Annotated in this window: 43 protein-coding genes (1 of these 43 running past the window's edge); 20 read left to right on the top strand and 23 right to left on the bottom strand. The window is 71.6% G+C overall.

The features are described 5' to 3' along the window. A protein-coding gene (locus J7F03_RS32110) for a PadR family transcriptional regulator (RefSeq protein ID WP_214955758.1) crosses the window boundary here: on the top strand, nucleotides 1–157 show its final stretch. 392 nt of this gene lie to the left of the window's left edge; only the last 157 of its 549 coding nucleotides appear in the window; its start codon lies beyond the left edge, outside the window; its stop codon occupies nucleotides 155–157. A 54-nt stretch (nucleotides 158–211) separates the two neighbouring features. Here the strand turns inward: J7F03_RS32110 and J7F03_RS32105 are convergent, their stop codons facing one another. Further along, nucleotides 212–424, bottom strand: a complete 213-nt coding sequence (locus J7F03_RS32105) for an EF-hand domain-containing protein (RefSeq protein WP_214955756.1) — start codon at nucleotides 422–424, stop codon at nucleotides 212–214. Between the two features lie 254 nt (nucleotides 425–678). Here J7F03_RS32105 and J7F03_RS32100 point away from each other — a divergent pair, with 254 nt between their 5' ends. Both J7F03_RS32100 and J7F03_RS32095 read left to right on the top strand, forming a co-directional pair. Further along, complete coding sequence (locus J7F03_RS32100; RefSeq protein WP_214955754.1) at nucleotides 679–1,452, top strand: tRNA-dependent cyclodipeptide synthase; 774 nt, start codon at nucleotides 679–681, stop codon at nucleotides 1,450–1,452. Further along, nucleotides 1,433–2,671 (top strand): cytochrome P450, encoded by a 1,239-nt coding sequence (locus J7F03_RS32095; RefSeq protein WP_214955752.1) that lies wholly within the window; start codon nucleotides 1,433–1,435, stop codon nucleotides 2,669–2,671. Before J7F03_RS32100 ends, J7F03_RS32095 begins: the two co-directional genes overlap by 20 nt. A gap of 74 nt (nucleotides 2,672–2,745) precedes the next feature. On the opposite strand, the gene J7F03_RS32090 is transcribed toward J7F03_RS32095, so the two are convergent. The 8 genes from J7F03_RS32090 to J7F03_RS32055 form a co-directional block, all read right to left on the bottom strand. Continuing rightward, nucleotides 2,746–3,933 (bottom strand): YncE family protein, encoded by a 1,188-nt coding sequence (locus tag J7F03_RS32090; protein ID WP_214955750.1) that lies wholly within the window; start codon nucleotides 3,931–3,933, stop codon nucleotides 2,746–2,748. Next, nucleotides 3,930–4,730: a polysaccharide deacetylase family protein gene (locus tag J7F03_RS32085; protein WP_214955748.1), complete on the bottom strand. Its 801-nt coding sequence runs from the start codon at nucleotides 4,728–4,730 to the stop codon at nucleotides 3,930–3,932. The genes J7F03_RS32090 and J7F03_RS32085 overlap by 4 nt, the downstream gene beginning before the upstream one ends. A 383-nt stretch (nucleotides 4,731–5,113) precedes the next feature. Next, nucleotides 5,114–5,617: an anti-sigma regulatory factor gene (locus J7F03_RS32080; RefSeq protein WP_214955746.1), complete on the bottom strand. Its 504-nt coding sequence runs from the start codon at nucleotides 5,615–5,617 to the stop codon at nucleotides 5,114–5,116. Nucleotides 5,618–5,900: 283 nt separating this feature from the next. Next, on the bottom strand, nucleotides 5,901–6,668 hold the full coding sequence (locus J7F03_RS32075; protein WP_214955744.1) for an enoyl-CoA hydratase/isomerase family protein: 768 nt from the start codon (nucleotides 6,666–6,668) through the stop codon (nucleotides 5,901–5,903). A gap of 88 nt (nucleotides 6,669–6,756) precedes the next feature. Next, nucleotides 6,757–7,977 carry an Ig-like domain-containing protein gene (locus J7F03_RS32070; protein WP_251072810.1) on the bottom strand — a complete coding sequence of 407 codons (1,221 nt, stop codon included), beginning with the start codon at nucleotides 7,975–7,977 and terminating at the stop codon, nucleotides 6,757–6,759. Nucleotides 7,978–8,110: 133 nt separating this feature from the next. Further along, nucleotides 8,111–8,287: a hypothetical protein gene (locus tag J7F03_RS32065; RefSeq protein ID WP_374104419.1), complete on the bottom strand. Its 177-nt coding sequence runs from the start codon at nucleotides 8,285–8,287 to the stop codon at nucleotides 8,111–8,113. Between the two features lie 142 nt (nucleotides 8,288–8,429). After that, entirely contained in the window at nucleotides 8,430–10,607 is a 2,178-nt protein-coding gene (locus J7F03_RS32060) for a choice-of-anchor A family protein (RefSeq protein ID WP_214955740.1), read from the bottom strand. 179 nt (nucleotides 10,608–10,786) lie between these two features. Continuing rightward, complete coding sequence (locus J7F03_RS32055; protein ID WP_214955886.1) at nucleotides 10,787–12,007, bottom strand: Ig-like domain-containing protein; 1,221 nt, start codon at nucleotides 12,005–12,007, stop codon at nucleotides 10,787–10,789. Between the two features lie 180 nt (nucleotides 12,008–12,187). Here J7F03_RS32055 and glgX point away from each other — a divergent pair, with 180 nt between their 5' ends. Together glgX and J7F03_RS32045 are read left to right on the top strand one after the other, a co-directional pair. After that, a complete protein-coding gene (glgX, locus tag J7F03_RS32050; RefSeq protein WP_214955738.1) occupies nucleotides 12,188–14,446 on the top strand; it encodes a glycogen debranching protein GlgX in 2,259 nt (752 codons plus the stop codon). Nucleotides 14,447–14,590: 144 nt separating this feature from the next. Beyond that, complete coding sequence (locus tag J7F03_RS32045) at nucleotides 14,591–15,313, top strand: CDP-alcohol phosphatidyltransferase family protein (RefSeq protein WP_214955736.1); 723 nt, start codon at nucleotides 14,591–14,593, stop codon at nucleotides 15,311–15,313. 35 nt (nucleotides 15,314–15,348) lie between these two features. Here the strand turns inward: J7F03_RS32045 and J7F03_RS32040 are convergent, their stop codons facing one another. Then, nucleotides 15,349–15,837 carry an adenylyltransferase/cytidyltransferase family protein gene (locus J7F03_RS32040; RefSeq protein ID WP_251072800.1) on the bottom strand — a complete coding sequence of 163 codons (489 nt, stop codon included), beginning with the start codon at nucleotides 15,835–15,837 and terminating at the stop codon, nucleotides 15,349–15,351. 158 nt (nucleotides 15,838–15,995) lie between these two features. Here J7F03_RS32040 and J7F03_RS32035 point away from each other — a divergent pair, with 158 nt between their 5' ends. Genes J7F03_RS32035 through J7F03_RS32025 form a run of 3 tightly spaced genes read left to right on the top strand, consistent with a single transcriptional unit; the run spans nucleotide 15,996 to nucleotide 20,205 of the window. Beyond that, the gene (locus tag J7F03_RS32035; protein ID WP_214955884.1) at nucleotides 15,996–17,201 is read left to right on the top strand and encodes a glycosyltransferase; all 1,206 of its coding nucleotides are present in this window, start codon (nucleotides 15,996–15,998) and stop codon (nucleotides 17,199–17,201) included. Continuing rightward, nucleotides 17,198–18,955, top strand: a complete 1,758-nt coding sequence (locus J7F03_RS32030) for a lipopolysaccharide biosynthesis protein (protein WP_214955734.1) — start codon at nucleotides 17,198–17,200, stop codon at nucleotides 18,953–18,955. Before J7F03_RS32035 ends, J7F03_RS32030 begins: the two co-directional genes overlap by 4 nt. Beyond that, nucleotides 18,952–20,205: a hypothetical protein gene (locus J7F03_RS32025; RefSeq protein ID WP_214955732.1), complete on the top strand. Its 1,254-nt coding sequence runs from the start codon at nucleotides 18,952–18,954 to the stop codon at nucleotides 20,203–20,205. The genes J7F03_RS32030 and J7F03_RS32025 overlap by 4 nt, the downstream gene beginning before the upstream one ends. Before the next feature lie 76 nt (nucleotides 20,206–20,281). Here J7F03_RS32025 and J7F03_RS32020 read toward each other — a convergent pair whose 3' ends face one another. Then, entirely contained in the window at nucleotides 20,282–21,790 is a 1,509-nt protein-coding gene (locus J7F03_RS32020; protein ID WP_374104418.1) for a hypothetical protein, read from the bottom strand. Nucleotides 21,791–21,908: 118 nt separating this feature from the next. On the opposite strand from J7F03_RS32020, the gene J7F03_RS32015 reads away from it, so the two are divergent. Then, a complete protein-coding gene (locus tag J7F03_RS32015) occupies nucleotides 21,909–22,448 on the top strand; it encodes a WcaF family extracellular polysaccharide biosynthesis acetyltransferase (RefSeq protein ID WP_214955730.1) in 540 nt (179 codons plus the stop codon). Then, nucleotides 22,445–23,566, top strand: coding sequence for a glycosyltransferase (locus J7F03_RS32010; protein WP_214955728.1), 1,122 nt, complete (start codon nucleotides 22,445–22,447; stop codon nucleotides 23,564–23,566). Before J7F03_RS32015 ends, J7F03_RS32010 begins: the two co-directional genes overlap by 4 nt. A 22-nt stretch (nucleotides 23,567–23,588) precedes the next feature. Here J7F03_RS32010 and J7F03_RS32005 read toward each other — a convergent pair whose 3' ends face one another. The 4 genes from J7F03_RS32005 to gmd form a co-directional block, all read right to left on the bottom strand. Beyond that, nucleotides 23,589–23,771, bottom strand: coding sequence for a hypothetical protein (locus J7F03_RS32005; RefSeq protein ID WP_214955726.1), 183 nt, complete (start codon nucleotides 23,769–23,771; stop codon nucleotides 23,589–23,591). Nucleotides 23,772–23,885: 114 nt separating this feature from the next. Continuing rightward, complete coding sequence (locus tag J7F03_RS32000; protein WP_214955723.1) at nucleotides 23,886–24,560, bottom strand: hypothetical protein; 675 nt, start codon at nucleotides 24,558–24,560, stop codon at nucleotides 23,886–23,888. A gap of 79 nt (nucleotides 24,561–24,639) precedes the next feature. Beyond that, nucleotides 24,640–27,414, bottom strand: a complete 2,775-nt coding sequence (locus J7F03_RS31995) for a LamG-like jellyroll fold domain-containing protein (RefSeq protein WP_214955721.1) — start codon at nucleotides 27,412–27,414, stop codon at nucleotides 24,640–24,642. Nucleotides 27,415–27,661: 247 nt separating this feature from the next. Further along, nucleotides 27,662–28,675, bottom strand: coding sequence for a GDP-mannose 4,6-dehydratase (gene gmd, locus J7F03_RS31990; RefSeq protein ID WP_214955719.1), 1,014 nt, complete (start codon nucleotides 28,673–28,675; stop codon nucleotides 27,662–27,664). 253 nt (nucleotides 28,676–28,928) lie between these two features. Between gmd and J7F03_RS31985 the strand changes: the two genes are divergently transcribed. Further along, nucleotides 28,929–29,882, top strand: coding sequence for a GDP-L-fucose synthase (locus J7F03_RS31985; protein ID WP_214955717.1), 954 nt, complete (start codon nucleotides 28,929–28,931; stop codon nucleotides 29,880–29,882). Nucleotides 29,883–29,895: 13 nt separating this feature from the next. On the opposite strand, the gene J7F03_RS31980 is transcribed toward J7F03_RS31985, so the two are convergent. Beyond that, a complete protein-coding gene (locus J7F03_RS31980) occupies nucleotides 29,896–31,371 on the bottom strand; it encodes a sugar transferase (protein WP_214955715.1) in 1,476 nt (491 codons plus the stop codon). Nucleotides 31,372–31,750: 379 nt separating this feature from the next. Here J7F03_RS31980 and J7F03_RS31975 point away from each other — a divergent pair, with 379 nt between their 5' ends. After that, nucleotides 31,751–34,021, top strand: coding sequence for a M4 family metallopeptidase (locus tag J7F03_RS31975; RefSeq protein ID WP_251072799.1), 2,271 nt, complete (start codon nucleotides 31,751–31,753; stop codon nucleotides 34,019–34,021). A 224-nt stretch (nucleotides 34,022–34,245) separates the two neighbouring features. Then, the gene (locus tag J7F03_RS31970; protein ID WP_214955711.1) at nucleotides 34,246–35,706 is read left to right on the top strand and encodes a nitronate monooxygenase; all 1,461 of its coding nucleotides are present in this window, start codon (nucleotides 34,246–34,248) and stop codon (nucleotides 35,704–35,706) included. Between the two features lie 124 nt (nucleotides 35,707–35,830). Here J7F03_RS31970 and J7F03_RS31965 read toward each other — a convergent pair whose 3' ends face one another. Beyond that, a complete protein-coding gene (locus tag J7F03_RS31965; RefSeq protein WP_214955709.1) occupies nucleotides 35,831–36,319 on the bottom strand; it encodes a hypothetical protein in 489 nt (162 codons plus the stop codon). Between the two features lie 149 nt (nucleotides 36,320–36,468). After that, on the bottom strand, nucleotides 36,469–38,022 hold the full coding sequence (locus tag J7F03_RS31960) for an MFS transporter (RefSeq protein ID WP_214955707.1): 1,554 nt from the start codon (nucleotides 38,020–38,022) through the stop codon (nucleotides 36,469–36,471). 134 nt (nucleotides 38,023–38,156) lie between these two features. On the opposite strand from J7F03_RS31960, the gene J7F03_RS31955 reads away from it, so the two are divergent. Further along, nucleotides 38,157–39,170, top strand: coding sequence for an Lrp/AsnC family transcriptional regulator (locus J7F03_RS31955; RefSeq protein WP_251072804.1), 1,014 nt, complete (start codon nucleotides 38,157–38,159; stop codon nucleotides 39,168–39,170). Between the two features lie 48 nt (nucleotides 39,171–39,218). On the opposite strand, the gene glgP is transcribed toward J7F03_RS31955, so the two are convergent. Further along, nucleotides 39,219–41,855 carry an alpha-glucan family phosphorylase gene (gene glgP / locus J7F03_RS31950; RefSeq protein ID WP_214955705.1) on the bottom strand — a complete coding sequence of 879 codons (2,637 nt, stop codon included), beginning with the start codon at nucleotides 41,853–41,855 and terminating at the stop codon, nucleotides 39,219–39,221. A 485-nt stretch (nucleotides 41,856–42,340) separates the two neighbouring features. Here glgP and J7F03_RS31945 point away from each other — a divergent pair, with 485 nt between their 5' ends. From J7F03_RS31945 to glgB, 4 genes are all read left to right on the top strand, one after another. Next, on the top strand, nucleotides 42,341–44,335 hold the full coding sequence (locus tag J7F03_RS31945; RefSeq protein ID WP_214955704.1) for an alpha-1,4-glucan--maltose-1-phosphate maltosyltransferase: 1,995 nt from the start codon (nucleotides 42,341–42,343) through the stop codon (nucleotides 44,333–44,335). Further along, entirely contained in the window at nucleotides 44,332–46,026 is a 1,695-nt protein-coding gene (gene treS, locus J7F03_RS31940) for a maltose alpha-D-glucosyltransferase (RefSeq protein WP_214955703.1), read from the top strand. The genes J7F03_RS31945 and treS overlap by 4 nt, the downstream gene beginning before the upstream one ends. 154 nt (nucleotides 46,027–46,180) lie before the next feature. Then, nucleotides 46,181–47,620, top strand: a complete 1,440-nt coding sequence (locus J7F03_RS31935) for a phosphotransferase (protein WP_214955702.1) — start codon at nucleotides 46,181–46,183, stop codon at nucleotides 47,618–47,620. After that, entirely contained in the window at nucleotides 47,617–49,926 is a 2,310-nt protein-coding gene (glgB, locus tag J7F03_RS31930; protein WP_214955700.1) for a 1,4-alpha-glucan branching enzyme, read from the top strand. Before J7F03_RS31935 ends, glgB begins: the two co-directional genes overlap by 4 nt. On the opposite strand, the gene J7F03_RS31925 is transcribed toward glgB, so the two are convergent. Both J7F03_RS31925 and J7F03_RS31920 read right to left on the bottom strand, forming a co-directional pair. Beyond that, nucleotides 49,910–50,284, bottom strand: coding sequence for a co-chaperone YbbN (locus J7F03_RS31925; RefSeq protein WP_251072797.1), 375 nt, complete (start codon nucleotides 50,282–50,284; stop codon nucleotides 49,910–49,912). The two genes, glgB and J7F03_RS31925, sit on opposite strands and share 17 nt — an antisense overlap. 24 nt (nucleotides 50,285–50,308) lie before the next feature. Next, nucleotides 50,309–50,686 carry a MerR family transcriptional regulator gene (locus J7F03_RS31920; protein ID WP_214955698.1) on the bottom strand — a complete coding sequence of 126 codons (378 nt, stop codon included), beginning with the start codon at nucleotides 50,684–50,686 and terminating at the stop codon, nucleotides 50,309–50,311. A 363-nt stretch (nucleotides 50,687–51,049) separates the two neighbouring features. Here J7F03_RS31920 and J7F03_RS31915 point away from each other — a divergent pair, with 363 nt between their 5' ends. Next, a complete protein-coding gene (locus J7F03_RS31915; RefSeq protein WP_308380043.1) occupies nucleotides 51,050–51,742 on the top strand; it encodes a helix-turn-helix domain-containing protein in 693 nt (230 codons plus the stop codon). 137 nt (nucleotides 51,743–51,879) lie between these two features. Here the strand turns inward: J7F03_RS31915 and J7F03_RS31910 are convergent, their stop codons facing one another. Together J7F03_RS31910 and J7F03_RS31905 are read right to left on the bottom strand one after the other, a co-directional pair. Continuing rightward, nucleotides 51,880–53,928, bottom strand: a complete 2,049-nt coding sequence (locus J7F03_RS31910) for a hypothetical protein (RefSeq protein WP_214955694.1) — start codon at nucleotides 53,926–53,928, stop codon at nucleotides 51,880–51,882. A 279-nt stretch (nucleotides 53,929–54,207) separates the two neighbouring features. Next, complete coding sequence (locus tag J7F03_RS31905) at nucleotides 54,208–55,233, bottom strand: ATP-dependent 6-phosphofructokinase (RefSeq protein ID WP_214955692.1); 1,026 nt, start codon at nucleotides 55,231–55,233, stop codon at nucleotides 54,208–54,210. Nucleotides 55,234–55,567: 334 nt separating this feature from the next. Here J7F03_RS31905 and pta point away from each other — a divergent pair, with 334 nt between their 5' ends. After that, the gene (gene pta / locus J7F03_RS31900; protein ID WP_214955690.1) at nucleotides 55,568–57,652 is read left to right on the top strand and encodes a phosphate acetyltransferase; all 2,085 of its coding nucleotides are present in this window, start codon (nucleotides 55,568–55,570) and stop codon (nucleotides 57,650–57,652) included. Nucleotides 57,653–57,671 lie beyond the last annotated feature (19 nt).

The following is a 57,671-nucleotide window of genomic DNA, read 5'->3' as shown; positions in this document are numbered from 1 at the left end:
CATCGAGGAGAAGGACTTCCCGGCCGGCCGGGACGCGGACGAGGACCGGCTGCGCCGGCTCGTGCTGCACGCGGGGATCGGGCTGGAGACCTTCTGGCTCCGCTGGCTGGAGGAGGCCCTCGCCGAGGTGGAGGGCATGGCCGGCCCGCAGAGCTGACGCGCGCCCCCGGCCCGGCACGCGGGCGGCAGGGCCTGGGGGCGGCGCGGGGGCTTACTTGTTCAGGGAGGCCCAGAACTCGTCGAAGCTCAGCAGGCCGTCGGCGTTCGCGTCCTTGGAGGCGATCACGGCCTCCGCGACCGGGCCGGTGACGAACGGGTCGCCCATCTCCGCCATCGCCGAACGGAACTCGTCGGCCGTCACGAAGCCGTCACCGTTCACGTCGAACTTGCCGAACGTCGTCCGTGCGCTCTCGATGTCCGCCACTGGGTCCACCCCTTCTTGGTGCTTGTTGACCGGCTCAGGGTAGCGGCATGGCGATGCCCCTCACGCCCCGGGTCCCGTTCGAGCGGCAGATAGATATCCGATTACTCTTCCGTAACGCGGAAGCGATAATTCCAGCCAACAATTCCGGCCCCCACTTGTCACGCTCCGGGATCACGGCATAACGTACCGACATTGCCGCCACACCGGGAGCGCAGGGCTCCCAGGGACCAGCGGCAACAAGGGCGATCACACAGGTGACGATCACAGCTGACGCATCATTCGAAGTTCTGCCCTTCACCCGCACCTGCCGCCATATCTGGGAAGACGGCGACCATGTGCTCATCGGAGTGAGTCCCGGAAACAGCTACTTCAGCTCCGAGCGCATCACGAGCCTCGCCCGATGGGCCACGACCCGCTTCGCGCAGGTCGACTTCGTCTACGCGGACCTCCACGTCGACCGGATGTTCGCCGCCTTCGGCTACACCCGGGAACATGCGGAGAAGCGTGCGACGAAGGAAATAAAGGCAGTCCGGCGGCGGATTCTCAAGGGCGTGGAGGAATCAGGAACCTCCCATGCCGAGATCCGAGTGAGGGCACTTTCCGAGTTCCAGGCGAACCCCGTCTACCAACTTCTACACAGGCGCGTGCTCCATTTCCTGGAGACCGACGACGAATTCCGCAAGGGCTGCGAGGAAATGGCCTTGCATTTTGTCGGCTCCAAGTTGCAGGAAGGTGAATCCATCACCGACGCGCAGTTGCAGGTGTGTTTCGATTACATGGCGGCCGAGCTGCCCTTCTTCGTGGACACCCCGAGCATTCTCGACGTGCCGTCCTCGGTGGCGGCCTACCACGTCAAGATGCCGATGACCGATGTCCTCTTCGCGCGCGGAGGGGGACTGCGCGCGACGAGGAACCAGGCCTATGCCGTCGTAAGGCCCGAGGCGGCCGAAATGGCTCAGAGCAACCCGAACACGCACAAGAACACCGCACCAGTCGAAGGGACCGTCGATGAGCGTCGAGCAGCTTGAGGGCACCGAGCGGACCGGTGGGGCCCTCCTCGACTTCCCGCTCTCGCGGCGCGGTGACGTGCTCCCCGAGGAGTGCACCTGGCTGCGCGAGAAGGCGCCGGTCGCCAAGGTCCGTACCCTCACCGGGGACCCGGCCTGGCTGGTGAGCAGTTACGCGCTGGCCAAGCAGGTGCTGGAGGACGAGCGCTTCAGCCTCAAGGACACGGCGAACGCCGGCGTCCCCCGCCAGTACGCGCTGACGATCCCGCCCGAGGTCGTCAACAACATGGGCAACATCAACAGCGCCGGACTGCGCAACGCGGTCATGAAGGCGCTCAACCCGCGCCAGAAGGGCCTGCAGGACTGGCTGCGCGCGAAGGCCGGCGAGCTCATCGACCGGATCGTGGCCGAGGGGGGACCCGCGGACCTGCGGGCGGGCTTCGCCGACCCCTTCTCGGCGGCCATGCACTGCCAGGTGCTGGGCGTGCCGTTCGAGGACTGGCGGCGGCTGATGTCGGGGCTGGACGTCGCGTTCATGACCGCGCGCGAGCCGTTCGCCGACTCGGCGCTCAACTGGTACAAGGACGTCGGGTACTTCGTCGACCAACTGAAGGCCCAGCTCGCACTGCCCGCCGAGGAGCGTACGGGGCTCCTCGGCAAGTTCGCCGAGCTGAAGGAGGCGGACCCGGAGTCGGCGCACCTGACCGACGACATGTTCGCCACCGTCGCCGTCTCCCTCTTCGGGGCCGGCGCGGTCTCCACCTCCGCCTTCCTGACCCTCGCGGTCCTCGCACTGCTGCAGAAGCCCGAGCTCATCGGGTACCTCCGCAAGCACCCGGAGCGCATGGGCAAGGCCGTCGACGAACTGCTGCGCTGGAACCTGTCCGTCGGCGACGGCCTGCCGCGCATAGCGATGGCGGACATCCAGGTCGGCGACGTGCTGGTCAAGGAGGGCGAACTCGTCCTCGTCCTGCTGGAGGGCGCCAACTTCGACCCGGAGGCCTTCGAGAACCCGGACGAGCTCGACCTGGAGCGCGAGGGCACCAACGCCAACCTCGCCTTCGGCGCCGGCCGGCACTTCTGCCCGGCTTCCGCGCTGGGCCGGGCACACGCCGAGATCGCGCTGGAGGTGCTGGTCGAGCGGCTGCCCGACCTGCGCCTCGCGGTACCGGCGGAGAACCTCGTGTGGCGGACCGGCTTCATCAAGCGACTCCCGGAGCGGCTCCCCGTCGCCTGGTGACGGTGAGCGCGTGAGCGTGCCCCGGGGGCTGTGCGAGCTCCCGGGGCACTACCGCGTCCGCGGACCCGGTTCCCCTACCGGAAGATGCCGGTGTGGCCGAGCGAGTAGCGGCCGGGCTGCGGGTACACGGCGAGGCCGTGCGGGCCGCCGCCCACCGGGATCTTGGCGAGCTGATTGCCGGTCGTGGTGTCGATCGCGTAGACCTCGGAGTTGTAGCGGCCCGAGAGCCACAGCACCTTGCCGTCGGCCGACACGCCGCCCATGTCGGGGCTGCCGCCGTCGGGCAGCTCCCACTTCTTCGTCAGCTTGTTCTGGGTGAAGTCGAAGACGGACACGGACCCCTCGCCCCGGTTGGAGACGTACATCTCCTTGGAGTCGCGGCTGACGTACAGACCGTGGCAGCCCTTTCCGGTGGGCAGCAGCTTGGGGGTCTCGAACTTGTCTCCACTGAGCACCCACATGCCGTGCGCCATCATGTCCGCGACGTAGAAGGTCTTTCCGTCCGGCGAGACCTTGACGTCCTGTGGCATCGCGCCCTCGAACGGCAGTTTCTGCTGGCCGATGACCTCCATCTTCTCGGTGTCGACCTTGAGCAGTTCACCGGAGAACTCGCAGCTCACGATGAAGTAGCGGCCGTCCGCGGAGAAGTCCGCGTGATTGACGCCGAAACAGGTCACTGGGACGGTTTTCACGCGGTCCATCGTGTGCGGATCACGGAAGACCAGTTCCTTGTCCATCGACGCCATGACCACCGCGTACTTGCCGTTGGGCGTGAAGTACAGGTTGTACGGGTCGTGCACCTCGACGGGCTTGCCGGCCTCGCCGGTGGCCGGGTTGATCGGGGTGAGCGTGTGGCCCCGGTTGTTGTTGACCCAGAGGGTCTTCATGTCCCAGGAGGGGACCACGTGCTGGGGCTGGACGCCGACCGGGATGGTGTCGATGACCTTGTACGTCACCGGGTCGATGACGGACACCGTGTTGGAGTTGGTGTTCGGCACGTAGACGCGTGACGGGAAGTCCTTGACCACCGGGGAGAGTCTGTTCGGCCGGTCGGCCGCGTACACGTCGTTCGGATCGAGGAGCGGCGGCATCCCGGCCAGGCCCGGCGGCACGGCCGGCGCGATCTTGGCGGGCACGGCGGGCCCCTTCGTGCCGAGTGCCTCGGCGGGTCCCTTGTCGGCTTTCCCGCAGCCGGTCAGGGCGGCGAGGACCAGACCGGCCAGCAGCACGGTGGCCTTGCGGGGAAGGCGGGTGGTCGTCATGGGGTCAGCAGCTCCGTGGTGGTCACCGCGCGCAGTTCGCGGCGCGCGAGTTCTTCGAGGAGGGGCGGCATCGCGTCGACCGTGTCCGCGTAGCCGAAGTGCAGGCTCACCACCGATCCGCCTTGGATCGTCCCGATGACGGTGCGGATGACGGCCGCGGCACCGGGCGAGGTGAAGTCGAGGGAGTCCACGTCGTAGGAGAGGACGTGCGGGTAGCCGGCCCGCTGGGCCAGTTTTCGCACCAGCGGGGTGGCGTACTGGGTCTGGGACGGCCGGAACCAGGTGCCGATCGACCCGGTCAGCCGCTTGAGCCGGTCGGCGCAGCCGGTGATCTCGGCGTACGCCTGGGCCTCGGGCATCGTGTTGATCGCGAGGTGGCGCTGAGTGTGGTTGCCGAGCTCGTGGCCGCCGTCCAGGATCCGGCGGGCCATCTCCGGGTGGGCGTCGAGCCAGGCGCCGATGGCCAGTACGGTGACCCGCGCGCCCGCCCGCTCCGCCTCCGCGAGCACCGCCTTGGCGATGGCGGGGTCGCCGTTGCCGTGGAAGGTGAGCGCGACGTCCGGGCGGCCGCGCGGACCGTGCCCGATCTCCACGGGCTGCCCGGCGAACCGGCGCGGCGCCGGCGCGGCCTTGGCCGCGGCCGCCGCCCTGTCCGGCGCGGCCTTCGCGGGGGGCGCGGACGGGGCGGGGGGCGCGGAGGAGGTACGGGAGTCCGCGGCGCAGGCGGCGGTGAGGGCGCCGGCGGCGACCGCCGCGCCGGCACGGAGAGCGGATCGGCGGTCCGGGTAGCAGAGCACCTGCCCATTTAAGGGGTGGATGCCCGCCTGGGTAATGATTGACCCATTTCAGGACCTTCGACGGGCCCCGCCCAACGGGGACCCCGTCCGCTATGTGATCAACGATTCACGCAGAGCAGTGGATACTTATTCAATGATTACGAGGCCAGTGGCCCATCTCACCTAAGATTTAGGTGGAAACTCTTAGGATATGCACACTTATGTCCAACTTGGGACTTTTGGCATTTGGTCCCTCGTCTGCCATAGTCGGAATCACGGCTTCCCGTTGACCCGAGCGAAGCCCCCTGCCGAGGATCACACCCCCTTCGATCCTCGGCACACCCATGAAACCCCCGCAACGCCCCACCAGAGGCGACAGGGGGTTTCTGTGTTTCCGAAGCGCTTCAGCGGTCGGCCACGCGCATCTCGAACCAGGTGATCTTGCCGCGCGGCAGCAGGTCCGCGCCCCAGCGGTCCGAGAGCTTGTCGACGAGGAACAGCCCCCGGCCGGTGGTGTCCATCTCGTGCACCGGCATCAGGCAGGGCAGTCCGCGCGAGGGGTCGCGCACCTCGACGCGGATCCAGCCCCGGCGCCTGAGCATCCGTAAACCGAAGGACCGGGCCCCGGTGTGCCGGACGGCATTGCCGACGAGCTCGGAGACCAGCAGCACGGCATGCTCGGCGATCTGCGGCGAGAGGCCCCAAAGGCGCACCACCACGCACTGGGTGAGCCGGCGGGCGGTGCTCGCCGACTCGGGCATGGACGGCAGCGTCACTTCCGCCTCGGCCGGGTTGCCGTACAACTCCAGCGCCTCGAGGGCCTGTTCGTCCTCCAGGGCCGCCGTGAGCCGTACGGCGGAAGCGCTGCTGCGCTGCCGCGGCTGTTCCACACCCTCCAGACCCGCCATGCACCCATCATGGACGGCCGGCAGGGCCCTCCGGGCCGTTCCAGAGGAAAACACCCCCTGGAATCATGGATTCCAAGGGGGTGCTCCGGCATATGCGTTCGGCAAGCGGAAGCCGACGGCACCGTCCTGACCTGCGGTGACGTACCGCTAAGCGGTGATCACGCTGAGTGGATCAGCTTTTCGTCTTAAGGTTCCCTTAAGGCCTGGCTAATCCACCCACAGGGAGGACCCGGCCGCGCAGACGGCCCGCGGCCGCGGTCCACCCGTAGAAGAACCACAGGAACTAGAGGAACTTGGCCTTGCCCGGCCCCTCTTCGACGAAGCTGCGCATCCCGCGCTCGCGGTCCTCGGTGGCGAACAGGCCCGCGAACCAGCCCCGTTCGATGGTCAGCCCGGTGTCGATGTCGGCCTCCAGACCCGCGTCCACGCACTCCTTCGCGGCACGCAGCGCGAGGGCCGGGCCCTGCGCGAGCTTGGCGGCCCAGGCGTGCGCCTGCTCGTACACCTCGGCGGCGGGCACGACCCGGTCCACGAGGCCGAGGGCGAGTGCCTCGTCTGCCTTGACCATGCGGCCGGTGAAGATGAGGTCCTTGGCCTTGGAGGGGCCGATCAGCCGGGAGAGCCGCTGGGTGCCGCCCGCGCCCGGGATCAGGCCGAGCAGGATCTCGGGCTGGCCGAGCTTCGCGTTCTCGGCGGCGATCCGGTAGTCGGCGCACAGCGCCAGTTCGCAACCGCCGCCCAGGGCGTAGCCGGTGATCGCGGCGACGACGGGCTTGGGGATCCGCGCCACCGCGGTGAAGGCGTCCTGCAGTCCGCGGGACCGGGCGACCATGGCCGCGTGGTCCATCGTCTGCATCTCCTTGATGTCCGCGCCCGCCGCGAACACCCTCTCGCCGCCGTAGATGACGACCGTACGGACATCCGCCCGGTCCGTCGCCTCCACCGCGAGCTCGCGCAGCCGGTCCTGGGTGGCGATGTCCAGGGCGTTCATGGGCGGCCGGTCCAGACGGATGACGCCGACGCCTTCGGAGACTTCGAGAGAGATGGTCATACGGGAAGGTTAGCGCCGGTTAACGCGGGAGCGCCCGGCGCCGTGGGTCACAGCACCGGGCGCGGCCTCTACTCCGAGGGAGGGCGGATTACTTGATCCACTCCGCCCAGTCCATGTTCCAGCCGTTGAGGCCGTTGTCGGGGGCGACCGTCTTGTCCTTGGAGTTCTTCACGATGACCACGTCGCCGATCAGCGACTCGTTGAAGAACCAGGCGGCGGGCTGGTTGCCGTCGCCCGCGCCGCGGACGTCCTTGAGACCCACGCAGCCGTGGCTGACGTTCTCCGAGCCGAAAGTGCCGGACGAGGCCCAGTAGTTGCCGTGGACGAAGGTGCCCGAGGTCGTCAGCCGCATCGCGTGCGGGACGTCGGAGATGTCGTACTCGCCGCCGAAGCCGACGGTGGCGCCGTTCATCCGGGTCACCTTGTACTTCTCGCTGATGACCATCTGCCCGTTGTACGTGGTGTTCGAGGGGGCGCCGGCGGTGATCTGGATGTTCTTGACCACCTGGCCGTCGCGGACGACCTGCATGTCGTGCTCGGCTGCGTCGACGGTGGTGACCTGGGAGCGGCCGACCTTGAAGGTGACCGTACGGGTCTGCTTGCCGTAGACCCCCGGGCGGCCTTCGACCCCGTCGAGCGCGAGCTTCACGGTGACCGTGGTGCCCGCGGCCCAGTACTTCTCGGGGCGGAAGTCGAGGCGGTCGTTGCCGAACCAGTGGCCCTCGACCGGAACGGCCGGCTCGGCCGTGACCGTGATGGCCTTCTCGACGGCCTCGGGGTTGGTGATGCCGCGGGTGAAGTTGATCGAGACCGGCATGCCCACGCCGACGGTCGAGCCGTCCTCGGGCGTGTAGTGGCCGATGAAGGTGTTCACCGGGGTGAGGGTGGTGAAGGTGGTGTCCTTGGCCGACTCGCGGCCGGCCTCGTCCTTGGCGACCGCGTGCACCTTGTACTCGGTGGCGGAGGCGAGGTTGCGGGCGGGTTCCCAGCTCGCGCCGTCCTCGGCGAGCTTGCCCTCCACCGCGTTGCCCTTGGTGTCGGCGACCGTCACCGTGCTGAGCTTGCCGCCGGTGCTCGATATCTTGAGGACGCCGCTGGTGGCGACCTCCTTGGACCCGTCGTCCGGCTTGACGCTCACGACCGCCTTGGACGCCTCGGTACCGGTCGTGCCGGCGCCACCGTCCGTGCCGCCGCTCCCGCCGGCGCCACCGCCGTTGCCTCCGCTGCTACAAGCGCTCGTCAGCAGCAGGGCCGCGCCCAGCAGGAGGGCCGGCAGGCCGGTGCGGACGCGGCCGCGTATCGGCTGCAGGTTCACTCTCGTTCTCCCCATGTCCCCCGCGCGCGGACAGTCGCGCGCTTCCTGCCAGGAAATCACATGGGGGGATCACGGGATGGTACGAGCATGTCACCGTTCCGTCCCAAGAGTCGGGACACGCCGGGAATCAGTAGGGCATGGGGGCGTCGTCGTAGAGCGTGGACTTGTGGTCCTCGCTGCGCCAGTAGACCTCGTGCCGGCCGGGGCGGGTCTCCTCGTCGTCGCGGCCGGTGCGGACGGGGACCGGCGGGAAGACGACGGCGCTGCCGCGCTGTACCCAGAGCAGCTGCCGCTCCAGGTCCACGCAGGTCACCCGGTGCGGGCGGACGGGGCAGGCGCCGGCCGCGTTGGGGTCGGCGCGGACCCACCCGACCGGCCTACCCGCCTGCCCGCCCGCCGGCGCGGCGGGCGGGCGGGCCGTCAGGTCCGGTCGGGGGCACCGCGGGTCAGCCGGTGGCCGGACGCGGCTTCCGGCCCTTGCCCTTCCCCTTGCCGTGGTCGTCACGCTTGTTCTGCAAGGTGACCACCAGGCGGTGGTCCGGGGTCTGCCCGTCCAGGTGGAGCGGACCCGTGACCCGGTTCGGCACAAGCACGTAGCCCTCGGGGACGGCCGTCTCGACCACGTAGTACGAGCCCTCCTCCAGGCGCGGGAACTCGCACACCCCGGCCCGGTCGGTCGCGCAGCCCTCCGAGACCTTGCGGTCGGCGTTGATGCCGCGGGTCTGGAGACCCTGGGTGTCGTTGGTCTCCCGCCACACCTCGAAGACGGCGCCGCGCAGCGGGCGCTTCGTCTTCGCGTCCTTCTTCAGGACCTTGATCGACCCGGTGTACCCGGGCTCCTCGCGCCTGTCGTTGGGGACGTTGACGACGATGCCCGTCCGTACGTCGCCCTCGTCGAGGTCGAAGGCCGTGACCGTGTCCGCCGGCAGGTCGTAGCCTGCCGGCGCCTGGGTCTCCCGCCAGTAGTACCGCTCCCCGACCGGCAGCTGGACCGTGCAGCTGCCCTGCGCGTCCGTCGTGCAGGAGCCTTCGAGCTTCTCGTCCGGTGTGGCTCCGCCGGACTGCAGGCCCGCGGTGTCGTTGCTCTCGCGCCACAACTCGAAGCGGGCGCCCGGCAGGAGCACCCCGGTGTCCTTTTCGGACTTCCAGAGCACCACCTCGGCGCTCCCCGGGACCTTCGCGTCGCTCATCCGGGCGCGCGCGCCGGCGGAGGCGTTCCGTGCGGTCAGCGTCAGCTCGGCGACGGCGTCCTGCGCGAGCTCGTACCCGTCCGGTGCCTTCGTCTCGCGCCAGTAGTACGTGCCGAGCGGGACGGTGCGGGAGCAGACGCCGCTCGCCGGGGTGACGCAGTCGGCGACCTTGGTGTCGGCGCCGGGGCCGGTGAACTGGGCTCCGGCGGCGCCGTTGGTCTCGCGCCACAGCTCGTAGGTGGCGCCGGCCAGCGGCCCGCCCGCGGTGTCCTGCTTCAGGACGGAGACCTGGCCCTCGGCCGGGTCCGGCTCCCCGCAGTCCGGCAGGTCGCCGTCGAAGGGGTAGGCGTGGAGCTCCTGGCCGCCGCCTCGGCCGCTGGTGTGGACGAGCTCGCCCGTGGTGAAGAAGCGGCCGTTCGTCCCGGGCAGGGTGACGGTGGTCCGCGAGGCCTGTTCGCCGACGAGCACGCTGCCCTGGAACTGCCCGCTGCCGGTCAGCTGGACGGCCGTGGCGTCCGGGAAGTTCCACAGCAGCCGGGTGCGGTAGCCGTTCCACGGGTCGGCGGACGGCCCGGTGTCGTTGATGCTGCCGCTGAAGGTGCTGAGCGTGCGGCCGGCGCCCAGGACGTTGACGAGGACGGTGGCGTCGGCCGGGATCTGCGCGAAGCGGATGCCGATGGCGCCGCCGGTCGCGCCGACCATGTCGAAGTCCACGTTGAAGACCTGCAGCGGGGACCTGCCGTCCCCGGTGAAGACGGTGGAGCCGTCCCGGTTGACGGCGGTTCCCGTCGCCGGGCGCGGCCGGCCGTCGACCCGGGCGTAGCACCGGCTCGCCGCGGTGAGCTCGTCGCGCAGGCCGGCGTACGGCACGGTCGCGGCCGGGTCGGACACCAGGGGGCCGCTGACGGTGCCGGGGCCGGGGGCGGTGCCCGCGTGGCGGACGGTGCCGCCGTCGGAGATCAGCCGCTGGCCGGCGGCGATGCTGACGTCGCGGCCGGTGGTGAGGAAGTCCGAGCCGGCCGGGGGCCGCACCAGCGAGCCCGCGCCGACGATGCCGATGTCGTACCCGCCGCCGGCCTCCGCCAGGTTCTTGTTCTGGTCGAAGGTGCCGAGGACGACGACTTTTCCCTCGGCCTCGGCGGCGCGCTCGCGGACCAGGAAGTCGGCGCCGACGAAGATGTTGACGCCCTCGTCGTAGCCGTTGGGGTCGGTGCCGACCTCGACCGGCGGGAACCGTTCGGGGCACCGGGACCCGAGGCAGGGGCCGAGCCCGCCCGGCAGTGGTGCCCGCAGGGCCGCGGCCTCCCGGGCCGGCGCCGGCTGCTGCCGGGGGCCCGGTGCGGGAGGCGCCGCCAGGGCGGCGGGGGCGCCCGCCGCCAGGACGGCTCCCAGGGCGAGCCCCAGGGGCCCGAGGGTCCACTTCCTTGCTGACATGACGCTCCGTCCGTTGCCTGCCGACCTGCCCCGCACCGCTGCCCGTACAGGCTGGAGGCGGGTTTCGGCGCGGCGGACGAAGCGACACTCGCGCACTACGTCAATCCGGTACGACAATCACTCGACTGCTGCGGCCCTGTGTACGGATCGCCCCTGCGGTCCCGGCCGGTGGCGGTACGTCAGCCGATGGCGGAGCCGGCGACCCAGGCCGGCCAGGACATGTTCCAGCCGCCCAGCCCGTTGTCCGCGGCGACCGTCTTGTCCTGCGAGTTCACGACCTCCACGACATCCCCGACCAGGCTCCGGTCGAAGAACCAGCCGGCCGGGGTGTCGGAGCCGCCGCCCTTGTCGTCGCGCAGTCCGATGCAGCCGTGGCTGGCGTTGGTGGAGCCGAAGGTGTCGGGGCTGGCCCAGTAGTTGCCGTGCAGGAAGGTCCCGGAACGGGTCAGGCGCATGGCGTGCGGGACGTCGGGGATGTCGTACTCGCCGCCGAAGCCGACGGTCTGCCCGTTCATCCGGGTCACGTCGAAGAGCTCCATGACCACCATCTTGCCGTTGTACGTGGTGTTCTTCGGGGCCCCGGCGGTGATCGGCACGGTGGACAGCAGCTCGCCGTCGCGCCGGACCTCCATGGTGTGCGCGGCCGCGTCGACGGTGGAGATCTGGGAGCGGCCGACGGTGAAGCGCAGGGTCTTGTCCTGGATTCCGTACGAGCCGGGCGCGCCCTCGACGTCCCGCAGGTTCATCTTGACCGTGACCTCGGTGCCGGGCTTCCAGTACTCCTTGGGCCGGAAGTCCAGGCGCTCGTCGCCGAACCAGTGGCCGGCCACCTCCACGGCCGGGTCGGAGGTGATGGTGATGGCCCGCTCCACATCGGCGCGGCGTTCGATCGACCGGTTGAAGTTGAAGGAGATGATCATCCCGGTGCCGACGGTGGAACGGTTCTCGGGCTTGAAGTAGCCGATGAAGCGCTCCTCGGGAACATAGGTGGTGAAGGTGGTGTGCCGGGCCTGGCGCCGGTCGTGCCCGTCGAGCGCGACCGCGTCCACGGTGTACTTGGCCGCGAGCGCGAGCCGTCCGGCGGCCGGGTCGGGGCTCCAGCTGAGCCCGTCGACGGCGATGGTGCCGGGCACCTTCTCCTCCTGGGCGTCCTCCACCTTGGTGACCACGACCCGCTCCAGGCGGCCTTCGGGCACGGTGACCGTCAGCGGGCCCTCGGCCGGCACGCCCTTGGCGTTGTCGTCCGGGGTGATCCGGATCGCCTCGTCCGGTGACCGGGGTTTGCCGGGCAGCTGGATCTCGATCGGGGAACCGCCGTCTTCGGTGCATCCGGACAGGCCTCCGAGGAGGCCCGCCCATGCCGCCACGGCGGCCAATCCCGCCCCTGCCCGCCTCGTCAGAAGAGTCACGTCCCACCAACGACGGGGCCCCTCCGAGGGAAACGTGGGCGCGGCTCGAGTTCCAGGCACAACAGTCCGGGCAGAACAGTGGGAAGGACCAGACGGGGGCGGGCCCGGGCCGGGACGCCGGGGCCGCACGTTCCCCACCCCTGCCGGTACCGAGAGCCGTGGAGGCGGGCAGTGTCGAGCGCAGCCGAGCAAGAGACGGTGGAAGCCGTCGCGGGTGAGGTACGGAGCGGCCGGACGGCCGCGCCCCAACCGGTCCGGGCGCGGACCCGTACCGGGCCACCGGTGTGGCCCGGGTCCTCGCATCCCCTGGGGGCCCGGTTCCATCAGGGTCCGGACGGCAGGGCGGGGACCAACTTCGCACTGTGGGCGCAGGGCGCGGAGGCGGTGGAGGTGTGCCTCTTCGCGGCGGACGGGACCGAGACCCGGTGCGCGCTGACGGAGCTGACCCACGAGATCTGGCACGGGTTCCTGCCGGACGTGCGCCCCGGCCAGCGGTACGGATTTCGGGTGCACGGCCGCTGGGACCCCTGGACGGGGGCCCGCTACAACCCGGCCAAGCTGCTCCTGGACCCGTACGCGCGGGCCGTGGACGGGGAGTTCACGCTGCCGCCGGAGGTGTACGGGCACGTCCGCGACTGGCCGCAGCAGTACATCGCGGACACCGTGCGCGACGACCGCGACTCGGCGCCGCACGTCCCCAAGGGGGTCGTGGTCCACGATGACGACGACTGGGCGGACGACGTCCGGCCGAAGACCCCGTGGGCCGACTCGGTCATCTACGAACTGCACGTGCGGGGCTTCACGATGCGCCATCCGGGCATCCCCGAGCACCTGCGCGGCACGTACGCGGGCCTCGCGCATCCGGCGGCGATCGAGCACCTGACCGGGCTCGGGGTGACGGCGGTGGAACTGCTGCCGGTCCATCAGTTCGCCCACGAGGACCACCTGCTGCGCCGGGGTCTGCGCAACTACTGGGGCTACAACTCGATCGGCTACTTCGCCCCGCACGCGGGCTATTCGTCGAGCGGTACGGCCGGGCAGCAGGTCGGCGAGTTCAAGCGGATGGTCAAGGCGCTGCACGCGGCCGGGATCGAGGTCATCCTCGACGTGGTCTACAACCACACGGCGGAGGCCGGCGAGCTGGGCCCGACGCTGTCGCTGCGCGGCATCGACAACCGCGCCTACTACCGGCTCCAGTCGGACCAGCGCCGGTACGCGGACTACACGGGCTGCGGGAACACCCTGCACGCCGGGCGCCCGCACGTGCTGCGCCTGATCACCGACTCGCTGCGGTACTGGGTGACGGAGATGGGGGTGGACGGCTTCCGCTTCGACCTGGCGGCGGCGCTGGCCCGCTCGATGCACGACGTGGACATGCTGTCGCCGTTCCTCGCGGTGATCGCCCAGGATCCGGTGCTGCGGCGGGTGAAGCTGATCGCCGAGCCCTGGGACGTGGGCTCGGGCGGGTACCAGGTCGGGGCCTTCCCGCCGCTGTGGACGGAGTGGAACGACCGCTACCGGGACGCCGTCCGGGACTTCTGGCGGGGAGCGCTGCCCGACGTACGGGACCTCGGGTACCGGCTGTCGGGCTCGAGCGACCTGTACGCGTGGGGCGGGCGCAGGCCGTACGCCTCGGTCAACTTCATCACCGCGCACGACGGGTTCACCTTGCGCGACCTGGTGTCCTACGAGTCCAAGCACAACGAGGAGAACGGCGAGGCGGGCCGGGACGGGACCAATGACAACCGGTCGTGGAACTGCGGGACCGAGGGCGAGCCCCCCGAGGGCGCGGACCCGCGGATCGCGGCGCTGCGCCGGCGGCAGCTGCGCAACCTGCTGACCACGCTGCTGCTGTCGACCGGGGTGCCGATGCTGGTGGCGGGCGACGAGTTCGGCCGGACGCAGGGCGGCAACAACAACGCGTACTGCCAGGACAACGAGACGAGCTGGGTGGACTGGTCGCTGCTGGAGGATCCCTCCTGGCAGGGGCTGCTGACGCTGGCCCGGCGGCTGCTGGCGCTGCGCCGGAGCCATCCGGTGCTGCGGCGGCGGGCGTTCTTCTCGGGGAGCTCGCAGGCGGCCGACGGGCTGCGGGACCTGGCCTGGTTCACCCCGGCGGGCGCGGAGATGACCGAGCGGGACTGGTACGCCCCGGCGGCCGGGGTGGGGCTGTACCTGTCGGGGCGGGACATCCCGGGCCGCGACGAGCGGGGGCGGCAGGTGACGGACGACAGCTTCCTGGCGCTGCTGCACTCCGGGGACGGGCCGGTGGCGTGGTCGCTGCCGGGGGCGCCGTGGGCGGCGGCCTACGAGCTGGTCCTGGACACCTCCCGGGAGGACCAGGCGGACGCCCCGGCCACCCGCCACCGCGGGGGCGAGGTCCTGACGGTCCCGGCCCGGTCGGTGCTGCTGCTGAAGGTCGTGGGCTAGACGCCCCCTGGGGCCGGCGCGCACCGGCCTCCAAGAGCCCCGCGCGGAGGTCTGGGCGGCCCCGGGCGGGAGCCCTCGCGCGTCCTGCGATGATGTGCCCTTCGTACGCACATGCGCATGACGGATGTTCGAGGGGTTGTGTCGATGGCGAGTGTCCGGACCGCGCTGCGGGAGCTGCGCGGGGCGCAGAAGTCGGCGAAGGGGGTGTCCCTCTATTCGCGACGGGTCAACCGGCCCGTGGGGCGGCTGCTGGCCGCCGTGTCCTACGTGCTCGGGCTCACCCCGAACCAGGTGACGCTGATCAGCGCCGCCCTGAGCTTCGCCGGGGCGGCCGTCGTCGCGCTGGCCGCGCCCTCGTGGGGGCTGGGGGTGATGGTGTGGGCCCTGCTCGCCGCCGGCTTCGCCTTCGACTCCGCCGACGGGCAGCTGGCCCGGCTGCGCGGAGGCGGCTGCCCGGCGGGCGAGTGGCTGGACCACGTCGTGGACTGCGCGAAGCTCACCTCGCTGCATACCTGCGTGCTCATCGCCTTCTACCGCTTCCCGCAGGCGTACGGAACGGAGGGCGATGGCTGGCTGCTGGTGCCTCTGGGCTTCCAGTTCGCCTCGGTCGTCACCTTTTTCGGGGGGCTGCTGACCGAGAAGCTCAAGCCGAAGGCGGCCCCGGGCAGCCCCGCGGCCGCACCGTCGAAGCTGCGCGCGGTGGCGCTGCTCCCCGTGGACTACGGGGTGTTCTGCATGGTGTTCCTGGCGCTCGGCGGCGGGCAGCTGTTCCGCTGGGCGTACGCGGGGATGGGCGTCGTCGCCACGCTGTTCCTGCTGGCGTTCCTCACGAAGTGGTTCCGGGAGCTGAACGCCCTACCGAGGTGACCGGCGCCGTCGCGGCCGGCCCCGCCGTCCGGTGGTCAGCCCCGCTGTTCGGCGGCCGGCGGCTCCGCCAGCGCGTCCAGGGCCCGGCGCAGTTGGGTGCTGGAGGTGTGCACCGTGTACGGGAAGTAGACGACGTCGACTCCGTGGGCGGCGAAGTCCTTCTCCAACCGGTCGCCCTTGGGGGTGCCGCGCCAATCGTCGCCCTTGAAGATCACATCGAACCGAACTTGCCGCCACGTTTCCACTTTGTCCGGGACGGTCTCCACAAACGCCGCATCCACATATCGGACGCTGCGGACTATCTCAAGCCGTTCGACCAGCGGTATCACCGGGCGGCGCCCCTTGGCCACTTCCGCCATTTCATCGGAAACGACCCCCGCCACCAGGTAGTCACACTGACTCCGGGCATGCCGGAGGATATTGAGATGTCCGATATGGAACAGATCGTACGCTCCTGGCGCATAGCCGATTTTGTACGGTCTGCGCGCGGGCGCAGTAAGTTCGGACATGTCCCGCTCCGTCATCTGTTATCCCCCTGAGGCCACACCCCCCGGTGTGGCGGATTAGCAGACAATAGCGTGCACGTTCCGCACCACGTTGATGAACGAATAGGGTGACGTGCGCATCATCCTGGGGAAGAAGGGGACGTCCAGTGTCGAAAACCGGTCAGCGACGCCTACTGCTGGTTTCCACGAATTACGCCCCCGAGCACACGGGCATAGGCCCGTACGCCACCCAGATCGCGGAGCACTGGGCTGATCTCGGCCACGAGACCCACGTCCTCGCCGGCATGCCCCACTACCCCTCCTGGTCCCTCGAGCCGGAGTACAAGGGGGCGCTACGGCGCACGGAACGGCGCGCGGGGGTCACCGTGCACCGGCGCGCGCACACCGTGCCGCCGCGCCAGACCGCCGTCCGGCGGGCCCTTTTCGAAGGATCGATTCTGCTGCACGGCGCCGTGGCCCCGCCCCGGATGGCGAAGCCGGACGCCGTGCTCGCCCAGATGCCGAGCCTGGCCGGCGGCCTGCTGGCCGCCCGTCTGGCGGCGCGCTGGAAGGTCCCCTTCGTCCCCGTCGTCCAGGACCTGATGGGCGCCGCCGCCGCACAGAGCGGCATCAGCGGCGGCGACAGGGCGGCCGCGCTGGCCGGGCGCGCCGAGGCTCACGTGCTCGGGCGCGCCGGCCTCGTCGGCGTCATCCACGAGACGTTCGTGGACCGGGTCGTCGGCATGGGCGTGGACCCGAAGAAGATCCGGCTCGTCCCCAACTGGTCCCACGTGGCGCTGCCCACCAAGCCGCGCGGCCGCACCCGGCACCACCTCGGCTGGGCGCCCGGCCAGACCGTCGTGCTGCACTCCGGGAACATGGGGCTCAAGCAGGGGCTGGAGGTCCTCATCGGCGCCGCCCGGCTGGACCCGAGCGTCCGTTTCGTCCTGATGGGCGACGGCAGCCAGCGCTCGGCGCTCGCCGACCTCGCGGCCGACGTCCCCAATCTCGACATCATCCCCCCTGCCGCCGACGGGGAGTTCCCGGATATCCTCGCCGCGGCGGACGTGCTCGCGGTCACGCAGCACGCCGCCGTGATGGACATGAGCGTGCCGTCCAAGCTGACCTCGTACTTCCAGGCCGGCCGTCCCGTCGTCGCCTCCGTCGCGGCACTGGGCGGCACCGCCCAGGAAGTGGAACGCTCGGGCGCGGGAGTGCTCGTACCGCCGGAGGACCCGGAGGCCCTTCTGAAGGCCGTACGGGCCCTGGCCGAGGACCCCGCGGGCGCGGACGCTCTGGGCGCGGCCGGGCCGCGCCATGTGGCGGCGCACCTGAGCCGCGAGGCGGGCCTGGCCCGCATCGACGCACTGATGGACGAAGCACTTGGGGGTCCCCGGCCGTGATCGAGACCAACCGACCGGCGGCGCCGGGTGCCGAGGACGAACCGGACCTGCTCCGGGACCAGTTCCGCCAGCTCCTGCGCTACCGCCGGCTCATCGGAGCGGGCGTGGGCATCGGCCTGCTCGGCGGGGTCTACCTCGGCGTCTCCACGGCGGACACCTACGTGGCCACCGCCGACATCGTGCTGCGCGCGCCCACCGACGACCCGTTCAACCCGAGCCTCGCCCCCGACAAGGCGATCAACATCGGCTCGGAGCGCCAGGTCGCGCTCTCCAGCTCCATAGCCAACGAGGCCGCGAAGAAGCTCCGCGTCTCGGCCTCCGACTTCGCCGCCCTGCGCGCCGGCCTGCAGGTGACCAACCCACCGCAGTCGATGGTGCTGCGCTTCACCTACACCGCGAGCTCCCCCGCCGTGGCCGCCAAGCGCGCCAACGCGATGACCGAGGCGTACCTGCTCAAGCGCCAGGAAGCCCTCGACGTCACCCGCGACAAGATGGTCAAGGGCTACCAGGACCAGCGCGATCCGGTGGCCAAGCAGCTCGACGAGCTCGTCAAGCAGATCAACGGCATGCCCGCCGGTCCGGCGCGCGACGCGGCGTACTCCTCGAAGACCGACCAGCAGAGCAAGGTCAACACCCTCAACAGCAACATCGCCAAGCTCCAGGCCCTGGACATGACCCCCGGCCGGGTCACCAGCGCGGCCGTCCCGCCGCACGGGGCCGACGGCCCGGGCCTGGCCATGTCGCTCGCGCTCGGCGCGGCCGTGGGTCTCGCGCTCGGCCTGCTCGCCGCCTGGGTGCGGCTCGTCTTCGACCCGGCGCCGCGCTCCGAGGGCGACGTCGCCCGGGCCCTGCGCGCGCCCGTGCTGGGCTCCCTGCCCCGGGGCAAGGCCGACGGCGGGCCGCTGCTCGCGGCGGGCGAGGAGGACCCCCGGCTGGCCGAGGAGTTCCGCTCGGTGGCCTTCCGGCTCGCCTACGACTCCCGCTTCGCCGACCGGCGCCGACTGCTCGTGGTCGCCCCGCGCGGCAGCAGCGAGATCGCCGCCGCCGTGGCGGTGAACCTGGCCGCCTCCTTCGCGGAGACCGGCAAGGACGTCCTGCTCATCGAGGCCGACCTGCGCACCCCGGTGCTGGCCAGCCAGCTGCCGACCGACGCGGCCGGCCGGCCGCGCTGGAGCAAGAACCAAGGCACCGCCGGTGCGCAGCACGGGGACACCGAGTGGCCCGACGGACGGCAGCTCGTCGTGGACGCCGGGGAGTCGGGCGCCTTCGACCTGATCCCGGGCGAGCGCGTGCGCAACGTGCCCCGCGCGCTGACCTCTTCGCGCGCCACCCGGCTGATCTCCGAGGCCGACTCCCCCAACTCCACGGTCGTGGTGCTCGCACCGCCCGTGCTCTCCTACGCCGACGCCCTCGCGCTCGTGGACCGCGTCGACGGGGTCCTGGTGGTCTGCAACCCCGGTGCGGTGCACCGCACCGACCTGACCCGCATCCGCGAGCTGATCAGCGGCGCCGGCGGCACGGTGCTGGGCGCGGTGCTGCACGCGCCGCTGCCGGGCGAGAAGCGCGGCCGCGGCAGCTTCCGCAAGGGCGGCGCGCCCGCCGCCGAGGCCCCGGAGCCCGCTCCAGCGCCGCCCCGACGACGTGAACCGCAGCCGATCCCGTACGAGGTGGCGGCCGCCGACGCCTCGCACCACATCCCGGGCGACGGCACCGACACGGTCGCCCTGCGTACGGTCCGCACGGGCCGGCGGTGAGCCGACGCGGCCTCGCGGCGGTCGCCTCGGTTCTGGACCAGGCCGCGTCCAGCGCCACGAACATCCTGGTGCTGGTGCTGGCCGCCCGGCTCTCCTCGGCGGCCGGCTTCGCCGATTTCTCGATGGTCTACGTGACCTTCAGCGTGCTCCTCGGTCTGAACATGGCCTACGTCGGCCAGAGCGTGGTGCTGGAGAAGGACGAGGAGCGGCTCGCGACGGCGTGCCGCTCGGGCCTCGCCTTCACCGGGGTGGCCTCGGCGACGGTGGGGGCCGCCCTGGCCGTCGTGGGGCTGGTGCTGCCCGGGGCCACCGGACGGGCCTTCCTCGCGCTGGGACTCGTACTGCCCCTGGTGCTCCTGCAGGACGGGCTGCGCTACTGCTTCTCCGCCCTGCGCACGCCCGGGCGGGCCCTGGCCGCCGACGCGCTACGCCTCGCCTGCGTGGTCCCGGCGCTGCTGCTGCAGCCCGAAGGGGCCTCGGCGGGCCGGCTGGTGCTGGTGTGGGGCGTCTCGGCGCTGCCCGCGCTCGCGCTGGGCCTGTGGCTGCTGCGGCCGCGGGTGCGCGGGGTACGGGCCGCCGAGCTGGTCCGGGGGGTGCGGCCGTACCTGCGGCGCGGGCACCTGGGGCAGCGGTTCGTGGTCGAGTTCGCGGTGGGCAACGGCTCCAGCCAGCTCGCCGTCCTGGGCCTCGGCGTCTTCGCGACGCCGCTGGCCGTGGGCGCGCTGCGCGGGGCCACCACCCTCTTCGGGCCGCTGAACGTGCTGCTGAACTCCGCGAACTCCTTCGGCCCGCCGGTCGTCGGCCGGGCACGCGGGAAGCGGGGCGTGGTGCGGCTGACCGCGCTGATGGGCGGCGCGCTGGCGCTGACCGGCGCCGCGTGGGGGGCCGTGCTGTACGCGCTGCCCGACCGGCTGGGCCGTCAACTGCTCGGCGACACCTGGGCGGGGGCGGTCGCGCTGCTGCCCGCCACGGGCGCCCAGTACGCGGTCATGGGGCTGGGGACGTGCGCGCTGCTGACCCTGCGGGTGCTGAACCCGAAGGCCACGCTCTCGCTCCAGGTCGTCTTCTCGCTGCTGTCGGTCGCCCTCCTGCTGGGCGGGTACGCCGTGTGGGGCGTGTCCGGGGCCGCGTGGGGCCTGGCGCTGGGCTCCGCGACGAAGGCCGCGGCGGGCTGGCTGAGGGTGAGCCGGCTGCGGGTGCCGGCGGCCGCGGACCCGTCCGCCGCCGCGGACCGGGTCCGGGCGGCCTGACCGCCGGAGTCCGGTCAGCCGCGGTCCGGTCGACCGCCGTCCGGTCCGCGGGACTTGCCCGCCGGACCGGCGCGGGTCAGCGCAGGGTCGTGCCCTTGTCCTGGCGGTACGTGGCCACGAGCGCGAGGCACATCCCGGCGATGGCGATGCGTCCCGAGGCCTGGAGCAGCGGGCCGCGCAGCAGGATGAAGGAGTACCCGGCGACCAGGGGGACCACGGTGGAGATCAGGCTGCCGGGCGGCGAACTGCGCCTCGCGCGCTTCGCGTAGCGGCGGTCGACGCGGGCGGAGGCGTACCCCAGGCCCAGGAGCCCGGCGCCCATGCCCAGCGACCCGAAGTCGATCCACAGCTCCGCCCAGATCGGGGAGGAGAGGTTGGTGTTGACCGTGCCCATCCACTGGCCGACCATCACGCCGGTGTCGCGCGGCTTGCCGGGCCACATGGTGCGGGGCACCGCGAAGAAGACGGACCCCGCGAGCTGGTGCCCGTAGGAATGGCCCGGGCCGGAGTCCGAGTAGGTGATGGTGTTCGCGAACATGCCGATCTGGTCGTAGTCCTTGAGCGCCATCGGCTCCAGGAACGAGGTCGTCTCGACCGGCTTGTAGTTCTTCTCGTCGTAGCGGAAGCGGTCCGCGAAGGGGAAGACGAGGAGGGCGATGACCACGGCCATGGAGAGCGCCACCCGGTACATCGCCGCGCTCACCGGGAAGACGGTGAAGAGCAGCGAGAACATGACGGTGAGGAACCAGTAGCGCGGGTTGGAGATCGGGTTGTTGACGATCAGGTTGAGGACCGCGAGCGCCGACCAGGTGACGATGATCGAGACCTTGCGGCGGGCGAACTTCGAAGTGATCAGCCAGCGCGTGTACAGCAGCAGGGAGAGCAGCGCCGGGACGGTGCCGAAGCCGCGCAGCAGCGCCTGGCCGGCCTGGCCGTCCTGGGAGACGCCCGCTTCCTCGATGCCCGCGATGATCTCCTGGCGGCTGGAGAAGAAGACGGCGGGGCCGCCGAGCTTCATGATCAGGGCCGCGCTGCCCAGGAACGACACGGCGGTCAGCAGTTGGAGGCGCCGCCGGTGCGCCATGACCGGCCGCGGCTCCTTCCGTGCGCCGCCCGCCCGGCCGCTCGGCCGGTGCCGGGCGAGCAGGACGCCCACGTCGAAGGCGGCGCAGCCGAGCAGTACCAGGGTGATGGCGGCGGTGAGGTCGGAGCGCGGGCCGACGACGGGGGTGGGGACCCGGCCCAGGACGGCTTGGGCGAGCGGGGCCACGCCCATCGCCATGTAGACGAAGAGCCAGAAGGAGCCCTGGAGCAGCTTGCGGCGGCTGGTCAGGACCATCGCGGACAGCCGGGCGCCCGCGTACATGGTGAGCACCAGTTGGAGCCAGAAGGCCGCGTCGCGCTGGCCGTCCCCGGGCTGGACGGCGACGAAGAGCGGCAGGAAGACGGTGAATCCGAGGGCGAGCGGGACGGACAGCGCCCGGGAGAGCAGGGTGCGCGGGGTGGTGACCCGGCCCCAGTTCTTCTCTTCGTCGGGGTGGGGCGGGGCGGCCCTGACGGCGCTCTCGCGTATGTCGGTTGCCACGCTTGCCCCCACCCCTGTGCCTGATCCGGGCGCAGTCTAGTCTGAGCGCTCGGCGCCCGGGGAGGCGCCCGTGGCCGGACGACGGGCCGGACGACGGGCCGGACGATGAGGGGTAGCTGTGCGTGATCTTCCTGCCTTCACGCTGGCCGGATACGACAAGGGACGCGGGCTGCTGACCCAGGCTCTCTGGTTCGCCGTGATGAACACGCTGTTCATGAGCTGGTTCTGCCCGGCCCGGCTCCGCGTCGCGCTGCTGCGCGCCTTCGGGGCCCAGATCGGCGAAGGCGTGCTGATCCGGCACCGGGTGCGCGTGCTGTGGCCCTGGAAGCTGACCGTGGGCGACCACGCGTGGATCGGCGAGGGCGCCTGGCTGCTGAACCTGGAGCCGGTCACCATAGGCGCGCACGTCTGCGTCTCGCAGGAGGCGCTGCTGTGCACGGGCTCGCACGACCACCGGGCCGCCGACTTCCGCTACCGCAACGCACCCATCACCGTCGAGGACGGCGCGTGGGTGGCGGTACGGGCCACCGTGCTGGCGGGCGTGACAGTCGGCCGGTGCGCGGTGGCGGGCGCGGGTTCGGTGGTCCACAAGGACCTGCCCGCGCTGACCTTGCAGACCCAGGACGGGCGCCGCCGCCCGGTCGAGGAGCCCAAGTGAGAGTCCTGCACGCCGTCACCCTGCACTCCCCCACGCACGCCTTCGGCGGGCCGGTCCGGGTCGCGCTGAACCTGGCGAAGGGGCTGCGGTCCCGCGGCCACGAGGCGGGCCTGCTGGCTCTGGGCGAAGGCTTCCCGGACCCCTGGCCGACCTCGGTGGAGGGCGTCCCCGCGAAGCTCTTCCCGGCCCGCCGCCTGCTCCCGCTCGGCTTCAGCGGAATGACCTCGCCCGCGCTGCTGGCCTCGGCGGGCCGGCTCGTCCGGGACGCCGACGTGGTCCACGTCCACCTGGCGCGGGACCTGGTGACCCTGCCGGTCGCCCTGGCCGCGCTGCGCGCCCGCAAACCGCTCGTCCTGCAGACCCACGGGATGGTCGACCCGAGCGAGCGGCTCCTGGCCAAGGTGCTGGACGCGGTGGCGGTACGCCGGCTGCTGCGCGGCGCCGACGCGGTGCTGTACCTGACCCCGCACGAGCGGGAAGGCCTCGACGCCGTGGTCGGCGGCGCCCTGCCCCGGGCGGTCCGCCTGGTCAACGGGACCCCGGCCCAGGAGGAGCGCCCCGCCCCGGCCGGCCCTCCCCGGATCCTGTACTCGGCCCGGCTGCAGGCCCGCAAGCGGCCGGTGGACTTCGTGGACGCGGCCCCGGCGGTCCTGGCGGCGCACCCGGACGCGGAGTTCGTGGTGGCCGGCCCCGACGAGGGCGAACTGGCGGCGGTCCGCGCCCGTGTGGCGGAGCTGGGCCTCGGCGCCCGCTTCACGGTCCCGGGCGCGCTGTCGAGCGCGGAGGTCCTGACGGAACTGCGCCGGGCGCACGTCTACGTACTGCCGTCCGTGGACGAGCCGTTCCCGATGTCGGTCCTGGAGGCCCTGTCGGTGGGCGTGCCCTCGGTGGTGACCCACTCCAACGGCCTGGCCCGCGACATCGCTTCCGCGGGTGCGGGAGCGGTGGTCGCCCCGGGCCCGTCGGGGGTCGCGACGGCGGTCCTCGCCCTCCTCGACCCCGCGGCCAACACCGCCGCCTCGCGGGCGGCCCGCGAACTGGCCGGGGAGTCCTTCTCGATGGAAGCCGTCCTGGACACCCTGCTGCCCGTGTACGAGGGCGCCCTTCACCGGGGTTGAGGTCCGGGGCCCGGCGTCGGACTCACAGTCCGCGCCGGGTTTCGTCCACCACCGGGAGGGCCGCGGTGCGGCGGCGCTTGAGGACGCTCGCGTAGACCGGCAGACCGATGACGCCGGCCACCATCATGATCACCCCGACCAGGTCGAGGTTCACGCTCTGCATCTGCCAGTCGGCCGCGAAAGTGAGGATGGCCCCCACCACCATCAGGAACGGAAACGGGTCCTGACGGCCCGGCGGAGGGAGCCGCGCGTCCGGGAAACGGGTCGGCCCCGCCGCCCACGGGCCGGGGCGGCGGGGCCGATTTCGCGGATGGCGGTGCTACGCCGGAATCCAGGCGTAGCAGCCGTTCGAGACGAACTCCGCCGTGCCCGCCGGGATCGTGGCGGTGATCTTGTCGCCGGGGTTCGGCGGGGTCTCCGGGCCCGAGGCGAGGACGGCGCCGTCCTTGCCCTTGGCCTCCCAGGTGCACGTCGTGCTCTGGGTCAGCGCGCGGTAGCCGCCCGCGGCCGGGGACTGCTTCGTACCGTCCGGGAAGCCCTTCTCCGCCACCGCGAGGACCGGCTTCTGTTCCGGGCACAGGTAGGTGATCGCGTCCGTCGCGCCCGGGATCTCCCCGGCCACGACGGAGCCGACCGCCGCGTCCTTGTCGCGCTTCGCGGTGCGCTCCACCCGCTGGCAGGACTCCTGGCCGCTCTGCAGGACGGCCGCCGGGTCCATCTTCTCCGGGACCCGGCCGCTCAGGTACTTCTTCTCCGTCGCGGTGAAGCTGCCCGTCTTCGGGGTCAGCTTGGCGTCCGGCAGGACGGGGCCCGTCGGCTTCGCGTCCGTCGAGGGCGGCGCCGTGGCGTCCGCCGGGTCGGCGGCCGGCGACTCGGCCGGCGGCTTGGGCTTGGCGGCCGAGGCGTCGGCCTTGCCGTCCCCGCCCGAACTGCAGGCGGTCAGCGTCAGGGCGGCGGTCAGCAGGACAGCAGCCGCTGCGGAGCGTCGGTACATGAGGTGGCTCCCGTACGTATGAGATGGGTGTGCGGGGCCCGGCCGCACCCGCGGCCGGGCCCCGCACTCCGTCAAGCGGTCACTTCGCGCCGAAGGTGAGGACGAGCTGCGGCTTCGCGTCCGCGGCCGTCGCCTCCGAGGACCAGATCCACAGCGGGTCGGTGCCCGTGCTCGTCAGGCCCAGGCTGTAGCTGGTGCCCAGGACCGAGGAGAGCGCGGCCGTGTCCAGCTGCACGTTCTGGACGGCCGAGCCGTCCGGTATGCCCGCGAAGGAGCTCAGCGGGGTCGTGCCGAGGGTGGGCTTGGTCTTGAAGGTCGTGCCCGCACCGCTCCAGGTACCGGTGACCGGGACCACGGAGACGGTGTCGACCGTACCGGCACCCGCCGCGGTCGAGGTCTTGACCTGCAGCGACGCCGACTTCAGCACCTGGCCGGCCGGGGCGGCCGGGATGTCGAAGCGCAGGTACGTCTCGTAGGCCGAGGTGCCGCGCACGGCGAGCGAGCCCGCGGTGCCGTAGGGGGTGCTGGGCGCGCCCTGGTTGATGTAGGTGTCCTCGGTCGCGCCGACCTTGGAGACGGTGTCGCTGACGGCCTTGGCCAGGTCGAAGTGGTTCTTGGCCTGGGCCTCGGTCAGCACCTTCGGGTAGACGGCCGTCTCGTCGATCTGGCCGGCGAAGAAGTTGCTGGTCGGCCTGGAGGGCCAGCCGCTGAGGGCGTCGCCGCCGACGTGCCAGTAGCCCTCGTACTGCTGGGAGCCCGTGACGTTGAGGGTGCCCTTGGACTGGCCGTCCACGTACAGCGCCATGCCGGCGGGGCCCTGCGTGGCGACGACGTGGTGCCACTTGTTGTCGTTGTAGGTCTCGGTCAGACCGGTGGAGACGGTCTTCGCCGAGCCCGTGTTGACGCCGAAGAAGATCCGGCCGGTGTTGGTCATGTAGACGTGCTTGTCGTACAGACCGCTGCTGCGGTCGGTGTTGGTGCCGAAGCCGACCAGCTTGCCGCCGCGCGTGGTGTTCGTCTTGAACCACGTCTCGATGGTGTACGAGCTGCCGACCGTCTGGCGGTGGTCGCTGTACACCTGCTGGCTGGTGCCGTTGAAGCCCATGGCCGTGCTGGCGCCGGTGACCGCGCCCGGGGTCTGGCGCAGCGCCGGGGCGTTCAGCTGGAGGCCGCTGGTATTGCCGCCGTCCGAGGAGTCGGCGACGTACGGGCTGAGGGTGTCGTCGTAGCGCCAGTACAGGTTGGCGCCGTCCGCGCGGACCTGGTTCGGGTACCCGAGCACCGACATCGGGACCGTCACCGAAGTGCTGGCCGACAGGGCGCTGGTGTTGCCCGCCGCGTCGGTCGCGGTCACCCGGTAGCTGTAGGACAGGCCGGCCTTGACCGTGGTGTCGGTCCAGGAGGCCTGCGGGCGCAGCCACTCCAGGGAGTCCGCGGTGAGGGTGGCGACCGGGGTCGCGGAACCGTTGCGGTAGACGCGGTAGGTCAGCTTGCTGTCGTCCGCGTCGTAGCTGGCGCGCCAGCGGACCTGGACCTCGCCGGGCTTGACGCTGGAGACGCTGGAGACCGGGGTGGTCGGGGCGCCGACGTCGCCGGTGGAGGCGAACCGGGTCAGGGCCTGCTGGGCCTTGCCGTTGATGATGGTGAATTCACCGCCGACCCACATGTACTTGGTGGTGCTCTTCTCCGCGATGGCCATCACGCGCGGGCCGATGCCCTCGCCGAGGCCGTCGTTGGCGGTGGGGTGCCAGCCGAGCTTGCGGGGGCTGCGCACGAAACCGTCCACGGGCGCGGGGGCTGCGCCTTCCTGGTCGGTCAGCTGCGCGAGCAGGAAGTGGCGCTTGCCGTTGGGGAACTGGCCCTCGGTGCTGCAGTCGTGCCCGTGCGAGGAGCTGTAGAGGACTCCGTCGTAGGGCAGGACGTACTGGGTCGCGCCGAGGCAGCGGTCGCGCCACTTCTCGGTGAAGTTGGTGGCGAGGGCGATGCGGCCGTCGAAGACGCCGCCGCCGGAACCCTCGTTGCCGGTGTAGTAGCCGGTCGAGTCGGCCGCGATGTGCTTGACGACCGAGTTCGGCGGGATGTTGGCGTACGTCTTGTTCACGGCGCCGGTGGTGGCGTTGACCACGGCCAGGGCGTGGCTGTTGGAGCCGTTGACCGTGAAGAAGTCGCCGCCCAGCAGGACGTTCTTGCCGTCGTTGCTGACCTTGACGGCGCGGCCGGGCTCGTCGGCGTTGGCGACGAAGGGCTTCAGCGCACCGGAGGCGGCGTCGACCGCGGCGAACCGCTCGCGGGTCTGGCCCTCGACGGTGCTGAAGTCGCCGGCCGCGTACAGGGTGTCGTCGGTGACGGCGAGCGCGCGCACGGTGGCCGGGAAGTTCGGGTGGAACGAGGCCTTGGGGGTGCAGGTCTCGATGTCGATGGCGGCGACGCTGGAGACCGGGGTGCCGTTGACGGCGCCGAAGTAGCCGGCCGCGTACAGCGTCTTCTCGTCCTTCGAGACGGTGAGGGCGCGCACGGTCGCGCCGCCTTCGCCGACGGTGAAGGAGAGCTTGCAGGAGCTCGGGGCGCCCGTCGCCGCGTCGAGCGCGACGAAGTTCACTGCTTCCTGCTCCGCACCGGCCGCGCCGTCGGGCGGGCGGACGGCCGAGAAGGTGCCGCCGGCGAAGACCGTGCCGTTGGCCTGGTCCATGGCCCAGACGATGCCGTTCGGCTGCCACGTCGGCAGGTTGTCGGCGGTGAAGGCCACCGGCTGCGTGATGGCCGACGCCTCGGGTATCAGCACCAGGCCTATCCCGGTGCCGGCCCCGGCCAGTGACAGGACGAGGGCAGCAGTCAGCCCTCTGGATCTACGCATGAGCCCCCCAGGGCTATTGCCCGGTTTGAATGGCTGGAACTATCCGAACAGCCATATGTACTGGCGCAGACTAGGGCTCACGCGAGGGCCTGGTCACCGCACTTGACCCATTGCATACCAACTTGGAATCAAGAAGGTTCAGAACGGATGGCGCACTACGGACATACGGCAGGTTTGCCCCGGTCGGACCCACGGAAAGCTCCATGAATGACCGGGACACGGCAAATCGTAGGCGCAAATATAAGGCCTAGCGGTCGATGCGAACGCTCACGCCCGCCAGTTGGTCCTCGACCTGGCGAATGTCGGAGTCGACCATGATCTTGGCCAATTCGGCCACCAGGACCGTCGGCTTCCAGCCGAGCAGCGCATGGGCCTTGGAGGCGTCGCCGATCAGGGCGTCGACCTCGCTGGGGCGCTCATACTTGGGGTCGTAGCGAACGTGCTCGTTCCAGTCGAGACCGGCGTGGGCGAAGGAGGCCTCGACGAACTCGCGGACGGTGGCGGCGACGCCGGTGGCCACGACGTAGTCGGTGGGCTCGTCCTGCTGCAGCATCCGCCACATGGCGTCCACGTACTCCGGGGCGTAGCCCCAGTCGCGGACCGCGTCGAGGTTGCCGAGGTAGAGCTTCTCCTGCAGGCCCGCCTTGATACGGGCGACCGCGCGGGTGATCTTGCGGGTCACGAAGGTCTCGCCGCGGCGCGGGGACTCGTGGTTGAAGAGGATCCCGTTGACGGCGAACATGCCGTACGCCTCGCGGTAGTTCACCGTCGTCCAGTACGCGAACACCTTCGCGGCGCCGTACGGGCTGCGCGGGTGGAACGGGGTGCCCTCGTTCTGCGGGGGCGGGGTGGCGCCGAACATCTCGGAGGAGGAGGCCTGGTAGATGCGGGTGTCCACACCGCTGGCCCGGATCGCCTCCAGCAGCCGCAGCGCCCCGAGGCCGGTCACGTCGCCGGTGTAGAGCGGGGCGTCGAAGGAGACGCGCACGTGCGACTGGGCGCCGAGGTTGTACACCTCGTCGGGGCGTATCTCGCGGAGCAGGTTCACCAGGGACACGCCGTCGGAGAGGTCCGCGTGGTGCAGCACGAAGGACCGGTTGGCCGTCTGCGGGTCCTGGTAGATGTGGTCGATCCGCTCCGTGTTGAAGCTGGAGGAGCGCCGCACGAGCCCGTGCACCGTGTAGCCCTTGGAAAGCAGGAGCTCGGCGAGGTACGAGCCGTCCTGCCCGGTGACGCCGGTGATCAGCGCGGTCTTGCCCATTGGGTCCCCCCTGGGGATCGTTGCGGTCTTGTTGTACTGGGGCTGCGGCTAGGCCCCTGAGCGGCCGGCGCGCCGGGCGGCCCCGCCCCGAGAGGACTGGATGGGTACCGTACACGGCTCATCCGGAAGGGAATCCGCCGCATCCAGGGTGCGGAGACGGCGCCCGGCGCCGCCTGCGCGGGGGCCCGGCAGCGGTACGCGGGAGGCGGCTCCGCCGTAAACCCGCGGACGGCGGGCTGGCATCATCGGCGGTATGACAAGTTCGCCGTTCCTGCCCCCGAACGCCCGCGTCTTCGTCGCAGGCCACCGCGGTCTCGTGGGGTCCGCGGTCGTCCGCCGGCTCACCGCCGACGGGTACGAGGTGCTCACCCGCGGCCGCGCCGACCTCGATCTGCGCGACGCCGCGGCGACCGCGGCGTACCTGGGGGACGTCCGGCCCGACGCCGTCGTCCTGGCCGCCGCCAAGGTCGGCGGGATCATGGCCAACAGCACCTACCCGGTGCAGTTCCTGGAGGACAACCTCAAGATCCAGCTGAGCGTCGTCGCCGGCTCGCACGCCGCGGAGGTCGGCCGGCTGCTGTTCCTCGGCTCCTCCTGCATCTACCCCAAGCTCGCCCCGCAGCCCATCAGCGAGGACTCCCTGCTGACCGGGCCCCTGGAGCCCACGAACGAGGCGTACGCCCTGGCGAAGATCGCCGGCATCGTCCAGGTCCAGTCGTACCGCAAGCAGTACGGGGCCTCGTACATCTCGGCCATGCCGACGAACCTCTACGGCCCGGGCGACAACTTCGACCTGGAGACCTCGCACGTCCTGCCCGCCCTCATCCGGCGCTTCCACGAGGCCGCGGCCGAGGGGCGCGACGAGGTCACGCTGTGGGGATCGGGCACGCCCCGCCGGGAGTTCCTGCACGTCGACGACCTGGCCGCCGCCTGCGCCGTCCTGCTGCGCGAGTACGACGGCGCCGAGCCGGTCAACATCGGCTGCGGCGAGGACCTCACGATCAAGGCCCTCGCCGAGACGGTCGCCGAGGTGACCGGCTTCCGGGGCAGGCTCGCCTGGGACACCTCCAAGCCGGACGGGACGCCCCGCAAGCTCCTGGACGTGACCCGCCTGCGCGCGCTGGGCTGGAAGCCCGCGATCCCGCTGCGGGACGGCATCGCCGCCACCTACGCGTGGTGGCGCGAGCAGAGCGACGAGCGGAGCTGATCCCAAGACGGCCTCAGTACGCTCCGCGACCGTCGACCACGGCGCGGAGCGTGCGGCCCATGACGTCGACGTCACTGGTGAAGGACCAGTTGTCGACGTACTGCAGGTCGAGCTGGATCGTTTCGTCCCACGACAGGTCGGACCGGCCGCTGATCTGCCACAGTCCGGTCATCCCCGGCCGCACGGTGAGCCGGCGCAGCTCGACCTCGTCGTACTTCGCCACCTCCTCCGGCAGCGGCGGGCGCGGGCCGACCAGGGACATGTCACCGGCCACCACATTGATCAGCTGCGGCAGCTCGTCCATGGAGGTGCGCCGCAGCAGCCGGCCCACTCTGGTCACGCGCGGATCGCGGCGCATCTTGAACATCAGGCCGTCGTTCTCGTTGGATCCGGACAGTTCCGCCTTCAGCGCGTCCGCGTCGACGACCATCGTGCGGAACTTCCACATGACGAACGGGACCCCGTCCCGGCCGATGCGCCGCTGCCGGTAGAAGGCCGGCCCGCTGGAGCCGAGGCGGATCGCCAGGACCATCGCCAGGAACACCGGTGACAGCAGCACCAGTCCGATCCCCGCGGCCGCCCGGTCCAGTACCGACTTCAGCAGCGTCTGGATCCCCCGGCTCACGGGCGGCGCCACCCGCAGCACGGCCAGGCCGCCCGCGGACAGCGTCTCCAGCCGCTTGACGGAGACCTCCACCAGACCCGGGAAGACCGCGAGTTCCAGCCCGGCGTCGTGCAGGGCCCAGGCGATCCGGCGCAGCCGCTCCCCCGCGAGCCGCGCCCCCGGGGCGACGAGCACCAGGTCGGCGCGGTGGGCGGCGACGGCGTCGAGCACGGCGGCGGAGTCCCCGGTCGGGGTCTGCGCCATCGCGGAGCCGAGCCGCGCGGCAACCAGCACCCCACTGTCGAGCCCGCCGGGGCCGACCGGGACGACGCCGACGACGACGTACGGGTGGTCGGTGCGCGCGGCGAGGTGGCCGATGACGGACTCGGCGGAGTCGGGCTCGCCGACGACCAGGACCCGGCTCACGGCCTGGGCCTCGCGCCGGGCGGCGGAGAGGTGACGGTAGGTCAGCTTGTGGCAGGCGATGGTGACGAGCAGGGCGGGCAGCAGGGCGCCGAGCGCGGACAGCCGGGGGGTGTCCTCACCGGTGACCACACGGGCCACGGCGAGAACACCGATCAGAATCAGCCAGTCGTGTACGACCGGCAGGACTCCCCGGGACTCTCCGAGCGCACGGGCCGCGTACCGCCGGCGGAGCAGTTGCACGCCGCTCCACGCCAGGGCGGCACCGAAGGCGCAGTAGAGGGGCCGGACCTGCTGCGCGGCCTCGAAGACCAGGCCGACGGGCACCCCCGCGCCGATGAGGTCCGCGGTGACCGCGGCGGGCAGGTACCAGCGCGCTTTGTCGCCGAGCCCCCGAACCGGCGCCGCCGACTCGAGCGCCCTCCTAGCCACTCTTTGCACAGGAATATGGACATGCCTCATGGGCCCCCCTGGCACGTGGTCACTGACGGTGGCGTGTGTCCCGGCTTCCCCAAGCAGTGGACAGTTGACGCACCGGGAAACAGTACGACAAACACCCGTACGGCAAATGCCGTTTCGAGGAACCGGGCGTCTTGTTGCCCAAGCGTTAGAGGTCGGCCTTGCACATTCCGGATATTGGTCGCTTCTCTCCCACACCAAAGTGAATGTTCCGGATACCGGATACGTCTCTTCGGACAACGAACCATTTCCAGCCAACCTTTTGACGCGGCCCTGACATCGCGGCGCCCAGATGGCACTCTTCGACCGTTCTTCGCACCAGCCCGATCTGCCCGGAGGCCCACCCAGCCATCCGGAACCCCCCTTGCAGAAGGAGTCTGCGTTGAGTCCCACCCCCCAGCGGCGTGCCACCACGGCCGGCGCGCTTGTTGCCGCGGCCGCTCTCCTCGCCGTAGGCATCCAGACCGGAACCGCCACCGCCGACGCCACCGCGTCTCAGGCCGGCACGGTCGCCCAGGCCAACCCGGGCGCGGCCAACCGCGCACTCAGCGCTTCGGAGCGTGCGACGCTCCTCGCCGAGGCGAACTCCACCACCGAGCAGGCGGCCAGGGCCCTCGGCCTCGCCGGCACGGAGAAGCTCATAGTCCGCGACGTGGTCAAGGACGCGGACGGCACCACCCACACCACCTACGAGCGCACCTACGACGGCATACCGGTGCTCGGCGGTGACCTGACCGTCCACGCCAAGGGCGGCGTCACCAAGAGCGTCACCAAGGCCACCAACGCGGACATCAAGGTCGCGGACACCACCGCCGCCGTCACCCCGGCCTCGGCCGAGGGCACGGCGCTCACCTCCGCCAACGCGGCGGGTGCCAAGGACGCCAAGGCCGCCAAGGGCGCCCGCAAGGTGATCTGGGCCGCCGAGGGCGCTCCGGTCCTCGCCTTCGAGACCGTCGTCGGCGGGCTCCAGCACGACGGCACCCCGAGCGAACTGCACGTGGTCACCAACGCCAAGACCGGCGCGAAGATCACCGAGTGGCAGGCGATCGAGACCGGCGTCGGCAACACGATGTACAGCGGTCAGGTCACGCTGGGCACCTCGCAGTCGGGCAGCAACTTCACGCTGAACGACGCCGGGCGCGGCGCCCACAAGACCTACGACCTCAACGGGGGCTCCGGCAGCGGCACGGGCACCCTCTTCACCGGCCCGGACGACACCTGGGGCACCGGTGCCGCCTCCAGCCGGGAGACCGCGGGCGCCGACGCGCACTACGGCGCCCAGCTGACGTGGGACTACTACAAGAACGTGCACGGCCGCAACGGCCTGCGCAACGACGGCGTGGCCCCGTACAGCCGGGTCCACTACGGCAACGCGTACGTCAACGCGTTCTGGAGCGACTCCTGCTTCTGCATGACCTACGGCGACGGCACGGGCAACACCCACCCGCTGACCTCGATCGACGTGGCCGCGCACGAGATGACCCACGGTCTGACCTCGGTCACCGGCAACATGACCTACTCCGGTGAGCCCGGCGGCCTCAACGAGGCGACCTCCGACATCATGGCGGCGGCCGTCGAGTTCAACGCCAACAACGCCAACGACGTCGGCGACTACCTGGTCGGCGAGAAGATCGACATCAACGGCGACGGCACCCCGCTGCGCTACATGGACAAGCCGAGCAAGGACGGCGGCTCCAAGGACGCCTGGTACTCGGGCATCGGCTCCATCGACGTCCATTACTCCTCGGGCCCGGCCAACCACTGGTACTACCTCGCCTCCGAGGGCTCGGGCGCCAAGGTCATCAACGGCGTGAGCTACAACTCGCCGACCTCGGACAACATCCCGGTCGCCGCGATCGGCCGCGAAGCCGCTTCGAAGATCTGGTTCCGCGCGCTGACGGCCGGCTACTTCAAGTCGAACACCAACTACGCCGCCGCCCGCGTCGCCACCCTGCAGGCCGCCGCCGACCTGTACGGCGCCGGCTCGGCCACGTACAACAACACGGCCAACGCCTGGGCCGGCATCAACGTCGGTCCGCGCATCGTCGCCGGTGTCTCGGTCACCAGCCCCGGTAACCAGAACACCGTCACGGGCAGCGCCGTCAGCCTCCAGATCCAGGCCAGCAGCACCAACGCCGGCGCCCTGAGCTACGCGGCGTCCGGTCTGCCGACCGGTCTGTCGATCAACTCCTCGACCGGCCTGATCTCCGGGACCGCCTCCACCGCCGGTACGTACAACACGACGGTCACGGTGACGGACTCGGCGAACCAGACCGGTACGGCGTCCTTCGTCTGGACCGTCGGGACCTCGCAGCAGAGCGTCTTCGAGAACACGACCGACTACACGATCGCGGACAACGCCACGGTGGAGTCCCCGCTCCCGGTCAACCGCACGGGCAACGCCCCGAGCACCCTCAAGGTGGACGTGAACATCGTCCACACCTACGTCGGTGACCTGCGGGTCGACCTGGTCGCCCCCGACGGCACCGTCTACAACCTGCGCAACCGCAGCGGCGGCAGCGCGGACAACATCGTCCAGAGCTTCACCGTGAACGCCTCCTCCGAGGTCGCGGCCGGCACCTGGAAGCTCCGGGTGGCCGACCTGGCCAGCCTGGACACCGGTTACATCAACAGCTGGAAGCTCACCTTCTGATCCCCACGAGGGATTCGGTGAGCAAGAGCTGAACAGCCAGATCACGGGGCCGCCCGGGAGCAGACCTCCCCGGGCGGCCCTGTTCCATTGGGCCCCGGGCGCCAGGGTCCACCTCCCCCCAGGGCCGGGACCTTCGGCGCCCTTCGGCCGGCCGGGCCGGCGTCATAGTGGAAACCAGCGAACCTACGGAACCGTAGGTTCGGGTGATCCCGAGGACGTGACCCGTGCCGCAGACCCCCACGACCGTCCCCGCCACCCGCCACCCCTGGCTGATCCAGGGCGGCATGGGCGTCGGAGTCTCCGGCTGGAGGCTGGCGAAGGCCGTCTCCGGCGAGGGCCGGATGGGCGTGGTCTCCGGGACGGCACTGGACGTCGTACTGGCCCGCGTACTGCAGACCGGAGACCCCGGCGGCCACGCCCGCCGGGCCCTGGCCGCCTTCCCGCTCCCCGAGCTCGCCCGGAGCGCGATCGACTGCTACTTCCGCGAGGACGGCCTCGCGGACGGCGCCTCGATGCGCACGACCCCGCGCCTGCGGGCGGCCGGCGGAGCGCAGGCGGAAATCCTCACCGTCCTCGGCAACTTCGTCGAGGTCTGGCTCGCCAAGGAAGGACACGACGGTGTCATCGGCATCAACTACCTGGAGAAGATCCAGCTCGCCACCGCCCCCGCGATGTTCGGCGCGATCCTGGCAGGCGTCGACTACGTGCTCGTGGGCGCGGGAGTCCCCGGTCGGATCCCTGCCCTCGCCTCGCGGCTGGCGCGCTACGAACGCTGCGTGAACAAGATCCGCGTGGAGGGCGACGAAGAGCCCCTGGAGCACCTCTTCGATCCCTCGGCCCTGCTCGCCGGGCACCTGCCCGGCCCACTGCGCCGCCCCCACGTGCTGGCCATCGTCTCGCTCCCGGTACTCGCCGCCTATCTGGCCCTGGACGAGGCCACCCGACCCGACGGCTTCGTGATCGAGACCAGCCGGGCGGGCGGCCACAGCGCCCCGCCGCGCGGTCCGATGAAGCTCGACGAGGACGGCGAGCCGGTCTACGGCCCGCGCGACGACCCGGATCTCGCCAAAATGGCGGCGCTCGGGCTGCCGTTCTGGCTCGCCGGCGGCCAGGCCCGGCCCGAGGCGGTGGCCGCGGCCCTCGCCGAGGGGGCGGCCGGAGTCCAGGTCGGCAGCGCGTTCGCGCTGTGCGAGGAGTCCGGGATGGCCCGGCACCTGCGCGAGGAACTGTTGGAGCGGGCCCGCACCGGCACCCTCTCGGTCCGCAACGACCCAGAGGCCTCGCCGACGGCGTTCCCCTTCAAGGTGGCCGACCTGCCCGGGACCGTCTCCGAGCCGGAGGTGGCAGTGGCCCGGCGGCGGGTCTGCGACCTCGGGTTCCTGCGCACTCCCGTACGGGGGCCGCGCGGGCTCGTCTACCGGTGCGCGGCCGAGCCGGTGGCCGCCTACGTCCGCAAGGGCGGCGACGCGGCCGACACCAAGGGCCGCCAGTGTCTGTGCAACGGCCTGCTGGCCACGATCGGGCTGGCGCAGCGGCGGCCGCACGGCCGGGTGGAACCCCCCCTGGTGACCATCGGCAAGGACCTGTCCTTCCTGCAGGAACTGGCCCCGAACGCCGAACCGTACGCGGCGGCGGACGTGGTGCGCTGGCTGGCGGCCGGCACGGTCCGGCCCGCGGCGGACTGAGTCACGGCACACCGGCACACGGCCAACGCAGGCACACGGACACACGGACACACGGATACACCGCACGCGAAGGGCCCGACACCCCGAGGGGTGCCGGGCCCTTCCTGCCGCCTGCCGGCCGAGATCAGCCGATGGAGCGGAAGACCGAGTCGACGAAGTCCGGCGCCTGGGCCACGCGTCCGCCGCGGCTGCGGTCCTCGTCGTCGCTCCAGTCGTCACGGCGGTCGCCGTCGTGGCGGCCGTGGTGGTTGTCGTCGGAAGGCTTGACGAAGACCGACCGGACCTCCAGGTCCCGCGCCCGCTCGCCCGGCTCCAGCGCCTCGACGGCCTGGCCGCCGCAGTGGCGGTCCTCGAAGAGCAGCGCCAGCGACTCCGTGTCGTTGCGCACCTCGAAGGCCGGGTGGTTGCCCGAGGCGTGGGTCAGCTGGTAGCAGGTGTCGTTGTCGGCGGGCTCGATCCGCCCGTGGCGCGTGTCACCGTCGTCGCTGAACCGGTAGCTCAGCTCGCCCAGGCTGTCGCGGTCGTCGTGGTCGTTGGCCAGGGACTGGCCCGCGGTGGGCAGGACAAGTGCGAGGGCCGCGAGGAGCGTCGCGGCGGTGGTACGAAGACGCATGAGGAGTCCGTTTCTCGGGGTTTCGCGGATGCCGGTTCCGGATGACATCCGCGAGGCAGCGTAGGAGCGGGCCACAGCGCTGAAACGATTCGGCATGCGCAGCACGTTCGAAGGTTCACCCTCACGGTCCCCCTCGGGGCCGAGGCGGCTCAGACGGCGGCGCGTTCGCCCGCTCCGGGCGCCGGAACCTCTGCGGCCGCCGAGGCCCGCGGCGCCGCCGGGGCCCGCGGCGCCTCCGGGGCCCCCACGGCGGTGGGCCGTCGGACCAGTGCCACCAGGATCAGCGCCCCCGCCAGGCCCATCGCCCCCGAGACCCAGAAGGTGTCGCGCAGCCCGCTCACGAAGGCCGCCTCCACCCACCGCGCGGCCTCCGGGGCCGCCTGGAGCACCTTGCCCGCCCCGCCGCCGGCCATCGCCTCTGCCGTGCCGTGCGGCCGGCCCGAGCCTTCGAGCCCGTCCGCCAGCCCGGCCTGGAAGACCGCGCCGAGCACCGCGATGCCCAGCGCCATGCCAAGCTGCCGCGCGGTGTTCAGCGCACCGCCCGCCATGCCCGCCCGGGCCGGGGGCACGGCCCCCATCGCGGTGGCCGCCAGGGCCGGGGAGCTCATGCCCACGCCCACACCGGTGACGATCATGCCGGGCACGAGCGCCGTCCAGCCGTCGCCGGTGTCCAGCATCCAGCCTTGGAGCAGCGCGCCCGCGCCGATGAGGAACAGGCCGCCGCCGATGGTGATCCGGGGCGAGGCCCCGTGCATCAGCTTGCCGGTCGCGGCGGCGACGAAGAAGCCGGCCAGGCTGAGCGGAACCAGCGCCAGGCCGGCGCCGACCGGCCCCATGCCCTCGGCGCTCTGCAGCCACAGGGAGACGTACATCAGGTACCCGAAGGCGGCGCCGGCCATCAGCAGCGAGGCGGCCATGACCGCGACGAAGGTCGGGCTGCGGAAGAGCGAGAGGTCCAGCATCGGCCGGGAGCTGCGCAGTTCGACGAGGACGAAGGCGGCGAAGGCGGCCGCGCCCAGGGCGAACAGGCCCAGCGTGGTGGCGGAGGTCCATCCGTTCTCGCCGACCCGGATCAGGCCGTAGGTGAGAGCGGCGGCGCCGGTGGTGAAGGCGGCCGTGCCGGGCAGGTCCAAGCCCTTGGCGTGCGGGTCGCGGGACTCGGTGACGGCCTTGAGCGTGACGTACACGGCGAGGGCGCACACGGGGAGGTTGATGAAGAAGATCCAGCGCCAGCCGAACTGCTCGGTGAGCAGCCCGCCGACGATCGGACCGGCCGCGGCGGCGGCCCCGTTGACCGCCCCCCAGACGCCGAAGGCGACGCCCCGGTCTCGGCCCTGGTACGCGGAACTGAGCAGGGCCATGGTGGTGGCGAACATCGCGGCGGCGCCGACGCCCTGCACGGCGCGGAAAGTGATCAGCGCGGCCGGCCCGCCGGCCAGGCCGCAGGCGAGGGAGGCGGCGGCGAAGAGGCCGAGCCCGCCGAGGTAGACGCGGCGCCGGCCGATCCGGTCGGCGAGCGAACCGGCGCCGAGCAGCAGGGCGGCCAGGGCGAGGGCGTATATGTCCATCACCCACTGCAGCCCGGAGAACCCGGTGCTCATGTCGTCGGCCATGTCGGGCAGGGCGACGGTCACGATCGTGACGTCGACCAGAAGCATGAAGGCCCCTAGGCACACCGCCGTCAACGGCAGCCATTTGCGCATGGGAGTTCTCCTCGGTCACAGGGGGGAAGGCGGGGGCAGGATCCTCGGTCGGCCCAAGATGTCAGCGCCCCGCCCCCATCCCCCACCCAGCGGCCCGCTCCTGCCGGATTTCCATCATGGGAGCCCCTGCGATGATGGAAACCGTGAACGACATGGAGATGGACTCGCTCGACCGGTCCCTGGTCCAGGCCCTCGTCATCGACGGCCGGGCCGCCTTCAGCCGGATCGCCGAAGTGCTGGAGGTCTCCGACCAGACCGTCGTACGCCGCTACCGGCGCCTGCGGAGCACCGGCCTGATCAGGGTCGTCGGGCTGCCCCTGGGCAGCCGCGTCGGGCTGTTCGAGTCCTGGCTGCGGGTGCAGTGCGCCCCCGACGCGGCGCTCCCGGTGGCCGAGGCGCTCGCCCGCCGCCCGGACATCGCGTGGGTGACCTTGAACTCGGGCGGCACGGAGGTCCACTGCATGACCCGGGCCCGGACCCGCCAGGACCGGGACGCCCTGCTGCTGGACAAGCTGCCGCGCACACGCCGGGTGACCGGCATCAGCGCCCACACCATCCTGCGGAAGTTCTTCGGCGGGCCCGACTCGTGGGCGGGTACGGACGTGCTGCGCCCCGACCAGATCGCGGCGCTGGAGCGGCCGCCGGCCGCGCCCGCGCCGGATGCCCCGTACGTCCTGGACGCGGCGGAGCTCGCGCTGCTCGCGGTGCTGGGCCGCGACGGCCGGGCCGGATATCCGGAACTGGCGCGGGCCACCGGGCTGGCGGAGTCCACCGCGCGCCGCAGGCTGGAGCGGCTGCGCGAGCTCGGGGCGGTCTTCTTCGACGTGGAGTTCGTCCCGGCGCTCTTCGGCTACGAGGCGGAGGCGACGCTGGTGCTGACCGTGCCGCCGGCCCGGCTGGCGCAGGTCGGGGCCGCGCTGGCGGGACACCGCGAGATCGCGTTCGCGGCGGCGGTCACCGGGGCGGCCTCGTTGATGGCGGTGGCGGTGTGCCGTGACACCAACGCGCTCTACACGTACCTGACCGAGCGGATCGGCGCGGTGGAGGGCGTGGGCCACGTGGAGGTGATCCCGTCCCTGCTCAGCGTCAAACGGGCCGGGATGCTGGTGGAGGACGGGCGGCTGGTGGACCCGCCGCCCGCCCCTTGAGCCCCGCGGGCCCGCGGATGTCCGCGAACCGGCGGGCCGTTCCAGCCGCTAGCGCAGCAGTACGCCGCCTCCCGCGTCCGTGTCCAGCGGCCCGGCGACCAGGCCCAGTTCGGCCGGGGTCGCCAGCAGCGGATGCGTCGGCAGGATCCGTACGGTGTAGCCGAAGGGCCCCGTACGGTCGAGGGCGAGCGGGCCCTCGTACAGCCGGCGCCCCTCCAGGTCCGGCCCGCCGGCCGGCTTGAGCGGGAAGGTCCGGCCGTCCCGGATCACGTCCTGGGCGTCGACCCGGCCCGCGACGGCCTGCACCTCCACGTCCTCGGGCGCGAGCGCGTCGAGCGAGACCTGCACGCGCAGGGTGAGGGTGGCCCCGAGTTCGGCGGTGCCGCCGACCGGGCCCGCCGTCAGCGCCTCCACGTGCTCGACGGTGAGCTTCGGCCAGGCCGCGCGGACCCGGCCCTTCCACCAGGCGAGGTCCCGCGCCGCCTCCGGGGTCAGGGCGCGGTGGGAGAGCGCGGCCGGAGCGTAGAGCCGCTCCACGTACTCCCGCACCATCCGTCCCGCCAGCACCTTGGGCCCCAGCGAGACGAGGGTGCGGCGGACCATCTCGATCCAGCGCGCCGGGAGTCCGCCGCGCCCGGTCCGGTCGTAGAACCGGGGCGCGACCCGGCCCTCGATCAGGTCGTAGAGGGCGTTCGCCTCCAGGTCGTCGCGCCGGTCCTCGTCCGTGCCCAGGCCGTCGGCGGTCGGGATGGCCCAGCCGAAGTCCGGCTCGAACCACTCGTCCCACCAGCCGTCCAGGACGGAGAGGTTGAGGCAGCCGTTGAGCGCCGCCTTCATCCCGCTGGTCCCGCACGCCTCCAGCGGGCGCAGCGGGTTGTTGAGCCAGACGTCGCAGCCCGGGTAGAGCTTCTGCGCCATGGCCATGCCGTAGTCGGGCAGGAACACGATCCGGTGGCGCACGCGCGGGTCGTCGGAGAAGCGCACCAGCTCCTGGACGAGCCGCTTGCCTCCGTCGTCGGCCGGGTGCGCCTTGCCCGCCACCACGATCTGCACCGGCCGGTCCGGGTCCAGGAGCAGGCGGCGCAGCCGGTCGGGGTCGCGCAGCATCAGCGTGAGCCGCTTGTAGGACGGGACGCGGCGGGCGAAGCCGATGGTCAGTACGTCCGGGTCGAGGACGGAGTCCACCCAGCCCAGTTCGGCGTCGGCGGCCCCGCGCTGGCGCCAGGAGGCCCGCAGGCGGTCCCGTACCTCTTGGACCAGCTGCTCCCTGAGTACCCGGCGCAGGTCCCAGACGTCCTGGTCGGGGATGTCGGCGACGGCGTCCCAGCGCTGGGAGCCGCCGACGGACAGGGCGTCCTCGGTGCGTCCGGCGCCGATCTGGCGCGCGCCGAGCTTCACGACTTCCGGCGCCACCCAGGACGGGGCGTGCACCCCGTTCGTGACGGAGGTGATGGGCACGTCGGCGGGGTCGAATCCCGGCCACAGCCCGGCGAACATCTCCCGGCTGACGGCGCCGTGCAGGGTGGAGACGCCGTTCGCCCGCTGGGCGAGACGCAGCCCCATCACCGCCATGTTGAAGACACCGGGGTCGCCGCCGGGGTAGGTCTCCGCGCCGAGTTCCAGGATCCGGTCGACGGGTACGCCGGCCAGCTCGCCGCCCTCGCCGAAGTGGCGGGCGACCAGGGCCCGGTCGAAGCGGTCGATGCCGGCGGGGACGGGCGTGTGCGTGGTGAAGACCGTCCCGGCCCGCACGGCTTCGACGGCGGCGTCGAAGCCGAGTCCCCGCTGTCCTTCCAGTTCCCTTATGCGCTCGAGCCCCAGGAAGCCGGCGTGTCCCTCGTTGGTGTGGAACACCTCGGGGTCGGGATGCCCGGTGATCCGGCAGTAGCTCCTGACGGCCCGTACCCCGCCGATCCCGAGGAGCATCTCCTGCAGGAGCCGGTGGTCGCTCCCGCCGCCGTAGAGGCGATCGGTCACCTCGCGGGCGGCGGCGTCGTTGTCCTCGACGTCGGAGTCGAGGAGCAGCAGCGGCACCCGCCCGACGCGGGCCTGCCAGATGTGGGCGTGCAGGGCCCGCCCGCCGGGCAGGCTCAGCGACACCCGGGCGGGCGCCCCGTCCTCCTCGCGCACGAGCGAGACGGGCAGTTCGTTCGGGTCGAGCACCGGGTAGTGCTCCTGCTGCCAGCCGTCCCGGGAGAGGGACTGGCGGAAGTACCCGTGGCGGTAGAGGAGTCCGACCCCGATGAGGGGGACGCCGAGATCGCTGGCGGCCTTGAGGTGGTCCCCGGCGAGGATCCCGAGCCCGCCGGAGTACTGGGGCAGGGCGGCGGTGATCCCGAACTCGGGCGAGAAGTAGGCGATGCCGGCGGGCAGCTCCGGGGCGGCCTCGTGGCCCTGGTACCACCTCCCGCCGTGGACGTAGTCGTCCAGGTCGGCGGCGGCGACGGCGAGCCGCCGCAGGAACCGCCGGTCATCGGCGAGCTCCGCGATGCGCGCGGCGGACACGGCGCCGAGCAGCCGGACGGGATCCCCGCCGGCGGCCTGCCAGCCCTCGGGATCGACGGATTGGAAGAGTTCGCGGGTCTCGGTGTGCCAGGACCAGCGCAGGTTGCGCGCGAGGTCGGCGAGTGGCGAGAGGGTCTCGGGGAGGACGGGGCGCACGGTGAATCGACGGATAGCCTTCACGCGTTCCACCTTCGCAGGGGATGACGGATCGAAGTGGCCGCACCACGCTGTGCGGCGCCTGCATCACCCTCGGAAGGCTAGCGGCGGGTCTCCCGCGCGGCCATGGCGCCTCTACCGCCCCTCCACCGGCTCGCCCGGGTCAATGGATCACCGTGGACATCCGGTAGTCCACTTGGAGTTGACGGAGCATCGGTGAATTCCGCGTGGGGTTTCGGGGATGCCTGTGCGACTACGTACCAGTAGTTAACCGAGCACGCGGATTGGGCCGGGCAGGAGTGGGAAGGGCTCCCGGGTACGCGCACTGCGCACCGCCTCCCCCGACCTCTCCCGCCACCCGAGTGAACGCGGACAGGAGCGGCCATGCCCGCAGCCCAGCCGTCTTCCGAGCGGCTAGAAACAGAGCGAACAGAGCGTGCACTACCAGCCGCCATGCCGGCTGGCCTGTCGTCACCGAGCCCCGCGAACTGCCCCCAGGTGATCCCATCATGATCGGTCGCATTCCCGTGCTGGACGTCCGCCCCGCCGTCGACTGCGGCGCCAGACCCGCCAAGGCGGTCGTGGACGAGGTCTTCGAGATCTCCGCCACCGTGTTCCGCGAAGGGCACGACGCGGTCGCCGCCCATGTCGTGCTCCGAGATCCGAGCGGGCGGCTGCGGCCCCCCGTGCCCCTGTCCGAGCTCGCTCCCGGCACCGACCGGTGGGGGGCGCGGGTGTCCGCCGAGGTCGAGGGGAGGTGGACGTACACCGTCGAGGCGTGGAGTGACCCGGTGGCCACCTGGCGGGCCCATGCGGCGATCAAGATCCCCGCCGGTATCGACGCCGGGCTGACGCTCCTCGAAGGCGCCGATCTGTACGAGCGGGCCGCCGCGAAGATTCCCAAGCGGGACGGGCGCGAGCACGCGCTCGCCGCCGCCGATGCCATGCGGGACGAGGACCGGGACGTCGCCGTCCGGTACGCGGCGGCCCTCGCGCCGGCCGCGGCGGCGGCGCTCGCGAAGCGCCCGTACCGGGAGCTGGTCACCGCCTCCAAGCCGCTGCCGCTGCTGGTCGAGCGCAAGCGGGCGCTCTTCGGTTCCTGGTACGAGATGTTCCCCCGGTCGGAGGGGGCGGTGCTGGAGTCCGGCGAGGAACCCGTCAGCGGGACCTTCCGCACGGCCTGCGAACGGTTGCCGGCCATCGCCGCGATGGGTTTCGACGTCGTCTACCTGCCACCCATCCACCCCATCGGGAGCACTTACCGCAAGGGCCCGAACAACACGCTGTCCGCCGGGAGTTGGAACCCGGGCGTGCCGTGGGCCATCGGTTCCACCGAGGGCGGCCACGACGCCGTCCACCCGGACCTCGGCACCATCGAGGACTTCGACGCCTTCGTCGCCAAGGCCGGCGAGCTGCGGATCGAGGTGGCGCTGGACTTCGCCCTGCAGTGCTCGCCGGACCACCCGTGGGTGGAGAAGCATCCGGAGTGGTTCCGCCACCGCGCCGACGGGACGATCGCGTACGCGGAGAACCCGCCGAAGAAGTACCAGGACATCTTCCCGGTCCACTTCGACACCGACATGGCCGGCATCGTCGAGGAGACGGTACGGATCCTGCGGCACTGGATGGACCACGGCGTCCGCATCTTCCGGGTCGACAATCCGCACACCAAGCCGGTCGTCTTCTGGCAGAAGGTGATCGCGGACATCAACAAGTCCGACCCCGACGTGATCTTCCTCGCCGAGGCCTTCACCCGTCCCGCGATGATGCGGACCCTCGCCGCCATCGGCTTCCAGCAGTCCTACACGTACTTCACCTGGCGCAACACCAAGGCCGAGCTCACCGAGTACCTGACCGAGCTCGCGGACACCCGCTCCGCCTCCGTCATGCGGCCGAATTTCTTCGTCAACACCCCGGACATCCTGCCCGCGTACCTTCAGCACGGCGGCCGCCCCGCCTTCGAGGTCCGCGCGGTGCTCGCCGCCACCCTCTCCCCCACGTGGGGGGTCTACGCCGGTTACGAGCTCTGCGAGAACACCCCGCTCGAGGAGGGCGGCGAGGAGTACCTCGACTCCGAGAAGTACGAGCTGCGCCCGCGCGACTGGGCGGCCGCCGACCGCGAGGGCCGCACGATCGCCCCGCTGATCACCGCCCTGAACCGGATGCGCCGCCGCAACCCCGCGCTCCAGCAGCTGCGCGACATCCATTTCCACCCGACCGACAACGAACAGGTGATCGCCTATTCGAAGCATGCCGGCGCCAATTCCGTACTGGTGGTCGTCAACCTCGATCCGCACCACACCCAGGAGGCGACGGTCTCGTTGGACATGCCGGTACTCGGCCTCGACTGGCACGGGTCCCTCGCGGTGCGCGACGAGCTCACCGGCGAGACCTATCACTGGGGCAGGGCGAACTACGTGCGCCTAGAGCCGGGCCGCACGCCCGCGCACGTACTGGCCGCTCTGCGACCGTCCCCGCCCACCGGAGGGTCACCCACCACATGATGATCAACGATCCCGTCCACGACACGTTCGAGGACACCCCCGCCAAGGACCGCGATCCCGACTGGTTCAAGCGGGCGGTCTTCTACGAGGTCCTCGTCCGCTCCTTCCACGACAGCAACGGCGACGGCGTGGGTGACCTCAAGGGGCTCACCGCCAAGCTGGACTACCTCCAGTGGCTCGGCGTCGACTGCCTCTGGCTGCCGCCGTTCTTCGCCTCCCCGCTCCGCGACGGGGGCTACGACGTCTCCGACTACACCTCCGTGCTCCCGGAGTTCGGCGACCTCGCCGACTTCGTGGAGTTCGTGGACGCCGCGCACACCCGCGGCATGCGGGTGATCATCGACTTCGTCATGAACCACACGAGCGACCAGCACGAGTGGTTCCAGCAGTCCCGCAAGGACCCCGAGGGGCCCTACGGCGACTACTACATGTGGGCCGACAACGACAAGCAGTACCAGGACGCCCGCATCATCTTCGTCGACACCGAGACCTCGAACTGGACGTACGACCCGGTCCGCAAGCAGTACTACTGGCACCGGTTCTTCTCCCATCAGCCGGACCTCAACTACGAGAACCCGGCCGTCGTCGAGGAGATCGTCTCCGCGCTCCGCTTCTGGCTCGACCTCGGCATCGACGGGTTCCGCCTCGACGCCGTGCCCTACCTGTACGCCGAGGAGGGCACCAACTGCGAGAACCTGCCGCGCACCCACGCCCTCCTCAAGCGGGTCCGCGCGGAGATCGACGCGCACTACCCGGACACCGTGCTGCTCGCCGAGGCCAACCAGTGGCCCGAGGACGTCGTCGACTACTTCGGCGCCTTCGCGAAGGGCGGGGACGAATGCCACATGGCCTTCCACTTCCCCGTCATGCCCCGCATCTTCATGGCCGTGCGGAGAGAGTCCCGCTACCCGGTCTCCGAGATCCTGGCCAAGACCCCGGCGATCCCGGACCGCTGCCAGTGGGGCATCTTCCTGCGCAACCACGACGAGCTCACCCTCGAGATGGTCACGGACGAAGAGCGCGACTACATGTACGCCGAGTACGCCAAGGACCCGCGCATGCGGGCCAACATCGGCATCCGGCGCCGCCTCGCCCCGCTGCTGGACAACGACCGCAACCAGATGGAGCTGTTCACGGCCCTGCTGCTGTCGCTGCCCGGATCGCCGGTCCTCTACTACGGCGACGAGATCGGCATGGGCGACAACATCTGGCTCGGCGACCGCGACGGCGTGCGCACGCCGATGCAGTGGACCCCCGACCGCAACGCCGGTTTCTCCTCGTGCGATCCGGGCAGGCTGAACCTGCCGGTCATCATGGACCCGGTCCACGGGTACCAGGTCACCAATGTCGAGGCGGCCATGGCGTCGCCCTCCTCCTTGCTGCACTGGACCCGCCGGCTGATCGAGGTCCGCAAGGCGAACCCGGCGTTCGGGCTCGGCTCCTACACCGAACTGCCCTCGACCAACCCGGCGGTGCTCGCCTTCCTCCGGGAGTTCGGGGACGACCTGGTGCTGTGCGTGCACAACTTCTCGCGCTTCGCGCAGCCCACCGAGCTTGATCTGCAGTCGTTCAACGGACGGGTCCCGGTGGAGCTGACGGGTGACGTGCGCTTCCCGCCGATCGGCGAGTGGCCGTACCTGCTGACCCTGGCGGGCCACGGCTTCTACTGGTTCCGCCTGCGCTCCGAATAACAGCCCGGCCCGGGGGCGGGCGCGGCGAATGGGTCAATCGCCCGCCCCTGTAAGGACCATCCCGACCCGACACTCACACACGCCGGAGAAGCATTCACAGCGATCCGGGACACTCTGCGCATTCTTTGACGGCCCGGGGAAAGGACGCGACGCCATGTCGGAGGCTGCATCCGCCCGGGATCGGCTCACCGCCGACCGGGTCGCCGGGCTCGGCCCGCTGGAACCGATGCTGCGGGCCTGGCTGCCCGCACAGCGCTGGTTCGCGGGCAAGGGCCGCGCCATCGGACGGCTGAGGACGATCTCGGCGGCCGAACTGCTGCCGCCCGGATCCACGCCCGGGCTCCTGCACCTGCTGCTGGACGTGGACGGGGACTGCTACCAACTGCTGCTCGGAGTACGCCCGAGCCCGCTGCCGCCCGCGCTCGCGCCCGCGCTGATCGGCCGCGCCGAGCAGGGCCCGTACGCCGGCCAGTCGGTCTACGAGGGCCTGGGCGATCCGCGGCTCGCCTCGCTGCTGCTGGAGCGGCTGCGCTCCCCCGGTATCCTGGGCCCGCTCCGCTTCGACCGGGATCCGGCCGCCGTGATCCCCGAGGCACCGACCCCGCGGCCACTGTCCGGGGAGCAGACCAACTCCTCGCTGATCTACGGGGATTCGTACATCCTGAAGGTCTTCAGACGGGTCGGCCCCGGGGTCAATCCGGACCTGGAGCTGCCCCGCGCCCTGGCCGCCGCCGGCTGCGCCCGCGTGCCCGCGCCGGTCGCCTGGTACGAAGCCGAGCTGCCCGGCTCCGAACCGCTGACCCTGGGCGTGCTCCAGCCCTACCTGCGCGGCTCCGACGACGGCTGGCAGCTCGCCCTGCACCGGCTGCGCGCCGGGGCCGACTTCACCGCCGAGGCGCACGCGCTGGGCCGGGCCACCGCCGAGGTGCACAGCGCGCTGGCCGGGGCCCTGCCCACCCTCGCGCTGGGCCCCGAGCAGACGGCCCGGCTGGCCGCCGGGATGACGGCGCGGCTCGCCGCCACGGCCCGCGAGGTCCCCGCGCTGCGGCCCTACGAGGCGGGCCTGCGCGGCGCCTTCGACGCGCTGGCCGCCTCCCGGGGAGCCGGGGTGCCCGCCCAGCGGATCCACGGGGACCTGCACCTGGGGCAGACCCTGCGTACCGCGGACGGCAGTTGGGCGCTGATCGACTTCGAGGGGGAGCCGGCCCGGCCGCTGGCCGACCGCCGCCGCCCCGAGCCCGCGGTCCGGGACATCGCCGGGATACTGCGCTCCTTCGACTACGCCGCCCGGTCGCACCGGCCGTTCGCACCCGCCTGGGCGGACGCCTGCCGGGCCGCCTTCTGCGAGGGCTACGCCCGCACGACCGGCCGGGACCCGCGCGAGGACCCCGTACTGCTGCGCGCCTACGAGACCGACAAGGCGGTGTACGAGGCCCGTTACGAGTCCCGGCACCGCCCCGACTGGCTGCACGTGCCGATGGCGGCGATCCGGCGGCTGTCCGAGCCGCAGGGTCCCCCCGCCCACCGCACGCATCCCCCCGCCCCCGGCTCCACCATCCCCCGACCGAAGCCCCCGAGGAGGCCGCTCGCGTGAGCGCCGCACGACAGCCGTCACCGACCGTCCGCGACGAAGCCAAGCCCGCCGTCACCGCCCCCGCCCATGAAACGCAGGCGAAGAAGGCCCGGGCCCCGCGGGCCCGCCGGGCGGCACCGCCGCACGGGGTCCGGCCGGCGCCCGCACTCGGCGCGGAGGAACGGGCCCGGCTGCTGGAGGGCCGCCACCACGATCCGCACGGCGTGCTCGGCGCCCGCACCCAGCGGGGCGGGGTGTCCTTCCGGATGCTGCGCCCGTACGCGAAGGCGGTCACCATCGTCGCCAAGGGGCTGCGTGCCGAGCTCTTCGACGACGGCGACGGGCTGTTCTCCGGGCTGCTGCCGCTGACCGGGGTGCCGGAGTACCGGCTGCTGGTGACGTACGACAGCGACGAGGTGGAGGTCCACGACCCCTACCGCTTCCTGCCCGCGCTCGGCGAGCTCGACCTTCACCTGATCGGCGAGGGACGTCACGAGGAGCTGTGGACGGCGCTCGGATCGGAGCCGATGGAGCACCAGGGCGTGGCCGGCACCCGGTTCACGGTGTGGGCCCCGAACGCGCAGGGTGTGCGCGTCACCGGCGACTTCTCGTACTGGGACCCGGTCGCCTACCCGATGCGCTCGCTCGGTTCGACCGGCGTGTGGGAGCTGTTCCTGCCGGGCGTCGGCGAGGGCGCCCTGTACAAGTACGACGTCACGCGCCCGGACGGTTCGCACACCCTGCGCGCCGACCCGATGGCCCGGCACGCGGAGGTCCCGCCGGCCAACGCCACGGTGGTGACGGCCTCCTCCTACGTCTGGCAGGACGCCGGGTGGATGGCCGCGCGCGGGGACCTCCCGGCGCACCAGGCCCCCTTCTCGGTGTACGAGCTGCACCTGGCGTCCTGGCGGCCCGGGCTCTCCTACCGGCAGCTGGCCGAGCAGCTCCCGGCGTACGTGAAGGAGCTCGGCTTCACGCACGTGGAGCTGATGCCGGTCGCCGAGCACCCCTTCGGCGGCTCGTGGGGTTACCAGGTCACCGGCTTCTACGCGCCGACCTCCCGGATGGGCTCCCCGGACGACTTCCGCTTCCTGGTGGACTCGCTCCACCGGGCCGGGATCGGGGTGATCGTCGACTGGGTGCCGGCGCACTTCCCGCGCGACGACTGGGCGCTGGCCGAGTTCGACGGGCGCCCGCTGTACGAGCACCACGACCCGCAGCGGGCGGCGCACCCGGACTGGGGGACGCTGGAGTTCGACTTCGGCCGCCGGGAGGTCAGGAACTTCCTCGTCGCCAATGCCGTGTACTGGTGCCAGGAGTTCCACGTCGACGGGCTGCGCGTGGACGCGGTGGCCTCGATGCTCTACCTCGACTACTCGCGGGGCGAGGGCGAGTGGACGCCGAACGAGCACGGCGGGCGGGAGAACCTGGACGCGGTGGCGCTGCTCCAGGAGATGAACGCCACCGTCTACCGGCGCTGCCCGGGCGTGGTGACGATCGCCGAGGAGTCCACCGCGTGGCCGGGCGTCACCCGGCCCACCGACGTGGGCGGTCTCGGCTTCGGCCTGAAGTGGAACATGGGCTGGATGCACGACACCCTGCGCTACGCGTCGAAGGAGTCGGTGCACCGCAAGTACCACCACAACGACATGACCTTCGGGATGGTCTACGCGTTCAGCGAGAACTACGTGCTGCCGATCTCGCACGACGAGGTGGTGCACGGCAAGGGCTCGCTGGTGTCGAAGATGCCCGGGGACTGGTGGCAGCAGCGGGCCGCGCACCGGGCGTACCTGGGCTTCATGTGGGCCCACCCGGGCAAGCAGCTGCTCTTCATGGGGCAGGAGTTCGCGCAGGGCTCGGAGTGGTCCGAGACGTACGGGCCGGACTGGTGGCTGCTGGACTCCTCCTACGCGGCGGCCGGCGACCACCGGGGCGTACGCAGCCTCGTGGGCGACCTGAACCGCACCTACCGGGCGGCGCCCGCCCTGTGGGAGCGGGACACCGTGCCGGAGGGCTTCGCGTGGGTGGAAGGGGACGCGGCAGAGGACAACGTCTTCGCGTTCCTGCGGTTCGCGCAGGACGGCTCGCAGCTGCTGTGCGTCTCGAACTTCTCGCCGGTGGTCCGGCACGCGTACCGCCTCGGGGTGCCGCAGGAGGTGCCGCTGTGGCGGGAGGTGCTCAACACCGACCAGCAGCTCTACGGCGGCAGCGGTATTCACCACGCGCGGCCGCTGCGCCCCGAGCCGGTGCCCGCGCAGGGGCGGGCGGCGAGCCTGCGCCTGACCCTCCCGCCGCTGGCGACGCTCTGGTTCAGGCCCGTGTCGTAGCCGTGGCGGCGGCCCCGGCCGCCGCCATGACGTCTTCCAGTTCCTGGAGGAGCTTGCGCTTGGCGCGGGCCCCGACCATCTGCAGCACGGGCTCGCCGTCACGGAAGACGAGCAGGGTCGGCATGGACAGCACCCCGTACCGCACGAGGGTGGCGGGGTTGCTGTCCGCGTCGATCTGGACGACCTTGAGCCGGTCGGCCTCCTCGGCGGCGACGGCGGACAGGACGGGGGCGAGCTGGCGGCACGGGCCGCACCAGTCGGCGGTGAACTCCACCAGGACGGGCCGGCCGCGTTCGCCGAGCACCTCCGTCTCGAAGTCCGCGTCGGTCACTTCGGCCACACCGCGTGCCTTCATCATTGCTTCCCCTCTCGTCCCGGCCGGTCAGCCGGTCATCTCGCATCTGGGCTGTGCCGCTTCGGCTTCGGCGAGCTGGCCCGCCACCTGGTCCCGTACGCCCGTGAGCCGGCCGATCAGGCCGTCCAGTTCGGCGAGCTTGCGCCGGTAGACGGCCAGCGACGCCGGGCAGGAGTCGCCGGCCGGGTGACCGGCGCGCAGGCACTCCACGAACGGGCGGGTCTCCTCCAGGTCGAAGCCGAAGTCCTGGAGCGTGCGGATCTGGCGGAGCATCCGCAGGTCGTCCTCGTCGTAGGTGCGGTGGCCGTTGCCGTCGCGCCGGGCGGGCAGCAGGCCCCGCTCCTCGTAGTACCGGAGCGTTCGCGTGCTGGTGCCCGCCCGCTCGGCCAGTTCGCCGATTCGCATGCCCCGACCGTAATCCTTGCCGTAGGCGTCAAGGCAAGGAGAGGCGCGGGAGGGAGGTGGGAGAGGGCGGGAGAGGGGGAGGGCGGAGGCCCTCGCCACCCCCGTATGCGAGGGCCTCCGTCCGGGAGCACGCTCTGGCGGGGTGGCCGGTTCGAGACCTTCCCGATCGTGTGAGGCGGATCACGCGCAGGGCTACCGCTCGGGGCGGCCGGAAACGTACGCTTGGAAATGGATCACGGCCCGATCCGATTACCGGTCAGTCGCAGAGAAAACGGACCAAAGCCCTTTACTTCATAGGACGTTCCTACGAGGTATGGGCTTGTTTGTTTGGTCTGTAGTCGCCACACCTCGGCCACTCCTACGGTGTGCCCTGTGCACTCCAGCCCACCTTTCAATGCCCCCGCCGCGCGTCGTCTGCGCGCGGCCCTGGGCATGGCTCCCGGTCATGTCGTCTATGGCCTGCGTGCCCAGTACGGACTGATCGTCACTCCCGAGACCGTGATGGCGTGGGAGCGTGGCGAGATATCGCCGACCTCCGTCGAACTCACGGCCCTCGCGGGCGTGCTCTGGTGCTCCCCCGGCGAGCTCCTGGCCGAGCCGGTCACCTTGCGCGAGCACCGGATCGCCAGGGGGCTGGCCGCCGAGGAGCTGGCCCGGCGGGTCGGAGTGGAGGCGGGCTCCTACCAGAAGATGGAGGACACCGGCCGCTGGAAGGGCAACGAGCGGCAGTCCGCCGCCCTGGCCACGGCGCTGGGGCTGACCCTGGCCCAGTTCGTGACCGCGACCGGCAAGCACGAGGAGCTGGCCGAGCTGCTGCGCAGCGCGGCGACCACGCGCTGGCAGGCGTACGTGAAGCCGCTGGCCAAACTGCTGCCGGTGCCCAAGCCGCACCTGGAGCGGGTGCTGGAGCAGCTGCACGGGGAGTACCAGTCGAGGATGGTGGCGACCCTCGGCTGGGGCGCCGCGCAGGGCGAGGCCGGCAGCGGCGACTCGGGGCGCGAGTACCTCGCGGACATCGTGGACCGCTTCTGGGCCCTCGCGGGCGGTGCGGCGTAGGACACATTCCGCCGCAGCGCTCCCTACGGCAACGGCCCCGACCACGTCCTCGGCGGGACGCGGTCGGGGCCGTTCGGCGTGGGAGGTCGGGGCGGGAGTCCCGCCGCGGGGGCCGGTCGGCGCCCGGTGGGCGGCGGCTACTTCAGCGGCGCGTGGACCACGGTCGCCCGGACGCCCGCTGCCGCGAGGTCCTTCGACAGCCGGTCGGCCATCGCCCGGTCGCCCACCAGGACGGTCGGTGCGGAGGGCAGCTCCGCGATCGCCTTCTTCAGGTGGCCCAGCGAGGTCCCGTACTGCTTCTCCACGTCCGCGGTCACCGGGCCGCCCATCTTGACGTAGAAGATCTCGTAGAGCTCCACCATGTCGCCCGCCCGGTGGTTCAGGAGCTGGGCGAGGAAGGTGGACTTCAGGTTCAGGTACGCGTCGTTGGAGTACAGGGCGATCACCGGTGAGGACACCCCCGGGAGGTCCCGCCGGGTGAGCGCTCGGGCCGGCGGGCCCATGTCGCTGCGGCTCTCGCCCCTGGCCCACTTGAGCATCGAGCTGCCGTACCAGGCCGAGGGCGGGTTGAACCTGGCCTCGGGGTCGGTCCACCCCGTGGGAACGCCGAACTGCACGCTGGCGAACATGGCGAGCGCGGCGGCCGTCGCGAGGCCGGAGTGCACCAGGCGCTCCGCCCGGCGGCGGCGGCGCGACGAGCCGCCCAGCCGCTCGGGCGGCAGCATCAGCCCGACCATGCCCACCGCGATCAGGGTGATCACCAGACCGGCGGCGGCCAGCTTCTCGAAGTAGTACGAGTAGTAGCCGATGGTGTGCTTCTGCCAGGCGCCGAAGAGGCCGATCACCGTGATCCCGCCCAGGACGAGGGCCAGCACCATCTGTCCGGTACCCGTCCGGCGGTTCGCCGGCAGGGAGGCCGCCAGCAGGGCCAGCAGCGCGCATCCGATGAACACGGGGCGGTCGGGCACGACCATGGGGCCGGCCAGGTTCGAGGTCTTGGAGACGTCCAGCTTGGTCAGGACGGAGAAGACGCTGGGCAGTCCCGCGATCAGCGTGCCGCCCGCCAGCGCGCCGATGAGCAGGCGCCTCCTGGGGGCGAAGCGCCGCCGGTGGACGATGAGGACCGCGGCCAGGGCGAGGCCTAGGAGGGCCCCGTAGAGGTTGTAGACGAAGGTCACGGTCACCAGCGCGGCCACCCCGACGAGCGCGAACTCGACCCGGCCCATCGCGGGCCGCACGAGCAGCGCCAGCCCGACGGCGAGGAACAGCAGTCCGACGGTCTCGGAGTCGAAGCCCTTCTCGACCAGCTGCGCCATCGAGCCGGACAGCATCACCGCCATCACACTGGCGCAGACCGCCGCCGCGCGCCAGCCGCGCAGGCGCGGGCCGCCGACCCAGCGGGCGGCCCAGACGAGCGCGGCGCAGAGCAGCGCGTAGGCGCCGATGACGTACAGGAGGTAGCGGTTCATCATCTCGGCGGCGGGGCCGCCGTCGGTGGAGGACTTCACGAGGACGTCGATCCACGCCAGCAGGAAGTGGGTGCCCTGCGGGTAGACGGCCTCGGACGGGGTCATCATGAACGTCTTGGCGGCCTCCTGGTGGAGGAACGCGTAACCGCCCACGTGGTGGATGCCGTCGAAGTACGAGAAGTGCCCCATCCGGTCCTCGGACGTGACGAAGAAGGCCAGCCGCTCGGTGATCGACTTACCGGCCAGCGGGTTGTGCATGTAGTGCCAGACCACCGCCGCCGTACCGACGACGAGCGCGTCGGAGCCGCGCAGCCGCAGGGGGATGCGGGGGCGCCGGCCGGACAGCCAGCCGCAGACGGACACGACGGTCAGCAGGAAGCCGGTCCCGGGGACGGGGGCCAGCCCCCACGGCCAGACGGAGAAGAGCAGCCCGAAGGTCATGACCGCGCCGCAGAGGACGAAGGCCGCGACGACCAGGCGGTCGAGGAGGCCGCCGCCCACCCGGATCAGGGAGGCGATCGCCAGGACCAGGACGGGGATCAGCACCACGTCCAGGCCGAGTGCGTCGAGGAGCAGCGGCAGCGCCCAGGACGCGGCCACGGCCCCGCCGAGGACGGACCACCGCCGCTCGCCCCTGGCAGGAGCCGGGCCGTCGGTCTGCCGCGCCTCGGGGCGTTCGGCACTCCTACTGGGCAAAAGGGCAGGGCGGGTCGCCACGGGAACGGGCACCTTCCATCGAGCGCACGGAACCGGATCAGGGGGCCTGGACTTCACGGCCCGATCCGGCCATACGCGGCTCGGCCACTCATTCCCCCAACGGTGGAGTCTTCGGATCATAGCTCCCGGCATGGCGGGGGCTGGATGTGGATCAGCGGCGCCCCGACGGGGACGGCGGCGGTCCGGAACCGGCCGAACGGCCCGTCGCCACCGCCGCGGGGCGGTGGCGACGGGCCGTTCGGCCCTCGGAAGTCGGGAGGAAGGTACCGGCCGGGACGGTCAGAAGACCGACTCGGCCTCGTACATGCGCTCCTCGGGGACGGTCTTCAGCTCGGTGACCGCGGCGGCCAGGGGGGCCATGACGATGTCGGTGCCGCGCAGGGCGGTCATGTTGCCGTAGTCACCGCGGTGGACGGCCTCGACCGCGTGCCAGCCGAAGCGGGTCGCGAGGACGCGGTCGTAGGCCGTGGGGGTGCCGCCGCGCTGGACGTGGCCGAGGATGACCGGGCGGGCTTCCTTGCCCATGCGCCGTTCGAGCTCGACGGCGAGGCGGTTGCCGATGCCGGCGAAGCGCTCGTGGCCGTACTGGTCGATCGCGCCCTTCTCGTAGGGCATGGAGCCCTCGCCCGGGTGGGCGCCTTCGGCGACGCAGATGACGGCGAACTTCTTACCGCGGGCGAATCGTTCCTCCACCATCTTCACCAGGGCGTCCACCTCGAAGGGGCGCTCCGGCAGGCAGATCCCGTGGGCGCCGCCGGCCATGCCGGACTCCAGGGCGATCCAGCCGGCGTGCCGGCCCATCACCTCGACGACCATGACGCGCTGGTGCGACTCGGCGGTGGTCTTGAGGCGGTCGATGGCCTCGGTGGCGACCATGACGGCGGTGTCGAAGCCGAAGGTGCGGTCGGTGGAGGAGATGTCGTTGTCGATCGTCTTCGGCACGCCGACGACGGGCATGCCGGCGTCCGACAGCATCCGGGCGGCGGTCAGGGTTCCCTCGCCGCCGATCGGGATGAGCGCGTCGATGCCGTAGCGCTTCGCCAGTTCGGCGGCGTTCTCGGCGGCTTCGTGCAGACGCGCGCGCTCCATCCGGGCTGAACCGAGAATCGTGCCGCCTCGGGCGAGAATGCCACTGACGGCGTTGATGTCGAGGGGGCGGTAATTGCCGTCGAGCAGGCCCTTGAAGCCGTCCTCGAAGCCGATGACCTCGTCCCCGTGCCCGACCAGGGCACGGTGTACGACCGACCGGATGACAGCGTTCAGGCCCGGACAGTCGCCGCCTGCGGTGAGAACTCCGATACGCATCGTGCTGTGTCTCCTGCTCCTGGTCGTACCTGGCCGTACGCGTGCGGGCGGACAGCCGTACATATGAAGGGCGTATTGATGAAGCCTGTCCGATTGTTCCACGGGCCCGGGGTGGCGCGCGCTCTGTGCGATGCCCCCCGCACGGTGCCCGGCAGGCCTTTCGACCCCCTCGGACGGGCCCTTTTCCCGGCGGGCGACCTAACGATCCGCAAGGGTATTGTCAAGAGGTCAACCCCACATTAACTGGGACAACCGACGCGAATAGCCGCCCCGCCCAGGCCAGGATCCCGGTGGGGCGATCCCGAGATTTCACACGATGGGACGGAGAGCACGCGTGACGCGCAGCGTGTACGTGACCGGTATCGAGCGGGGGGACGGCCGCCAGGTCGTCGAGCTGGGGATCATGGAGCTCCTGACCCGCCAGACGGGCCGGGTGGGCGTGTACCGCCCCTTGCTGCACGACGGACCCGACCGGCTCTTCGACCTCCTGAAGGGCCGCTACCGGATCGAGCAGGACGCCTCGACGGCCTACGGCATGGAGTACCACGAGGGCTCCGCCATCCTGGCCGAGAAGGGCACGGACGAGCTGGTGTCCCAGCTGGTCGGCCGCTACCACCGGGTGGCCCGCGACTACGAGGTCATGCTGGTCCTCGGCACCGACTACGCCGACACCAACCTCCCCGACGAGCTGGCGCTCAACGCCCGCCTCGCCAACGAGCTGGGCGCCCTGGTCATCCCCGTCGTGGGCGGCACCAAGCACCCCGCCGAAGCCGTGCGCGCCGAGACCCGCAACGCGTACCGGGCTTACGAGAGCCTGGGCTGCCACGTGGGCGCGATGGTCGTCAACCGGGTGGCCCCCGAGGACCGCGAGTCGATAGCCGAGCGCCTGGCCGCCCGGCTCCCCGTGCCCTGCTACGTACTTCCGGACGACAAGCACCTGTCCGCCCCGACCGTCGCCCAGATCACCCAGGCGCTCGGCGGCGAGGTGCTCCTCGGCGACGAGGCCGGACTCGCCCGCGACGCCCTGGACTTCGTCTTCGGCGGGGCCATGCTGCCGAACTTCCTCAACGCCCTGACGCCGGGCTGTCTGGTCGTCACCCCCGGGGACCGCTCCGACCTGGTCATCGGCGCGCTCGCCGCGCACACCTCCGGCACCCCGCCGATCGCCGGTGTGCTGCTGACGCTGAACGAGCGCCCCGGCAAGGACATCCTGACGCTGGCCTCGAAGCTGGCGCCCGGGACGCCGGTCGTCTCGGTGGCCGGCAACAGCTTCCCGACGGCCGCCGAACTCTTCGCGCTGCAGAGCCGGCTGAACTCCGCGACCCCGCGCAAGCTGGAGACCGCGCTCGGCCTGTTCGAACGCCACGTGGACACCGCCGAGCTGCGCGAGGTGCTCTCGGTGGCCCGATCCGAGCGCGTCACCCCGATGATGTTCGAGCACGAGCTGCTGGAGCAGGCCCGCTCCGAGCGCCGGCGCGTGGTGCTCCCGGAGGGCGCCGAGGAGCGCGTGCTGCGTGCCGCGGACGTGGTGCTGCGCCGCGGGGTCTGCGACCTGACACTGCTGGGCGAGGAGCCGGCGATCCTGAAGAAGGCCGCCGACCTGGGGGTCGACATCTCGGCCGCCCAGCTCATCGACCCGGCGACCTCCCCGCTGCGGGAACGATTCGCCGAGTACTACGCCAAGGCCCGCGCCCACAAGGGCATGACGGTCGAGCTGGCCCACGACGTGGTCACCGACGTCAACTACTTCGGCACCCTGATGGTCCAGGAGGGACTCGCCGACGGCATGGTCTCCGGCTCGGTGCACTCCACCGCCGCCACCATCCGCCCGGCCTTCGAGATCATCAAGACCAGGCCCGACGCGTCCATCGTCTCCTCGGTCTTCTTCATGTGCCTGGCCGACAAGGTCCTCGCCTACGGCGACTGCGCCGTCAACCCGGACCCGAACGCCGAGCAGCTCGCCGACATCGCCATCCAGTCGGCGACCACCGCCGCGGCCTTCGGGCTGGAGCCGCGGATCGCGATGCTCTCGTACTCGACCGGCACCTCCGGCTCGGGCGCGGACGTGGACAAGGTCCGCAAGGCCACCGAGATCGTCCGCGAGCAGCGCCCCGACCTGCTGATCGAGGGCCCGATCCAGTACGACGCCGCCGTGGAGCCCGCGGTCGCCGCGACCAAGCTGCCCGAGTCCGAGGTGGCCGGCCGCGCGACGGTGCTGATCTTCCCGGACCTCAACACCGGCAACAACACGTACAAGGCCGTGCAGCGCTCGGCCGGCGCCGTGGCGGTCGGCCCGGTCCTGCAGGGGCTGCGCAAGCCCGTCAACGACCTCTCCCGCGGCGCCCTGGTCCAGGACATCGTCATCACCGTGGCCATCACCGCCATCCAGGCGCAGGGCGCACCGGCGCCCACCGCCTGACCCCGCCCCCGACCCCGCC

The sequence above is a fragment of the Streptomyces sp. ISL-43 genome, from assembly GCF_018614195.1.
Lineage (GTDB): Bacteria > Actinomycetota > Actinomycetes > Streptomycetales > Streptomycetaceae > Streptomyces.
The sequence above is the reverse complement of the archived record's forward strand: the minus strand, read 5'-3'. Positions and strand labels throughout refer to the sequence as shown.

Coding starts and splice junctions, on each gene's coding strand:
- J7F03_RS32005 (WP_214955726.1), bottom strand. CDS start 23,771: ATGGTGGTGGGGGCCATCCTCACTTTCGCGGCCGACTGGCAGATGCAG.
- J7F03_RS31960 (WP_214955707.1), bottom strand. CDS start 38,022: ATGCGCAAATGGCTGCCGTTGACGGCGGTGTGCCTAGGGGCCTTCATG.
- J7F03_RS32075 (WP_214955744.1), bottom strand. CDS start 6,668: ATGACCATCTCTCTCGAAGTCTCCGAAGGCGTCGGCGTCATCCGTCTG.
- J7F03_RS31925 (WP_251072797.1), bottom strand. CDS start 50,284: ATGATGAAGGCACGCGGTGTGGCCGAAGTGACCGACGCGGACTTCGAG.
- J7F03_RS32000 (WP_214955723.1), bottom strand. CDS start 24,560: ATGTACCGACGCTCCGCAGCGGCTGCTGTCCTGCTGACCGCCGCCCTG.
- J7F03_RS31985 (WP_214955717.1), top strand. CDS start 28,929: ATGACAAGTTCGCCGTTCCTGCCCCCGAACGCCCGCGTCTTCGTCGCA.
- J7F03_RS32040 (WP_251072800.1), bottom strand. CDS start 15,837: ATGACGGAGCGGGACATGTCCGAACTTACTGCGCCCGCGCGCAGACCG.
- J7F03_RS31935 (WP_214955702.1), top strand. CDS start 46,181: ATGTCGGAGGCTGCATCCGCCCGGGATCGGCTCACCGCCGACCGGGTC.
- J7F03_RS32095 (WP_214955752.1), top strand. CDS start 1,433: ATGAGCGTCGAGCAGCTTGAGGGCACCGAGCGGACCGGTGGGGCCCTC.
- J7F03_RS32090 (WP_214955750.1), bottom strand. CDS start 3,933: ATGACGACCACCCGCCTTCCCCGCAAGGCCACCGTGCTGCTGGCCGGT.
- J7F03_RS31965 (WP_214955709.1), bottom strand. CDS start 36,319: ATGCGTCTTCGTACCACCGCCGCGACGCTCCTCGCGGCCCTCGCACTT.
- J7F03_RS31920 (WP_214955698.1), bottom strand. CDS start 50,686: ATGCGAATCGGCGAACTGGCCGAGCGGGCGGGCACCAGCACGCGAACG.
- J7F03_RS32045 (WP_214955736.1), top strand. CDS start 14,591: ATGGCGAGTGTCCGGACCGCGCTGCGGGAGCTGCGCGGGGCGCAGAAG.
- J7F03_RS31955 (WP_251072804.1), top strand. CDS start 38,157: ATGGAAACCGTGAACGACATGGAGATGGACTCGCTCGACCGGTCCCTG.
- J7F03_RS31980 (WP_214955715.1), bottom strand. CDS start 31,371: ATGAGGCATGTCCATATTCCTGTGCAAAGAGTGGCTAGGAGGGCGCTC.
- J7F03_RS32080 (WP_214955746.1), bottom strand. CDS start 5,617: ATGGCGGGTCTGGAGGGTGTGGAACAGCCGCGGCAGCGCAGCAGCGCT.
- gmd (WP_214955719.1), bottom strand. CDS start 28,675: ATGGGCAAGACCGCGCTGATCACCGGCGTCACCGGGCAGGACGGCTCG.
- J7F03_RS31945 (WP_214955704.1), top strand. CDS start 42,341: ATGATCGGTCGCATTCCCGTGCTGGACGTCCGCCCCGCCGTCGACTGC.
- J7F03_RS31995 (WP_214955721.1), bottom strand. CDS start 27,414: ATGCGTAGATCCAGAGGGCTGACTGCTGCCCTCGTCCTGTCACTGGCC.
- treS (WP_214955703.1), top strand. CDS start 44,332: ATGATGATCAACGATCCCGTCCACGACACGTTCGAGGACACCCCCGCC.
- J7F03_RS32060 (WP_214955740.1), bottom strand. CDS start 10,607: ATGTCAGCAAGGAAGTGGACCCTCGGGCCCCTGGGGCTCGCCCTGGGA.
- J7F03_RS31905 (WP_214955692.1), bottom strand. CDS start 55,233: ATGCGTATCGGAGTTCTCACCGCAGGCGGCGACTGTCCGGGCCTGAAC.